A 57,671-nucleotide genomic window follows, 5' to 3' on the forward strand; every position below is an offset into this window, starting at 1 on the left:
CTGAAGAAATATATCAACATCGGTGTTGCGGTAGATACCCCGAATGGTCTGGTTGTTCCGGTCTTCAAAGACGTGAACAAGAAGAGCATTACCGAGCTGTCTCGTGAACTGACCGTGATCTCCAAGAAAGCACGTGATGGCAAGCTGACCGCTGGTGAAATGCAGGGCGGTTGCTTCACCATCTCCAGCATCGGTGGCCTGGGTACTACCCACTTCGCACCGATTGTGAACGCGCCGGAAGTGGCTATCCTCGGTGTCTCCAAGTCCTCTATGGAGCCAGTGTGGAACGGTAAAGAGTTTATGCCGCGTCTGATGATGCCGATTTCGCTCTCCTTCGACCACCGTGTAATCGACGGTGCAGATGGTGCGCGCTTTATCACTATCATCAACAACATGCTGTCTGACATTCGCCGCCTGGTGATGTAAGCGAAAAAGCCGGCCCGACGGCCGGCTTTTTTCTGGTAATCTCATGAAGTCAGTGGGGTTATTGTGCGAAAGACAAATCGGTTGCCGTTTGTTGTTTCAAAATTGTTAACAATTTTGTAAAATACGGGCGGATAGAACGACCCGGTGGACGACGGGTATAAATTAAGAGGTCATGATGAGCACTGAAATCAAAACTCAGGTCGTGGTACTTGGGGCAGGCCCGGCAGGTTACTCTGCTGCCTTCCGTTGCGCAGATTTAGGTCTGGAGACCGTCATCGTAGAACGTTACAGCACCCTTGGTGGTGTTTGTCTGAACGTCGGCTGTATCCCTTCTAAAGCGCTGCTGCACGTAGCAAAAGTTATCGAAGAAGCCAAAGCACTGGCTGAACACGGTATTGTTTTTGGCGAGCCGAAAACTGATATCGACAAGATTCGTACCTGGAAAGAAAAAGTTATCACTCAACTGACCGGCGGTCTGGCGGGTATGGCCAAAGGCCGTAAAGTGAAAGTGGTTAACGGTCTGGGTAAATTTACCGGGGCTAACACTCTGGAAGTTGAAGGTGAAAACGGCAAAACCGTCATCAACTTCGACAACGCAATCATCGCGGCGGGTTCCCGTCCGATCCAGTTGCCGTTCATTCCGCACGAAGATCCGCGCGTATGGGACTCCACTGACGCGCTGGAACTGAAATCCGTACCGAAGCGTATGCTGGTTATGGGTGGCGGTATTATCGGTCTGGAAATGGGTACCGTGTATCACGCGCTGGGTTCAGAGATTGATGTGGTTGAAATGTTCGACCAGGTTATCCCGGCTGCCGATAAAGACGTGGTGAAAGTCTTCACCAAACGCATCAGCAAGAAATTCAACCTGATGCTGGAAACCAAAGTGACTGCCGTTGAAGCGAAAGAAGACGGTATTTACGTTTCCATGGAAGGCAAAAAAGCGCCTGCTGAAGCACAGCGTTACGACGCCGTACTGGTTGCTATCGGTCGTGTACCGAACGGTAAAAACCTCGACGCAGGTAAAGCGGGCGTTGAAGTTGATGACCGTGGCTTCATCCGCGTGGACAAACAACTGCGTACCAACGTACCGCATATCTTTGCTATCGGCGATATCGTCGGCCAGCCGATGCTGGCGCACAAAGGTGTTCATGAAGGTCACGTTGCCGCTGAAGTTATCGCCGGTAAGAAACACTACTTCGACCCGAAAGTTATCCCATCCATCGCGTACACTGAACCAGAAGTTGCATGGGTTGGCCTGACTGAGAAAGAAGCGAAAGAAAAAGGCATCAGCTTTGAGACCGCCACCTTCCCGTGGGCTGCTTCTGGTCGTGCTATCGCTTCCGACTGCGCAGACGGTATGACCAAACTGATTTTCGACAAAGAATCTCACCGTGTTATCGGTGGTGCGATTGTCGGTACCAACGGCGGCGAGCTGCTGGGTGAAATTGGTCTGGCGATCGAAATGGGTTGCGACGCGGAAGACATCGCACTGACCATCCACGCGCACCCGACTCTGCATGAGTCCGTGGGCCTGGCGGCAGAAGTGTTCGAAGGTAGCATCACCGACCTGCCAAACCCGAAAGCGAAGAAAAAGTAATCTTCCCGCTTTTGTGAAAACGCCTCTTCGGAGGCGTTTTTTTTTGCCTAAAACGTCACCGTAATTTCCCCGGCAGACGCTTTATGACGCGACAACCAACGCGTTGATTGTTCAGGGGGCTACGGGATGCCAGATTTTTTCAGGGTTGTACTCAGTCATCGCCTGCGCTTTCTGTTGCGATGCTTCGCCAAGGTTGGCCTGATATACATTGTCATCGCCGCTAATCATAAAGCTCATCACCCCGGTGTGACCGTAGCTAATGGGCCATGCAACCATGGCAAAACCACTGGCTTTGTCCGGCAGTATGCGGAAACGATAACCGTGATAACCCGTGCCGGGTTCTTGTGGGCTGAAGGCGGGTCCCAGAGGGCTTGGCGCTTCGCCTGGTGCGACTGGCCAGTAAAGCCCATCTTTTTTACCTTCGCTACTGACAATTTTTTGCGCATACGACTTGTTTAGCGCGTAATAACTTTGCTGCGCGTCAACGTAGGCATGCAGTGCTTCGATTGCTGAAAGCTCGTTGCGACCGATCGTTCGGGTGAGGATCTCCTCCTGGGCTTCGGTCATATCGAACGCCCAGCCTTTGCTGGTTTTCACCATCGGTATGGGTAACTGCCAGTCATCTTGCCCCACGTTGAGATGCGCCATATTGTCCTGCAGCACAATATGATGGCTCACCTTCCAGTCGCGATTAAAGCGTGCCACCGCTTCCGGATCGGCCCCTTCTGGTGGCAAAAAATGTCGCCAGTTTTCGCCCAGTAGTGCCGTGAGCTGCTTTTCATTTTGCTGCGCCACCGCAGCGGCAAATGCACTGGCCGCTTCTTCGGGGGAGGTGAACGCCTGTTGCGCATAGCTCACCAGCGGCAAGGAGAGCAACAGGGCGCTTAACATCATTTTTTTCATCATCGGCTCCGGTTAACGACGGCGAAATTCGTGGTGCTCAGAAAAATTCTCACGTGCCGCAGCACGCTGCCCGCTGTTGAGGTTGCTCGCACGACGGCTTTCCTGCCCACGTAGTTGCTGGGACTGCCACGACGGTGAGCGACTGTCATTCCCGCTGAAGACGTTTGAATGCGTATTCTGACGTGAGGCCAGACGTTGTTGCGAGTTGGATGATTCAACGCGTTGGCGAGCGGTTTCCCTTTGCTGCTGTGAAACCGGATGCTGCTGAGCTTTTGACTTCAGTTCAGAGCGGTGCTGCTGTTGCGTAGTGGATTTATTCAGCGTCTTCTGTGCTGCTTCACGACGGCTGTTGTTTTGTGTTTCGTCATAGCCACGATAGTTATTGCGCTGGGCAATTTGATTGAGTTGTGAAGAGGCGGCGTTGCGTTGAGCATCCCGCGATGTTTGACCCGACAGGTTTGCCGGGGAGGTCTGGCTACGCTGTTGGAACTGCGTCATTGCAGCCTGACGCTGGCTGTCCCGTGTGGCTGTGGTGGCCGGTGTATGTTGAGTGGCACTTAATCCCCCACTAACGTTGGTCTGATGAAAACGTTGTGCGACCGCGTCATTCTGGTAAGGCACGCCGTTACGGTACGCAGGGTTGTGCTGCCAGGCAATGTTTTGTCCTTTCAGGTTTTGTCCGGAGATATGGTTGAAATTGTTAACATCAATATTGATGTTATCTCCGTTGTGCTGGTAGCCATTACCGCCGTGGGGGCCGTCATGGTCATGGTAGTCATCATCATGGTGATGGTCGTCGTCATCCCAGTCGATGTTACTGAACAGTGCATAGGTCGTCGCAACGCCCAGACTATAGCCGAAACCTTTGACGAAGCTATCGGCAAACTGCTCTCCCGGGGGGGGCGGCAGATAGACGGGCGGGTAGGCAGTATTAGGCCAGCTGCCGTAAACAACGGTTGGATTGTAGTTCGGCACATATACCACCTGTGGGTCGGTCGGCTCAATTTTGATAACCGTCGAGGTGGGGGCGCTGCTGGTCACTTTCGTCGTTGATGATGATGGCGTCTGAACCACCGTTGTTTTCTGGGTGTTCGTGACTGTTTGCTGTGGTGTGGATTTTAGCGAGCCTGTTTGCTGGGCTAGCAAACGCAGGCGCTGTACGGCATCCATCACGTCCTGTGGTTGTGCCAAAAACGCATTCCCCAGGTTTTGTACCCAGTCAGGGTTTTCGCCCATCAGAGCCATCAGTTGCGGAAATGCCACCAGCGACTTCACACTGGGGTCCCATGACTGGCCGGACACTGCCTGAATGGCGGCGTCACCTTGCAGTGTCGGATTATCACGAGACCACTGAACCGCCTGCACCACGTTCGATGGATACGTTGAGGCCATCAACACCTGAGAAAGTAACGGGTCAGGGTAGAGCGCAACAGGGGCGACCCACTGATCGAGTTGAGCTGTGGTATACGTTGTTGCCGCAACCGGGGCTACTGCGGGAGCCGCCGCAACGGGCGGTGGAGGCGCTACTGCCGGGGCAGACTGCGAAGGGGCTTCTGGTGTGCGGCTGTTTACAAACAGTACGCCCGCACCGACAAATAACCCTGCACTGCACGCCAGAGCAATGATATGGGGCTTAAAGGGCAACGTCATTTTATCTCTCCCGATTCATTAAGAATCGTCATCGTCATTATGCCTGCCGCCAGTGGATGCAGTGTTCCGTGAGTATAAAGAGACAATAGTTTAATTTTTGACGAATCTTGGGATCGTTAACGCAAGTTTATTGTCAGGGAGCGAAATAATGTGACTAAACATTACTGGCGAAAATTATCATTCCCCTTCTGCCATTGCGAAGAGCGTTAGACCATCCTTAACGATTCAGCCAATTTTTTATGTTGCTTTTTTGTAAACAGATTAACACCCAACGAAAATCCTGTTATTGTGCCTTTTGCGGTACCGGGCATTTACCCTACTAACTGCTGTCTCACAGGAGCGTGAAGAGAATCGCCCATATACAAAAACGCCGCATTATGACAATGAGAGCGAGGAGATATCGTCGTGCTAGAAGAATACCGTAAGCACGTAGCTGAGCGTGCCGCCCAGGGGATTGTGCCGAAACCCTTAGACGCAACCCAAATGGCTGCACTTGTCGAGCTGCTGAAGACCCCGCCTGTGGGCGAAGAAGAATTCCTGTTAGACCTGTTGATTAACCGCGTTCCCCCTGGTGTAGATGAAGCCGCTTACGTTAAAGCCGGTTTTCTCGCCGCTGTCGCTAAAGGTGACACTACCTCTCCGCTGATCACGCCAGAAAAAGCCATCGAACTGCTGGGTACCATGCAGGGCGGTTATAACATTCATCCGCTGATTGATGCGCTGGACGATGCAAAACTGGCGCCGATTGCCGCCAAAGCGCTCTCTTCAACGCTGCTGATGTTTGATAACTTCTACGATGTAGAAGAAAAAGCCAAAGCTGGCAACGAATATGCTAAGCAGGTGATGCAGTCCTGGGCTGATGCCGAATGGTTCCTGAACCGTCCTGCTCTGGCTGATAAAATCACCGTTACCGTCTTCAAAGTGACGGGTGAAACCAACACTGATGACCTGTCTCCGGCCCCGGACGCGTGGTCTCGCCCTGATATTCCGCTGCACGCCCTGGCAATGCTGAAAAACGCCCGTGAAGGTATCGAACCGGATCAGCCGGGTGTTGTTGGCCCGATCAAACAGATCGAAGCATTACAGAAAAAAGGTTATCCCCTGGCCTATGTGGGGGACGTTGTCGGTACCGGTTCTTCGCGTAAATCTGCGACCAACTCCGTGCTGTGGTTTATGGGTGATGATATCCCTCATGTACCGAACAAGCGTGGCGGTGGTTTGTGTCTGGGTGGCAAAATTGCCCCCATTTTCTTCAACACTATGGAAGATGCGGGCGCGCTGCCAATTGAAGTGGACGTAAGCAACCTGAACATGGGCGACGTGATTGACGTTTACCCGTTCAAGGGCGAAGTGCGTAACCATGAAACCGACGAACTGCTGGCTTCCTTCGAACTGAAAACCGATGTGCTGGTTGACGAAGTGCGCGCCGGTGGCCGTATTCCGCTGATTATTGGTCGTGGTCTGACTACCAAAGCGCGTGAAGCGCTGGGCCTGCCGCACAGTGATGTATTCCGTCAGGCGAAAGATGTGGCGGAAAGCAGCCGTGGTTACTCTCTGGCACAGAAAATGGTGGGTCGCGCATGCGGCGTGAAGGGTATTCGTCCGGGCGCGTACTGCGAACCGAAGATGACGTCCGTGGGCTCTCAGGATACCACTGGCCCAATGACCCGTGATGAACTGAAAGACCTGGCGTGCCTGGGCTTCTCTTCTGACCTGGTGATGCAGTCGTTCTGCCATACCGCTGCGTATCCGAAACCCGTTGACGTGACCACCCACCATACTCTGCCTGACTTCATCATGAACCGTGGCGGCGTGTCGCTGCGTCCGGGCGATGGCGTAATCCACTCCTGGCTGAACCGTATGCTGCTGCCGGATACCGTAGGTACCGGTGGTGACTCCCATACCCGTTTCCCAATCGGTATCTCTTTCCCGGCGGGGTCTGGTCTGGTGGCGTTCGCGGCTGCGACGGGTGTGATGCCGCTGGATATGCCGGAATCTGTTCTGGTGCGTTTCAAAGGCAAAATGCAGCCGGGTATCACCCTGCGTGACCTGGTTCATGCCATCCCGCTGTACGCGATCAAACAAGGTCTGCTGACCGTTGAGAAGAAAGGCAAGAAAAACATCTTCTCTGGCCGCATTCTGGAAATTGAAGGTCTGCCGGATCTGAAAGTTGAGCAGGCATTCGAACTGACCGATGCGTCCGCTGAGCGTTCCGCTGCCGGTTGTACCATCAAGCTGAACAAAGAGCCGATCGTTGAATACCTCAGCTCTAACATCGTTCTGCTGAAATGGATGATCGCAGAAGGTTACGGCGATCGCCGTACGCTGGAGCGTCGCATTCAGGGTATGGAAAAATGGTTGGCGGACCCGCAACTGCTGGAAGCCGATGCTGACGCCGAATACGCGGCAGTGATCGACATCGATCTGGCGGATATCAAAGAGCCGATCCTGTGTGCACCGAACGATCCGGACGACGCGCGTCTGCTGTCTGACGTGCAGGGCGAGAAGATTGACGAAGTGTTCATCGGTTCCTGCATGACAAACATTGGTCACTTCCGTGCTGCCGGTAAACTGCTGGATGCGCATAAAGGTCAGTTGCCGACGCGTCTGTGGGTTGCTCCACCAACGCGTATGGATGCGGCACAGCTTACCGAGGAAGGCTATTACAGCGTCTTTGGTAAGAGCGGGGCGCGTATCGAGATTCCTGGCTGTTCACTGTGCATGGGTAACCAGGCGCGTGTGGCAGACGGTGCGACAGTTGTTTCTACCTCAACCCGTAACTTCCCGAACCGTTTAGGTACGGGGGCGAACGTCTACCTGGCTTCTGCAGAGCTGGCGGCGGTTGCTGCGCTGATCGGTAAACTGCCGACAGCGGAAGAGTATCAGACCTATGTGGCGCAGGTAGATAAAACGGCCGTGGATACTTACCGGTATCTGAACTTCGACCAGCTCTCTCAGTATACCGAGAAAGCAGATAGCGTCATTTTCCAGACTGCGGTTTAATTCGCGACCACATTTAGCGTAAAAACGCATCAATGCCCGAAGAAGCTGACTTCTCCGGGCATTTTTATTTCTATTCCTTATACCCGCTACACTTTTTTTCTGCCGCGCTGCTGCGATAATTACAGCAAGGTGCAATGCGGTATTGGCGCATTGCCGGGAGCAGAGGAAGACATTATGGATTACGAATTTCTGCGCGATGTTACCGGGCGGGTTTTAGTGCGTATGTCCATGGGCCATGAAGTCGTAGGGCACTGGTTTAATGAAGAAGTGAAAGAGAACCTGGCCTTGCTTGATGAAGTGGAACAGGCGGCGCGTGCGGTAAAAGGCAGTGAACGTTCCTGGCAGCGGGCAGGGCATGAATATACGCTCTGGCTGGATGGCGAAGAGGTTATGGTTCGCGCCAATCAACTGGAGTTCACGGGCGATGAAATGGAAGAAGGAATGAATTACTACGACGAAGAGAGTTTATCTTTGTGCGGCGTCGAGGATTTCCTGCTGGTGGTGGCGGCATACCGCGAATTCGTCCAGCAGAGATAATGATACCGCCGGATGCGTCTTTATAAGCCGGATAAGCGTCAGTGCCATCCGGCATAACATTATTTAACGTAAGCCAACAGGCTCAGGGAATCGCGCGCCAGCGCTTTGCATTTTTTTGCGACCGGAATACCAATACCGCTCAAATCGCGATAGCTGTCTTCACCGAGTGCTTTCATATCGAAGGTATCGTAATTACTGAGGTCCCACTGGTTCTGTTGAGCAAAAAAGACCAGTGCGCGACGTATCTGCCCGTTGGGCAAATTCTGGTAGCCACAATCATTTTTCAGAAAAACAAAAACTGCCGTTAAATCGGCCATATCTTCGGCTTCGGATTCACTCAGCGCGTAGCTATTTGCGCATACTGCCATCAGGCTGCCGAACAAAACTGTTCTGAAAAACGTCTTCATTGCTTCTACCACTGCATCACGGAAATTAAACGTTAGCACACTGCGAGCGAAGCGACGACCTTTATTATCAGCCGTTCACTTGACCTTCCCGTAGGGGGAGGGATTATGCTTAAAAGATAGCCTGCTTAAGCTGCTGAATATAAGGAAATGAATATGCAACGTCGTGACTTTTTAAAGTACTCCGTGGCGCTGGGCGTCGCGTCAGCTTTACCTTTGTGGAGCCGCACTGTTTTTGCGGCTGACCGTCCTGCGTTACCCATTCCTGACCTGTTAACTGCGGATGCTTCTAATCGCATACAGCTGATTGTGAACGCTGGGCAGTCGACGTTTGCGGGGAAAACGGCCACCACCTGGGGATATAACGGTAACGTGCTCGGACCCGCGGTAAAACTGAATAAAGGTCAGGCGGTGAGTGTGGATATCCATAATCAACTGGCTGAAGAGACGACGTTGCACTGGCATGGGCTGGAAATCCCCGGAGAAGTCGATGGCGGGCCGCAAGGCGTTATTCCGGCGGGTGGGAAGCGTTCAGTGACCTTCACCCCTGCGCAACGGGCAGCAACCTGTTGGTTCCATCCGCATCAACACGGGAAAACCGGACATCAGGTTGCGATGGGCCTGGCTGGGTTGGTACTGATTGAAGATGACGAGATCCGCAAACTACTGCTACCAAAGCAGTGGGGTATCGACGATGTGCCGGTGATTATTCAGGACAAACAGTTTTCAGCTGACGGGCAAATTAATTACCAGTTGGATATGATGACCGCCGCCGTCGGTTGGTTTGGCGATACGCTGCTAACCAATGGGGCGATTTACCCACAACATGCCGCACCACGTGGCTGGTTGCGCCTGCGTCTGCTGAATGGCTGTAACGCACGCTCGCTTAATATCGCGGCCAGCGATAACCGTCCCCTGTACGTGATTGCCAGTGATGGTGGATTGTTAGCTGAGCCGGTAAAAGTGACCGAACTGCCGATGCTGATGGGTGAGCGTTTTGAAGTATTGGTGGATGTGAGCGACGGAAAAGCCTTTGATTTGGTCACTCTGCCGGTGAGCCAGATGGGGATGGCGATTGCGCCATTTGATAAGCCACATCCGGTGATGCGTATTCAACCGCTGCTTATTACCGCCTCCGGGACACTGCCGGAGACACTGACCACCCTGCCAGCCCTGCCTTCTCTGGATGGACTGATGGTGCGTAAACTGCAACTGTCGATGGACCCGATGCTCGACATGATGGGCATGCAGATGCTGATGCAAAAGTATGGCGATCAGGCGATGGCCGGAATGGATCACGGGCAAATGATGGGCCATATGAACAGCAGTAACATGAGTCACGGCAATATGAATCACGGCAATATGGGCAGCATGAAGCAGGGGGATATGAGCAATATGAAACATGGCGGGTCGTTTGATTTCCACAACGCCAATCGGATTAATGGTCTGCCCTTTGATATGAATAAACCGATGTTTGCTGCGACGAAAGGCCAGCATGAACGCTGGGTCATTTCCGGTCAGGGTGACATGATGCTGCATCCGTTCCATATTCACGGCACGCAGTTCCGCATCCTGTCTGAGAATGGCAAAGCACCGGCCACGCATCGCGCTGGCTGGAAGGACACCGTGCGTGTCGAAGGTGGCGTCAGCGAGGTGCTGGTGAAGTTTGACCACGACGCGCCGAAAGAACATGCCTATATGGCGCACTGCCATCTGCTGGAGCATGAAGATACCGGCATGATGCTCGGTTTTACGGTTTAAACAACGAAGTCTCTTCGCTTACCCGGCCTACGGGGTATTTCTCGTAGGCCGGTAAAGGCGAACCCCTGCATATTCTGCCATTGAACATAAAGTAATCGCCTTTGGGGCCGATAATCATCATGTACCCAATGTGAGTTCAATGGATGAAAAAACGTGATTAAAAATATTCGTGTTATTACCGGTATCCTGCTGGTTCTCGCCATTTTCTGTTTACTGCAGGTCGTTACGGGAAGCCTGTTTTATTCTGCGGTAAACAATGACAGGCATAATTTCCAGAACTCAGGCACCCTCAACGCTCAGCAAGAAAATCTGAGTGACAGCGTCAATACGTTGATTAAAACCCGTGTTACGGTGACGCGCGTCGCCATCCGCTTTTTAAAAAATCAGCGCGATCCTGCCTCTTTAGCCGCGATCAACACGCTGCTCAATACCGCCAGTGATTCAATGAAGAAGGCTGAAGGCTATTTCGCCAGGTATCAGGGATTACCACAGGTTACAGGGCAAGATCCGCAGATCGCCAGTGAAATGGAAAAGCAGTATCGCCAGATGCATGAAGTGATGAAATTATCGATTGAGTATCTGCGAGCGAATAACTATCAGGCCTATGGCGATCTTGATGCTCAGAAAGCGCAGGATGAAATGGAAGCGAGCTATGACCACTGGCGAAACGAGAATAATACGCTGCTGCAGCACGCTTCTGCGGAAAATCAGCTCAGTTTTTCCCGTATGCAGTGGACGCTGGGAGGTATCGTTCTGGTTGTGCTGATCGTACTGGGTATGATCTGGAGCGGGCTGCAACACATCCTGCTTAAGCCGCTGGCGCAGATTATGGCGCATATTCGCGTCATTACCGGTGGAGACTTAACCCATAAGCTTAATGTTGAAGGTCGCAACGAAATGGGCAGACTGGCGATGGGGTTGGAAGAGATGCAACAGTCGCTGATTTCGACCGTCACTGCCGTACGTAATAGCTCGGAATCAATTCATACCGGGGCCGCTGAAATTTCCTCGGGCAACAACGACCTTTCTTCGCGCACCGAGCAGCAGGCGGCCTCGCTTGAGGAAACAGCCGCCAGCATGGAGCAGTTGACTGCGACAGTGAAGCAGAATACGGACAATGCGAAACAGGCGACCCAATTGGCGAAAAACGCCTCTGATACTGCCGCTCGCGGTGGTCGTGTTGTTGATACCGTTGTTCATACGATGAGTGAAATAGCAGACAGCTCGCAGCAAATCGCGCAGATCACGAACGTTATCGACAGTATTGCATTCCAGACCAACATTCTGGCGCTGAACGCCGCGGTAGAAGCGGCCAGAGCAGGAGAACAGGGGCGCGGCTTTGCGGTTGTCGCCGGTGAAGTCCGGACTCTGGCTAGCCGTAGTGCCCAGGCCGCAAAAGAGATCAAAGCGCTGATTGATAATTCAACCCACTGTGTAGGCATGGGATCGCAGCAGGTTTCGGATGCAGGTAAAACCATGGCTGAAATTGTCGCGGCGGTGACCCGTGTGACCGATATCATGGGTGAAATTGCGTCTGCTTCTGAAGAGCAGAGTCGGGGGATTGAACAGGTTAGCCTCGCGGTTTCGCAAATGGACAGCGTTACCCAGCAAAACGCCGCGCTGGTGGAGGAGTCTGCTGCTGCTGCTGCCTCACTGGAACAACAGGCCGAGCAGTTGCGGCAGGCCGTTGCGGTATTTCGTATTACCCGCGAGAAGGCGGTAAGCGGGGCACGAAAACCACCGCAGGCGTCTCCACGTCAGGAGCGTATTGTCTCTACTACCCAGGATCAACATTGGGAAACGTTCTGACCTGAAAAAATCCGATTTTGTTCATGCTAAAAGCCGGGTTCGTTGCCCGGCTTTCGTGTATTCAGTGCACGTTAGAATGCGTGTGCAGGTTCTCTTACTAACTATCAGAGGAATGCGGTCTCTTTGCTGGTATACTTCACCCACTGAATTGTTTGTATGCTGTCGCAAGTTTTGTGATTAGTGCGAGCCACCGCCTCTCTGTCGGTGTATCAAGGTAAGCGCTTTCTTTCGATTTGCATGATGTGTTAACTGATAAAAATCAGTGAGTTATTTCTTTTATGAAACATACTGTAGAAGTCATGATCCCGGAAGCGGAGATCAAAGCGCGTATTGCCGAATTGGGACGCCAGATTAACGAGCGTTACAAAGACAGCGGCAGTGATATGGTGCTGGTAGGCCTGTTACGCGGTTCATTTATGTTTATGGCTGACCTGTGCCGTGAAGTGCATGTCTCCCACGAAGTCGATTTCATGACCGCCTCCAGCTACGGCAGCGGAATGTCCACCACACGTGATGTTAAAATCCTCAAAGACCTGGATGAAGACATTCGTGGCAAAGACGTGCTGATTGTTGAAGATATCATCGACTCCGGCAACACGCTGTCAAAAGTGCGTGAAATCCTGAGCCTGCGTGAACCTAAATCTCTGGCGATTTGTACGTTGCTGGATAAACCTTCTCGCCGTGAAGTGAATGTACCGGTCGAGTTTATCGGTTTCTCCATTCCAGATGAGTTCGTTGTTGGCTACGGTATTGACTATGCACAACGTTATCGCCATCTGCCGTATGTTGGCAAAGTCGTGCTGCTGGACGAGTAATGGGCTGAAGCGCCTGGTGGCGCTTCGCTTATCAGGCCTACGGCGCTGATTTGTAGGCCGGGTAAGGTGTAACCGCCACCCGGCAATATCATATTACTTATGGTTGCTGTGCTTCTGGCTGAGGTTCGACAATCCCTGTCGGTAGCGTTGTTCCAGTGTTTCGCGGCTGGTTGCCGTGACGTCCAGATCGCGCAGCAGACCATCATGAATACCGTAAGCCCATCCGTGAATCGTCACTTTCTGACCGCGTTTCCAGGCTGAACGCATGATTGTCGAATGGCCCAGGTTATAGACCTGCTCCATGACATTCAGTTCGCACAGGGTGTCCATGCGACGTTCCTGCGGCATTTCGCCCAGTAGAGAACTGTGTTTAAACCAGATATCGCGGATATGCAGCAACCAGTTATCAATCAGCCCCTGTTCTTTATTTTCAATGGCTGCCTGGACGCCGCCGCATCCATAGTGGCCACAAATAATAATGTGTTCCACTTCCAGCACATCCACCGCATACTGAACCACTGAGAGACAGTTCAGGTCGGTGTGAATAACCAGATTGGCCACATTACGGTGAACAAATAATTCACCCGGCTCGAGACCGGTTAAACGTTCAGCGGGAACGCGGCTATCGGAACATCCAATCCATAGAAAACGCGGATTTTGTGCATGTGTCAGCGTTGCAAAAAATCCGGGATCCTCTTCTACCAGCATCTTTGACCATAGTGCATTGTTGCTGATAAGTGTATCTATGTCTTTCATGGAGTTGTACAACCCGAAGCCAGATAAATTCGATGGGCTAATATAGGGTAACTCCAGCATTATTTAAACTATATATAAAATGTCAGAACGTAAGGTAAGTAAAAAACCATGACCATTGCTCTGGAACTTCAACAACTTAAAAAGACCTATCCCGGTGGCGTTCAGGCGTTGCGTGGCATAGATTTGCAAGTCGAAGCGGGTGATTTCTATGCGCTGCTAGGTCCCAATGGCGCGGGGAAGTCCACCACCATCGGTATTATCAGCTCGCTGGTGAATAAAACCTCCGGGCGGGTGAGCGTCTTCGGGTTTGATCTTGATAAAGATACGGTTAACGCCAAGCGTCAGCTTGGGCTGGTGCCGCAGGAGTTCAACTTTAACCCGTTTGAAACCGTGCAGCAGATCGTGGTGAACCAGGCGGGTTATTACGGCGTTGAGCATAAAGAGGCGGTTAAACGTAGTGAAATTTATCTAAAACAGCTCGACCTGTGGGAAAAACGCAACGAGCGTGCTCGTATGCTTTCCGGCGGGATGAAGCGCCGCCTGATGATTGCCCGTGCGCTGATGCATGAGCCAAAGTTGCTTATCCTCGATGAACCCACTGCCGGTGTTGATATTGAGTTGCGCCGCTCAATGTGGGGCTTTTTGAAGGATTTAAACGATAAAGGTACGACGATTATTCTGACAACCCACTATCTCGAAGAAGCGGAAATGCTGTGCCGTAATATCGGTATTATTCAGCATGGTGAGCTGGTAGAAAATACCTCGATGAAGAATCTGCTCTCCAAGCTTAAATCTGAGACGTTTATTCTCGATCTGGCGGCGAAAAGTCCGCTACCTAAGCTGGAAGGCTATCAATACCGTCTGGTTGATACCTCAACGCTGGAAGTTGAAGTGCTGCGCGAGCAGGGGGTGAACAGTGTGTTCTCGCAGCTGAGCGCTCAGGGTATTCAGGTATTGAGTATGCGGAACAAGGCGAACCGGCTGGAAGAGCTGTTTGTTTCTCTGGTGCATGAAAAACAAGGAGAGCGTGCATGATGCAGCTTTACTGGGTCGCGCTGAAAAGCATCTGGGCGAAAGAGATCCACCGCTTTATGCGTATCTGGGTGCAAACTCTGGTACCGCCCGTTATCACCATGACGCTCTATTTTATTATCTTTGGTAATTTGATTGGCTCACGGATCGGTGAAATGCACGGCTTTAGCTACATGCAGTTTATCGTACCGGGGCTTATCATGATGGCGGTGATTACCAACTCATACGCCAACGTGGCGTCGTCATTTTTTAGTGCCAAGTTTCAGCGTAACATCGAAGAACTGCTGGTTGCACCGGTACCGACGCACGTGATCATCGCCGGTTTTGTCGGCGGTGGTGTGGCACGCGGTCTGTGTGTTGGCATTCTGGTCACGGCTATTTCACTGTTCTTTGTTCCGTTCCAGGTGCATTCCTGGGTCTTCGTGGCGCTGACGCTGGTGCTAACGGCGGTACTGTTTTCGCTGGCGGGCTTACTGAACGCGGTTTTCGCCAAAACCTTTGACGATATCAGTTTGATCCCGACCTTCGTGTTGACGCCGCTGACCTATCTGGGGGGCGTTTTTTATTCGTTAACGCTGCTGCCTCCATTCTGGCAGGGACTGTCGCACCTGAACCCGATTGTCTACATGATTAGCGGGTTCCGTTACGGCTTTCTCGGCATTCACGATGTGCCGCTGGTGACGACCTTCGGTGTGCTGGTGGTGTTTATCGCCATGTTTTATTTACTGTGCTGGTATCTGATTCAGCGCGGGCGCGGGCTGCGCAGCTAACCCCTTTTCCTCTCCCCGAATGGGAGAGGAAACTTTTGATGTTTATCACCCTTACATATTGATCACCCTGATAAACTACTTGCCTGCTAAGGAGGTGGGCAATGCTAGGTTGGGTAATTACCTGTCATGACGATAAGGCACAGGATATGCTGCAGCGTCTGGAAAAAAAGTACGGTCCACAGGTGAAGTGCCGGGCGGTGAGCTTCTGGCATGGCCTCAGTTCAAATATGTTAAGCCGTATGATGTGCGATGCATTGCATGCCACAGACTCCGGTGAGGGCGTCATCTTTCTGACGGACATTGCTGGCGCTGCGCCATACCGCGTCGCGTCGCTGATGAGTCATAAGCATCCCCAGTGTGAAGTTATTTCCGGTATCAGCTACGTATTGCTGGAGCAAATGCTGTTGTCGCGGGAATCTTTGAGCAGTTCTGCCTTTCGTGACCGTATCGTGGCGCTTGGTGGGCCTGACGTTTCGAGTCTCTGGCATCAACAACAGAAAAATCCACCTTTCGTATTGCTGCATGATTTGTATGCGTGTTAATCATTGGTATTGATAGTGATTTTGCTACAATAATCGGAGTTTCTCGCCTCGGTTATCGTATATGGTGATGCGCGCTCTGTTGGTTCTGTTACTCCTGTTCTCCGGTAGCGTTGCTGCGGCGCTGCCTGCTCGTTATATGCAAACGACCGAAGCAGCTGCCGTTTGGGCGCAGATCGGTAATAAAATGGTGACGGTGGGGAATATTCGCGCCGGTCAAATCCTCTCAGTAGAACCGATGGCCGCTGACTACTATGAATTCCCCTTTGGCTTTGGTACCGGGTTTATCGATAAGGGACACCTGGAGCCTGTTCAGGGCCGGCAGAAGGTTGGCGATGGTTTAGGTGACCTCAACAAACCGCTCAGCAATCAAAGCCTGATAACCTGGAAAGACACGCCCGTTTATAATGCCCCGGATGTTGGGAGTGCTCCGTTTGGCGTATTGGCGGACAACCTGCGCTATCCCATCATTAGTAAGCTCAAAGACCGACTCAATCAGACCTGGTTTCAGATCCGCATTGGTAGCCGGCTGGCTTATATCAGCGCGCTGGATGCACAGGAAGATCACGGTATTCCCGTGTTGACCTACCATCATATTCTGCGTGATGAAGAGAATACCCGCTTTCGCCACACCTCCACGACCACCTCTTTGCGTGCGTTCAGTAACCAAATGGCCTGGCTACGGGATCGTGGTTACACCACGTTGACGATGTATCAACTGGAAGGCTACGTGCAGAATAAAATGAATCTGCCTGCACGGGCTGTTGTGCTGACGTTCGACGATGGCCTGAAGTCGGTCAGCCGTTATGCTTATCCTGTCCTCAGGCAGTACGGGATGAAAGCGACAGCGTTTATTATTTCGTCACGTATCAAGCGCCACCCCCAGAAGTGGGACCCGAAATCACTGCAGTTTATGAGCGTCTCTGAGCTGAATGGCATCAGAGATGTGTTTGACTTTCAGTCACATACTCATTTTTTACATCGGGTAGATGGTAACCGTCGACCCATCCTGCTGAGTCGTAGCCACCATAACATTCTGTTTGATTTTGCCCGTTCTCGGCGCGCGCTGGCGCAGTTTAATCCGCATGTACTGTATCTCTCTTACCCCTTTGGCGGCTATAACGCCACGGCGGTGCAGGCGGCGGAAGAAGCTGGCTTTCATCTGGCGGTCACGACGGTGAAGGGGAAGGTGAAACCGGGGGATAATCCGATGCTGCTGAAGCGGCTGTATATTTTACGTACGGATTCACTGGAGACGATGTCGCGGCTGATCAGTAACCAGCCGCAGGGTTAGGTCAGTAGTAGGTCATCAATACGGTGGCGGCGGCTCTGAACTCTCCGGCCTTCATCGTATTGCCATCTTTGACCAACTGAGCGGTAAAGTCGATCACGTTGGCCGTGGTACTTGAGCCTGTATCGAAGCTATAGTGTGTCTCGGCGAATGAGTTGGGGATAAACTGAAATGACGTGTTTGACCCGGACATCAGCTTGACGCCCACGCCGGAGGCGGCGTTGGTGGTAAGCGTATTCCCCAATAGATCGTTACTGCTTCCCGTGGTTTTATTCGCGGTGATTTTCACATCAACGCCAAACAGGTTATTGCAGCCCTTAAGCTGTACGGCAACGTACTGAGTACGTGTTGATTGGTTAAAATCGGCAAGCATATAGTCACCGAGATCGATATTGGTTGAGCCATCGCTGAGTGCAGCGGCCTGACAGGTGGTGGTAATAATGGGGATCTGAAAGCTGGTTGGGGTAACGTTGAATGTCCAGGGCTTGTTATTGCTATCGGTTCTGTCGCCAATCGCCATTTGCCCCAGTGAGAAGCTGGCTTTTGGTGTTAACGTGGTGATACCGCTGGTATTCCCGGCAAACTCGGAGTTGTACTGATAAATATGAATGAGCGCTTTCCAGGTTTTGTTTTTCCAGCGTTCGTCATTGTGGTCAGCTTCCAGTGTCTCCCAGCCATCGGCGGCAGCCCCCGTATTTTTAAAAAAGCCACCGCCCGCATCGGAATAAATTTTGGTGGTAAAATAGATGCCTGGAATATTGGTGTAATACAAAATGGCGCTATCGTCATATGAGCTAGTGGCGCGGACATAAGCTGTATCAGCTTTTTCTTTTAAGACCTCGCCATCGTTACCCAGACTACAGGTTGATTGCAGCGATGGGCTTAGCGTTAAATCAACTGTCGCGAGCAATACCTCATCATTCGAATACCCAGGTCCACTGGATTGGCTCCAGCGGATATTATTTGAGGATATGCCATTTACCAGTGTTGTCGTACCACCGCTGCCGCTATCAAACCGACACTCAATAGCGGCTTGCGCTGGACCCGACGCAATTAACAGGGTGGCGAGCAGAAAATAACTATGCCTTACTGGTGTTCGCCGTGTAATAAACATGGGTAACCTTCCTTCATCCTGAATTAGTTATAAATAGTGCTGACCAGTACGTTGCTGGTAATTTTTCCTGCGCTAACCAGGCCGGTATTTTGTGGCCGGGCATAGAACTCATACTCGGCGGCCCAGGCATTGTTTTGTATATCAATGACCACGTCAGAGGTGCCATCGCTGTTGAGCACGTTGGTGTGGTGCGCGGTAGAAAAAATAACGATACCGACGTTATCCGCGCCGTTTGCTGTCACGGGCGTCTCATTGATAAACACCTGTCTGCTGCCCGTTGGCCACTGTCCGCTTTGTGGCTGGAAACTCAGTTTCAGCGAATTCACCGTAATATTATCTCCCGGGCAGTTTTCTACTGTGATTGAAAAGGCGGTACCTGCGGCGGCGTCGGTGGGGGCAAGGCGTGAGCTGCCGTCAGCGTTATAAAACCAACCCTTTCCGACGGTCGGGAGATGTACCTGACCGCCGTCAGACACTGATATCTGGCAGGTGTTTTCAACAATATTGGCGCTGAGGGTCATCTCCAGGTTTGCGTCACCGGCCTGGCAGGCACATGCGACTGCCAGGCACGCCGATAGGCTGAAGATCGAATGTACTTTTTTACTCAGCGTGAATAACACGATTCCCTACCTCATCTACTATTGATACGTCACCAGGAATGTGACCGGGGCGCTGACGTTGCCTGCAGTGACATCGCTGATGGTTCGTGTCTTCGCAATCACGATTCTGGCATTCATCTCGACATCAACGCTGCTATTGCTAATGGTGATGTTCTGCGCGGGTTTGCTATTGCAGCTTAACAGCGTTCCCGCGTCTGCTTCCCCCTTCCAAATCTCAAACCCGGTGGCGTTGCCCGCCGAGAAAGAATCGCCGTCAGAATCCGGGCCGGAACAACCGCCGCCGTTACCGGAAGTGGCCTGAATGCTGGCGGATTTAACGCCTACGCAATCGCTGAAGGCAATTTTGAAGGCTTCGCTGCGGCTTTGTGCCACCAGATCGGATTTAAACACGTCGCCAAAAGCGAGTGTGCTGATAGCTTGTCCGCCCGCGCTCTGGATTTGCGCCGTGCAGGTACCGGCTTCAATAGTTGATGTGAACGTTGCCTGAACACTGGTCGTGCCGGTAATGTCTGCAAGCGTCACTGAGGAGTAACCGGCGGTGAGGAAGGTGGCAACGATCAAATATGCCAGGGTATACATTTTCATTTTTGGGCTCCTTGCCGTTATTCATACTCAAAATTAAACGTTGCGGTGGCGCTGAAAATACCGGTTGTTCCTTTACCGGTTGCCGTTTCCATGAGCCGGGCAACTAATGGCACTTCCTGGGCGCTGATTTCGCTTGATGTCCAAAGCAGGCTTTTGGCATCGTCGGTGGCATTAATTTCAAAAGGCTGATCGGGAGTAATGGCTCGGGCGATGCTGACACCAACGTTGCTCGCTGCGTTATTGGTCGCCGAATTGCTAATGGCCGTCTGGATGCTGGAGGCGGTACCGGTGATGGTGGTTTTCAGTTTGGTTAAGCTTGACGGGCAGTCGACAATTTTGAGTTTAAACGTGGTGGTCGCGGAGGTGTCGGCGTTGATGATTTTATCCAGTTGGGTAATCCCGCCGCTGCCGATGGGGATCACATTGTTTGTGCCGTCGCCGCTACCGCCTTCAAGGGTCATATCGCAGGTGGTCTCGCGGAGCGTTGCGGTGAAAGTCAGGTCGAGATTGAGCGTACCGCTGGCCATGGACGGCGAGCTTACGCACAGCGTCAGCAAGATGATAATACGTAAAAAGAACCGTGATGATTGCATAAAACACTCCTTGTAAAAACTATTCCATCTGGCAAGTTTGGTTATTCAGCATGATACTTAATCCCACTTTCTGCGCAGACTCCGTAATGCGATATGTCACTGTACAGCTGCTGTTGGCGGTATTTCCCCATACGACGCGTAGCGTGCCATTGTCCTCCACGCCGCGGACATAAGCCTGCCCCGCCTGGCCGACTGCGCCGATGGAAAGCCCTTTTTCATTGAGCACATCTGCGCCAAGCGGGATAAAACCGTTGTCTGAACGATGCAGATCGAGCAGCAGTGAGCGGCCCTGATCGGTTTCAAAATCGACCCGAATGACGGCGCCGCTGCGCGGTACGGCAATGGTACTGGTATTTTTAACCTCTACATCCGATTCCAGGCTGGAGATATCAAGACCAATTGTGTTTTCCCGATAAGCAGACAAATACGGCATGATGGCATAGCCAGAGCCGTCGATAACGCCATCTCCGGTCGTTAAGCGTGAGCCCTTTGCGCCAGGAGCGCTGACCAGCGCCAGCGTATCGGTGTCGCCGATGCTGCCGGGAGCAAGCGTCAGCCCGCCGGCGTGCAGCAGCATACCGCCGCTGTAGCTTAAGGATGTCTGGCGGTTGCTTCCGTCTGCGGCGGAGGCGGAGAGGCTTAATGGGCCATAGGCGCTGTTGTAGCTACCGTATCCGCCAATTTGTTTGGTATCGCTGCTATCAGCATGAGTCGTGCTGGCGTTGATGCTATAGCTAAAGCGGTAATCTTCGGTATTGCCGTTAGCGCTGGTATTCAGCGTTGAATTCTTTTTGAAGTCGGAACTCAGGCTGGTGTTGATACTGGAGAACCCGCCCGGGGATTCTCCGTGGTTAAACTGCGTCCCCAGCGGAATACTGAGGTTGAGATACAGTCGGTCGTCTTTTTCGCCATGTTCGTTATAGCTGCGCTGCAATGAGATACTGTAGCTGCCAGGACTGAATGAGTTGTTATAACCTACTGAATACTGAGAGGTTGTGCTGCTGCTGTTCCAGTAGTCTTGCCAGCTTCCTGTCAGATAAAGCGAACCATAATCCTTTTTTTTTGCTGCCAGCGGTTGGCTCACGTTAATTTGTATCTGGTTTTTCATCCGCTGATAGCTGTCATAGGTGCTGTTACTCTCGTTGTCAGTGTTGTTTTGAATTTCGTCGGCGAGTGTGGCCGCATCGCTTAGTGTCAGATAGTTTGCCGTTGAAAAGCGGTAGGCGGCGACGTTGAAAGAGGTGCGTGTCGGCTCAATCAGCTTGCTCCAGGAGAGGCGATAGCTTTGGCCGCTTAGCGGGCCCGGGCCGCTGATCTCAGCATCGGAATAGGTGATATCAAATGAGAATGCTCCCAGCCGTGTATTGATTGCCAATCCCAGCAGGCCGGAGAAATAATGGTTATCTGCATACTGTGCGCCAGCGTACCCCGTGACAAGATCCGTTAAGCCGTAAAAGCCGGAGAGGTAGCCCACTTTGGGTCGTGTCTTCAAATTGCTATCATTCAGCTCACCCAGGCCAATATCCCAGCGGGCATTGCCGGGGCGAATAAGCTGGCTGACGGAAGAGTAGGGTACGGAAAAGGTACGCTGACTGCCGTCCGACTCTTCGACGGTAACCACCAGATCGCTGCCGTAGCCCACGGTACTCAGGTCGCTAATTTCGAATTCGCCCGGCGGGACGGTGCTTTCATAAATTTTATTGCCGCTTTGCGTCACGGTGACTTTAGCATTACTGATGGCGACGCCATGAATCGTGGGTGCATACGTGGAGATCCCGCCCGGCAGCATGCGGTCATCGTTATAAATACGCATACCGCGCAGGTTGAAAGAGTTAAATACATCGCCACGCGTATAGGAGTCGCCAAGCAACAACTGTGAATGTAGCCTTGTGAGGTCACGCTGTAGATAAATGTCCTGACTGGCGTAGTCGGCGCCGCTATTCTGATCCCAGTTGAGGGAGCCTCGAGAACGCAGGCGCCACGGCCCCAAATTCAGACCATATTTTAGTCCAGCATAGGCGGTTTCTGTCGTGCTGTTTGCGCTATGGTTACGCCAGGCGTTGAGATCGTACGAAACCATGGCTGCGGCTATCCCATCATCCCAGAGCGAAGGATCAATATAGCCATTCGGGTGCCTGTCGACATAAATCTGCGGCGAATTGAGGTTGAGATCCTGGGTACTGGCGTCGAAATCCCAACTCATACCGGGGAAGGTGCTGGTGATATCAATGCAGGTATCTTCGTCGTTTGTTTTTAGTTTTTCTTTAATTGCATCCGCTTTAATCCCTATCTGCATCAATATTTTGGCGGTGAAGCAGGGAGTGGCTCGCGGGGTGTTATTATCTTTAAAGGTAAAATTGGTCAGCAGCTTTTTTCTTTTGTTTAGCGATAGTTGGGTTTTGAATGTTCCAGGAACGATGGGGTTGCCTTTTGAGAAGCGGCTAATATCAATGTTATTACCGGTGTTAAATAAGAATTGATCGTTGAATTCGACTTCTTCAGCAGAAGGTTGAGGCATAGAGGTATCGGCCGCAAAGGATGGAGCCTGAGCAGCAAAATAGATAAAAATGCAGTAAATCGAACGATGCAGTAACAATCTCTTCACTAATCCATTAGTTACTAACAGCAGCGACACTGCTAGCAGGTTGTTATGTTATTTTATGACTGCCAGGTGTTGTTCTACTCCGCCGAAATCATTAATTGATGCATAGGTAATTTTGGTGACTTTCGCCGAACCGGTACGCGTTAATGTCATTGCCTGGCTACTGAACGGCGCGACAACGTGCGGCTCAACTTCTTCGGGTGTGCCGCCAGACTGAGCGGTGACTTTTGCCAGCGAGATGTAATAAGGCGAATCGTTGCGTGCAACCAAAACGGGCTTGTTGTTTTGCTGTTGCTGAGACCATGTTAACTGTGACGCTGCGGTTGAAGGAGTGCCTTTCAATCCATTTGGGCGGAAGAACATTTTGATACGGGTACGGAACGCCAACTGCAGCATATTCTGGGTTTCAGTATTTTTGGCTTTTGGCGGCACTTCAAGTACGTTAAACCAGTACATGGTTTCTCTGTCCTGAGCGAGCGGCTGCCCAAGCCAGGTGATGCGCACCGTCTGGCCTTTTCCGGCATCAACACGCGATACTGGCGGTGTGATGACGAAGGGAAGCTTCAGTTCCTGCGGGTTCGTGGTATCGCGGCCATCGTCCAGCCAGGTTTGCACTAATAACGGTTTTCCACCTCGGTTTTCCATATTTACCGTCACGTCTTTGGCTGATTCCGGATAAATAACACGGGTGCCGGAAATCACTATATCGGCGAGAGCGGCATGAGATGCCAGAAAGGCTGCACCAAACAATAGCGCAGATTGGGCGGTTTTAGTGAGACTCATCATATTCATCCATAAATATCGAAGGCGCCTTTCCTGATAGATAAGCGCCTGTTTATCAAGGTTATTATTGATATGTCATTGTGAAGGTCACGTTGCTGTTTACGCTACCGGCAGTGATATCGTTTGTGTCTTTGACCCAGTCAGCGCTGGGCACATAGGCCACGCGATAGGAGAGAGTGCCTTCACCAGTACTGGTATCGGCGGCTTGGGTATTGTTGCCAGCGAGCCCGATGTTAATACGGGTTTTATCCGCGCTAGTGTTGTTGTAGAGCGCCAGGTTGACGTTGTCAGCGTGGCCTGCCACGGTGGGGTCGCTTTTTAGCGTACCGTTAGTGAGATCGGCAAACTGCTGTGAGGTAAAGGTGGCGGAGGCGGTCGCTTGTCCGTCCGGGCAATTCGTGAGCTTCAATTCGAATTCTTTTTCACCCACACCTTTATCGATGGTTGTGCCTTCAACATCGCTTTTCTTTACAACAGGGAGTGATATGGTGACATTGTTTGCATCAACGCCGTTATTGGTTGTGATGGTACAGGTCGTATCCGTGACTGCGCCATCAAAAGTAATAAGACCCATATCGGCAGCCTGGGCTGAAAGAGAACCCATTGTGGCTACCGCGAAGGCGGTGGCAAGAGTTGTTTTATAAATCATATATAACATCCATTTATGAGTGGTGATAAGAATTAATTCATTTAATTTCCTATGTGCCCTTAAGATTATATTTATGAAATATAATCCTGTTTCATTATATTTTCTAAAAAGGTTATTAAGTTTTATTTGAGGTTTGGTGGATATACCTTAATAGATTACGTGGGGAGCCCCCTCCAGGCCATGCTATGCAGGTTGTGGTTTGTTTGAGAAAAGGATTAACTCGACGGAATAGCGGCAGTGCGCAATAGATAAAGGAATAAGATATTATGCAACTGTATTAAATATATTATGATGCCCTATTACATAGGGGATAAATGTGCGGAGACAACCAGACTCATGCGGTCTCCGCAATTCGCATCAGGCAACCTGTACTGGAATCGCTTTTGCAGTACGTTTCATTTCGTTGTCACCTTCGAAGTAGGCAACATTTGGCCGCCAGGTGCGTGCTTCTTCATCGCTCATGGTGACGAAGCTGGCGATAATGACAATGTCGCCCACGCTGGCACAGTGTGCCGCCGCGCCGTTGACAGAGATGATTTTAGAACCACGCTCTGCAGCAATCGCATAAGTAGAGAAACGTTTGCCGTTGCTCACGTTCCAGATATCAATGGCTTCATTTTCCAGAATCCCCGCCGCATCAAGAAAATCCTGGTCAATGGCGCAGGAGCCTTCGTAATGCAGGTCAGCCTGGGTGACCTTCACGCGGTGGAGCTTGCCTTGCAGCATGGTGCGAATCATAACGTTACCTTAAACTCTGATCGTATACTAAGCAGGCCGTGTTAAACCTGCTTTGAGAAATTTCTCAGGCAGTATTGCCCGATTTATCTGACCTGTCCATATGAGAAAGTGCTTTATAAGGTGACATGCTCGCGCGGTTTTTTTTGCCCCATATCATCCATATCTTGCCAGGATATCGTACATTTCCCTGCGGCCGGACACCAGGGTTGTTGCCGACGAGAAAATGGCGGAACAACCCCACCGACCTGCGTTTTGCCGTTGATTTGCATCCCTGACAACGTAATATACCAGGCGCTATCGTTGCGAACTATCACGTCACTTTGGTGACGTTCCCAGCGCAATTTCCCTTGTTTTTCTATGAGTGAGGCGGGTCGCCAGATCAGTTTGACCTGTTGGCGAAAGGCGATTAATACGCTGGATCCACTCGCGTCTTTTACCGATGGAATCGCCGAAACGCTCAGCCAGAATAAGCTTTCCCGGTCTTGCGGGAGGTTTCCCGTAGCGATAATACGGAGCTGATGTTCGTTTTTCCCCGGTATCAGGAACAGTGGCGGCGTTACGATAAAGGGCACTTTTACCTGTTTGGCGACGGAAGAGAGCAACCCGGCGCTGTCCTGCGCGTTGTCCGGCAGAATTTTGCTTTGTACCAGATACGGTTCGTTGGCGGTATTGCGCAATGATACGCTCAGGCTTTTTGCCTCTTGTGGGTAGATAAAGCGTAACCCGCCCACCACCACTCCTGCCGTAGTCGTGACAGGTAATATCAGTGCGGCGAGCAAACACAGATGTCGCAAGAGCATATTGTGTCTCATGGCCATGTCAGAATGAGATTTGCCGTGGCGTTGGCGGGGCCAGCGGGAACCGGTGTGGTGAGCACAACGTACTGTGCATAAAACTGTAGCGAATAGGCCGTTTGCCCCGGTTGAAGCGAATAAGATACGCCGCCGTCCTGGGTGTTATTGAGCACTATCGTATTTTTGTCTTTATCGAGAAGACGGATGCCCAACTGCGTCACCGAGCTGTTATCCAGCGCCAGCAGTTCCGGTTTGGCGGTAGGTGCGTTGCCGGTAAAAGCAATTTTGACGTTGTCGGTATCTGGGCCGCAGTTTTCGAGGCTGATAGTAAAACCTATGGCGCGCGTTGACATCCCTTCCTGGAGTAAGTCCTGAAGGCGGTAATCGCCCAGCAGTACCTCTTTATCGCGATCGGCCTGGACGATATCGCAGGTGCTGTCTTTGATTTTTCCGCTAATTTGTATGTCGATATCATGCGCATACAGGTTGAACGGCAGAATAACACTGAGGTATAGCCATAATCTTTTGGGCATGGTCTTACTCATAACGTAAGTCGATATACAGTACTGCGTTGGCGTCTCCGGCGGTGACCGGTACGCTGATGGCGGAATAGCGCAAGCCGAAGGTGTATAGATTGTCTCCGGCGTTGATGGGGTAGGTTTGTTCGCTATTGAGTGGAATGCGTTGCTTACCGCTATTGAGGATCTCCACGGCAATGCCTTTCGCCACGCCGTTGTTTCCGGCGTGGCTCAGCGCCAAGAGATCTGCATCGCTGGCGCTCTGCCCGGAAAAGGTCATATAAACGCTGTTGGTTTCATTTGGTTTCACCACGCAGTTTTCAAGCTGGATAGTGAAAGATTCCGTGGGTGAGGTATCGCCGACCTGGCTGAATGCCCGACGATCGTGCTCATGGAGATCGACATTTTTAGCCACATCCGCCGTCGCAATATCGCAGGTGCGAGCCAAAATATTACCGCTGATTTCTATGTCTACGCTGCCTTCCAGCTCTTCTGCATGGCTAAAAAATGACACCAGAATCAGGCAGAAATAGGTGAATAGATTACGCATCATCTCTCTCTTCATGGGTAATACACATCAAGCGTGGCGCGGGCGGTGAAAAGCCCTGGCGCAGGTGTAACATCTTTGGTTTTTACCGGCCAGGCCTGCAACATGACGTGCGCGAAACCGTTATCGTTGTCGAGATAAAACGGGATACGTGAGGTGCTATCGTTCGGCCTGATGACTTGCTCTGGTGCGCTGGGCGTCTGAACACTGATCATCACGCCAATGTTTTCGTTACTGGACTGAATGGCATTCGGTACGCTGGTTGAGGGCGTTGCGCGTAGGCCCAACCGTAACTCTTGTGCCATCGCGACGTTAGAGCAGTGGATTTCGACATCTTTTGTCACCGGGGTGTAGTTCTGCGGTATTTGCCCGACAGTTTTGAAGTCATTAGCCCAGGCATCGGGAAGGGTAATGGTGATGGTGTCGCCCACGTTCAGTTCGCAGCCTTGTGGTACGGTAATGGTGCCGCCAATGGTGATAAAAGACATAGGGTCTGGCCCATAAGACTGAAGGGTATGCGAGGCGTACAACGTGGCAATAACTGTTCCAGCCGGAATGATGATCTGCGGTGCGGTGATGCGCTTTTCGACGCGGAGTTTGATATTACCTTTTGAGCCCGATCCCCAGTTCAGGCAGCTTGGACAATCATTAATGTTACCGCTTACCGGGTTATGAACGGCATTCATGTGATTGCTTTTATCAGCAAACGGAACGTTATACGTACTTTCACCAGAACCGCTGCTTGCATCAACAATGGTGATATTCGTTGAGACAGACAGGTAATCATCCGTACCAGCCAGCAAGTAATAATGTTCATTGCCAATTACGCCGATATCCGTATTTGCACTGCCAGGTGTTGCTTTGTAATAGGTCCAGGAGCCCAGCCCTGGGGTGGTATCACACATTGCTGAATAGGTGTTACCACTGTTCCAGGAGCGCAGAAATGTGTCCCCCACATGCGTGCTCTCAATGCTATGCAGCGTAGCGTCGACGTAAAAGTCGTAATCACTTGGGCCATTTTGGGGTTTACACCAGCCGGTTCCTGCCAGTGCTGCGCAGGACATCATCAGTATGGTGAAAAATAACACGGTGGTCGGTATCAGGCGTGACATTACAGGCACTCCGCTTGCGTTTGTATAACAGGAATGGCGTTATCTATGGGTAAGGTGAATGTGGCTTTGCACTGTTGGTTGGTGTCGTTTCCCCATCGGGCCAGCAGGTGTCCTGTCGCGGGCAAGCCGCCGAGAAAAACTTGCCCTTCGTCCCCCACAATGCTGGTTCCGGTGCCATTATCCAGAGTAACCGTCGCACCAAACGGTACGGAACGGCCAGCGTGGATCAAGGTAATTAAACCGCGCCAGCCGACGCGCGCGTTAAATTCTGCTCGCACAATGGCCCCTTTTGTGGGGACAACATAGGCGATGTTGTTGTCGACCTCGATGTTATCGCCCAGATCGGTCGCACGCAGTGCAACCCGGTTTTCACGGTAGGCTGTGGCCCACGGAATCACCGCATAGCCACGGCTATCGGTACGAATACCCGTCGCATTTTCCAGCGCCACGCCGTCTGCGCCCGGGGCTTTTACCAGCACGTTAGTGTCGCCTAGCGATTGGCTTAGGGTGATACCGTTGGCGTGTGCCAGCAAACTTCCCTGTAGGCCGTAGTTAACGCGTTGGCTATTTCGGTCATAGCTGTAGGCGACGTTAGCCTGTGCTTTGGCGGCGCGATAGCTGAGGCTGGCGTTACCACTGTAGCCTACACCCTGGTTGACGATACCCTGCTGCAGACTGTAGTTCAGGTTATGATCGTCCAGCAGATCGCCGGAAAGCGTCATGGTATTGGTGACGCGACCTGTGTTGTCTGAGCTATTGTTGAAGCCGAGCCAGGCGCTGTTTTTGCGTCTGTCATAGCGTGTATCGCCAGCCAGGAACAGGCTCAACGGTACGGAGATATTGAGCGACAAAATGCGATCATCTTCTGCGCCGCTGGTATGGGAATAGCTGTAGTTCAGGCTGTAGTTGATGGATTTTAGCGAACTGCTGTAGCCCAATTGGATGCCGGTATTTTTCTCATCGCTGTTCCAGTAATCCTGGCGGTTGGCATTGAGATAGAGAGAGCCGTATTCATCAAACGATTGTGAAATGTTCAGCTGTATTTGCGCACGTTGGTTTTGATACAGATCGTAGGTATTCAGCGGCGTGCGAATATCATCGTCATCTTCATTAAACGAACTTCTGTCGCCTTTCATATGACGCCAGGTGGTATCTTCGAGCGTGTAATAATTTTGCGTAGAGTAGCGGTAGCCAGCCAGTTGGAAATGGGTGTTGGTTGCCTCCAGCGTTTTGGAATACAGAAAACGGTACGACTCGCCGCTGTGTTTTGAATCATCGGGCAATATGCTGTCGGCATGAATCGCATCCAGCGAAATTGCGCCGAGCGTCCCCAGGTTAAAACCAAAACCAAGGGCCTCTGCGCGATAATGTTCACTCCACTGCACACCACCGTACAGCGTGGTACTGAGCGGCATCCCCCAGAAGAATTGCCCTTGTGCGATGGTCGGCGTTGCCTGCTGGCTATCGTCGCTGTTGTATTTCCCGACGGCCATGTTGTATTGCAGATGTCCTTCGCGCTGTAAATAAGGCACCGCAGCGTAAGGGACGATGTACTGATTCTCGCTGCCGTCGGCCTCTTTTACCGTCACCTCCAGGTCACCACTGGATGAGGTAGGATAAAGGTCGTCAATCACGAACGCCCCTGGAGGGACATACGTTTGATAAATCACATAGCTATTCTGGCGAACGGTCACCTGCGCATTGCTTTTAGCGACGCCGTGAACTGTTGGCGCAAAGCCGCGCTGGCTGTCTGGGTACATACTGTCATCAGAGCTAAGTTGCGCGCCGCGCAGATTCACGCTCTCAAAAATCTGGCCGTCGGTATAGGTATCGCCAAGGGTTAATGAACTGCGCAGCGCAATAATGGGGCGGGTGATTGCGGTGCTGATATGCTGCCAGTTGGTTTGTGATTCGTTGTCATTGCCGTGTTGGTAGGTATAAGTGCTGTAATCGCGCAAACGCCAGGGGCCAAGATTTAGCCCGCTTTGTACATTAAGGAACCCATCATCACCTGCCCAGTCACCGTAACCTGAACTTCCGTGGTATTGATAATTAAGCAAAAAAGCGGAAATACCGTTGTCCCATTTTTCCGGGGCGATATAACCACGGGCGTTAGCTTTAATCAGCGCCTGTGGAACAGTGATTTTTAATGTCTGCTGATTGGCGTTGTAATCGGTGACGGAATCCGCCACCGCATCCGCGAGTGCAAGGCATTCGCCGTTTTTTTCACCCTCGATGCCATGAAATACGCTGAGTTGTCTGATATTCACGCCCATTTCGCTTAACTGCTGTTTGGTAAAGCAGGGGGCTAACTCATCCTGGCGCAATATGAAAACGACGTCACGGGTATCTACACGCTGATTATTGAGCCATAAGTCGACCCGATAGCGCCCCGGAGGTTGACTAATCCCTTTTTCGAACTGATCCAGCACGGCGACGGCAGAGGGATCATCAGATAAAAATGCGGGATCGAAGTGCAGCGATGCTGCCTGACTTGCCGCTGGAACAGCACAGCAAGTCAGCAAAAAAAAGGAAAGTGACTGGCGTGTTGCCTCACAGAAAGAATCACATCCGGTCGCTTTCGTGGACGTCATAGTACGCCCCGGATGACAGGTGTCTGCGATCCGTAATCATCCACGGTTTGCAGTGACAAGTCTCCTCGAGCATTGGCGGGAAGTGGGATAGTGGTGTCTTGTTTCGGTGCAATGGTCAGATTATCCAACTGAGTGGCGCCCACCTGGATATTGACCAGACTAATATAATAAGGGCTAGGATTGCTGATAATCAGCGAGTTACCTGTGCGTTTAAAACGCAACATTGTGGTGGCTGCACCGGGCGTAACGGGGAGGTCTGCTGGTCGTACTAACAGCCGAATACGGTTTTGGATCGCAATCTTTAACGTATTGCTGCTTTTGTCTTCTTCAGATGAGGGGATCGCTTTTATGTTGATCCAGTACAATGTTTCCCGATCGGTCGGGAGTGAATGAATTGTCGGCACGATGCGTAGCGTATTTTCGCTTTTCGGTTTGATCACAAACAGCGGTGGTGTAACGATAAAATCGTTGACTTTTTTCTGTTGAAAATTTTCTACCCATGACTGAATAAGAAAATGGCTTTTCTGATGACTATTATGTACTCCCAGCGTGGCTTGTTTTTCATTGATAGAGAAAATGATTCGGGAGTGACTTAATCCTACGCCGCCGTTTGCTGCGTAGATCTGAGGACAATAAAAACAGATTGCAAGAATAAGTAATACAACGTTCATAAAGGCTTTTGGTATAAAGTATAAAAAATTCCGCGTCATAGGACATCCATTCCTTAGGCAGAGGGTAAACGAGATATACTCTTCGTCTTTCAAACCGTATTTTTGTTGGCTGACTTCACTCACCCCAGTCACTTACTTATGTAAGCTCCTGGGGATCCTCTTAGTTGCCGCCTCAATGTGGCCCGAAATCCATTGGGTATATAACGCCGTTATGCAATTGTTCCAAAGTATAAAAAAGTTCCTTGTCTGGCTATGTTGATAAATAAACATCACATGACGGGAATGTCGGTTTAAATACGTCTGTCTCGTCTGTCTCGTCTGTCTCGTCTGGTTGTATTAGCTGAACGTGACGTCGAATGTGGCCACAGCGTCGACCGCGCCTTTAGTTACGCCAGTACCCGTGGTGTAATAATCGGCTTGAAAATCTTTATGGCCTTCGGTTTCTCCCGATGGAATCGTCAGGACGGAGCTGGCTTGGTTGAGGTTAAGTTTGGTGCTGCCATCATAAATGGCAATCCCTACGTCAACCGCCGCAGGTGTAGCCGTACTGGTATTTTTCAGCACGGTTGTATCGTTGGTATCTGGCGTACCCTTAAAGGTGAACGTTATTGATTGAATATCAGTGGGGTTGCACTGCTCCATATTAATGGTAAACGTTTCTTTATGGTTTCCTGCGATACCCGCAGTGACGGAAGAACCCGCACCATAAAATTGGGTCAGCGGTACATCAGTCAGCGTAACGGTTAAGTCTGCACCTTGATTCCCGGCAGAGACAACACAAGGAGAGTCAACTACGTTGCCTTTAAATTGCACTTTCCCCGCGTCAGTGACGACGATATCAGCTGCAAATACCTGTGTCGATAATATTAATCCAACTGCAGAGATAAGAACTCTTGATTTTATTTTTTGCGTATCCATCTTAATATATCCTTGATAGTGTTTATTATAAAAAGAGTTTTTGATGATGATGGCTGTATTTTTTAGATATAGCTGTGGTAAATATTGAATTATTTTATTGGCTGGTGAATATATATACCATCTTGATATTTTGAGAGCAAATGGCGTGCTGGTGTTAAAATTTAATTTACAGTGTAGAAATAATGAAAATATTGATTTGGTGAATGGTTTGAAGCGAAGGCAAGGCATAAAAGTGAATACCGGCATTTGCCGGTATTTGTGAATATATCAGGCAAGCTCAACGCTTTTATTGTCGATCAAACGTGCCTGACCCAGCCATGCGGCGACCAGAATCACTGCGCGTTGGCTGCTTTCAGTCAGTTCCAGCAGTGTGTCGGCATCGCGGATCTGAATATCGTCGGCACGGAAACCTTTTTCATTCAGCTCCTGCGCGGCAATAGCAATAATCTCTTCCAGATCGCGCTCGCCGGCCTGTAATTTTTCGCCAATGCGGCTCATCACTTTGTACAAGCCTGGGGCGATTTTACGCTGCTCTGCCGTTAGATATCCGTTACGTGAGCTAAGGGCTAAGCCGTCTTTGGCGCGAATAATAGGCACACCGACGATCTCAATGTCATAACCCATATCCGCAACCATTTTGCGGATCAATGCTAACTGCTGGAAATCTTTTTCGCCAAAGCAAGCAACATCCGGCTGGATCAGATTGAACAGTTTGCTGACGATGGTCGCGACACCACGGAAGTGCCCTGGACGGCTAGCGCCTTCCAGCATAGTAGACAGCCCCGGAACCTCGACATAGGTTTGTGAATCGGTCCCTTGCGGATAGATCTCAAGTGCTGCCGGCGCAAAGACATAATCCACTTTGCGTTTGTTCAGCTTCTCACAATCTTCCTGCAGTGTTCGCGGGTAGCGCACCAGATCGTCCGGTCGGTCAAACTGCATCGGGTTGACGAAAATACTGACGATCACCACATCAGCCTGAGCTTTTGCTTCATCGACCAGCTTCATGTGACCGTCGTGTAGATTGCCCATGGTGGGAACCAGCGCCACACGTTTACCTTCCTGGCGCAGACGGCGAATATGCTGGCGCAGCAGCGGCAGGGTTTCAATAATTAGCACACCTTGACTCCTTTAGTTGCCTGAGGGTCTGTAGGCCAGAGAAGCCGTTTGCGCCGCCATCCGGCAACGTGCGCCGAACCGCCTGATGGCGCTACGCTTATCAGGCCTGCATCTCGTCAGAAAATTTAGTGGAAGCTATGTTCTTCGCCCGGGTATACGCCGGATTCCACCTCAGCAATATACTGCCGCACAGCAGCACGCATGTCGCCTGCTTCGGCAAGGAAATTCTTCGCAAATTTCGGGATATGTCCGCCGGTAATGCCAAACGCATCGTGCATCACTAAAATCTGACCATCAGTCACATTACCTGCGCCAATACCGATCACCGGAATAGATAGCGCTTCGGTGATGCGTTTTGCCAGTTCAACGGGAACGCATTCCAGTACCAGCAATTGAGCGCCAGCCGCTTCCAGTGCCAGTGCGTCATCGAGTAGCGTTTGTCCGGCATCACCACGGCCTTGTACCTTATAGCCGCCAAAAATGTTGACGGACTGCGGGGTCAGCCCCAGATGACCGCAAACCGGGACCGCGCGTTCGGTCAGCATTTTCACTGTATCGACCAGCCATGCGCCGCCTTCAATCTTGACCATATTGGCACCCGCGCGCATCACAACCGCTGCGTTTGCAAAGGTTTGTTCTGGCGTAGCGTAGGCCATAAACGGGAGATCGGAAAGCAGCAGACAGTTGGGTGCCCCGCGACGCACAGTGCGAGTATGGTAGGCAATATCGTCAACAGTGACTGGCAGGGTAGAGTCATGACCCTGAATCGTCATCCCCAGTGAATCCCCCACCAGCATCACATTGATACCTTCGTCGGCAAATAGTTTCGCGAAGCTGTAGTCGTAGGCCGTAATCGTCGCGAAGTGTTTCTTCTCTTGCTTGTATTTTTGCAGCAATGAGATTGTTGTCGGTTTCATAACATTTCCTGATGGTGAAAGTCATATTTAACGGCATTCTAGCAGTCACATTCAGGGGGGCAATTGATTTAAGCAATCGTTTGGCGAGAAAGCAGTAAACGCTAAAGGGGAAGGATTACTTTACCAGTGTGCAGGTTTTGCTGCACCGAGTTGGGAGCGGTGTTGATGCAGGCTGGTTCCGTCCGGGAAGGTCAGTTCAGGTGCGATTTCAAACAGTGGCCACAGCATAAAGCCGCGGTTTTTCATATCGTAGTGCGGTACGGTCAGACGTTCGGTGTTAATCACTTCATCACCAAACAGCATGATGTCGAGGTCCAGCGTACGCGGGCCCCAGCGTTCGGCTTTACGCACACGGCCCTGCTGCAACTCAATGCGTTGGGTATGATTGAGTAACTCTTCCGCTGCAAGGGTGGTTTCCAGCGCGACGGCGGCGTTGAGGTAATCGGGTTGATCCTGTGGGCCCAATGGCGGAGTGCGGTAGAAGGAGGAGACGGCAACGACCCGGCTGTCAGGGATTTCTCCCAGCGCCTGCACGGCAGCATTAACCTGCTCCAGCGGAGAGGCTAAATTACTGCCGAGCGCAATATATACCCTTCGTCTTTCAAGCTGCATCTGTGTTGGCTTTCCTCGCTCATCCCAGTCACGTACTGATGTACGCTCCTGGGCATTTGCTGTGTCGCCGCCTTGATGCAACCCGAAATCCATTGGGGATACGCGATGGGTCACGCACTTCCCTCACGGCGTGGCGCGCGTTTACGCGGACGACGGTGACGACGACGTTCCGGCTCTTCATCCAGTTCGTTCAGCATGCCTTTTTGTTCAGGCGGAGCTGAAACCTGGAACTCACCCCACCACTGCGCCAGACGCTGCAGTTCGGCATTGTTTTCCACTTCTGCACGCAGCGCCAGCAAATCGTAGGCCGCGCGGAATTTTGGATGCTCCATCAGCTTCCAGGCGCGTTTGCCCTGGCGGCGGGACATGCGTAGCTGAAGCTGCCAGATATCACGGGTGAGTGACGTCAGGCGTTTTGGAATGGCCAGCGAGCGGCACGCTTCGTCCAGTACGTCGTTCATTGCCAGCGCGAAGGCGTCGTAGTAGGCCAGACCGCTTTCCTGGGCAATTTTCTGCGCGGTTTCCAGCAACGGATACCAGAACATCGCTGCAAACAAGAATGCCGGGTTCACGCGCATATCATTGTGGATACGGGTGTCGGTATTCTTTAGTACCTGGGCAATGATGCGTTCCATCGCGCTGTCACCGTCTTCGGTGAAATAGCGGGTGATGGTTGGGAACAGCGGCTGGAACAGGCTGTATTCACGCAATTTTTTATAGGTTTCATAACCGTAGCCCGCCTGTAACAGCTTGAGCGCTTCTTCAAACAGGCGTGCAGGAGGAATATCGTTTAGCAGTGTTGCCAGACGAGGGATCGGCTCTGCGGTTTCCGGGCTGATACGCATATCAAGTTTGGCTGCAAAGCGTACCGCGCGCAGCATACGCACGGGATCTTCACGATAGCGCGTTTCAGGATTACCAATCAGGCGGATAATACCGTCTTCCAGATCCTGCATTCCACCCACGTAATCACGAACGGTGAAATCAGCCACGCTATAGTAGAGGCTGTTGATGGTGAAATCGCGGCGTTGGGCATCTTCTTCGATGGAACCGAAGATGTTGTCGCGCAACAGCATTCCGTTTTGCCCACGCTGTGACGTTGCACGATCGGCTTCGCTGCCTTCATGATGACCACGAAAAGTAGCGACTTCGATAATTTCCGGGCCAAACATGACGTGAGCCAGACGGAAACGACGTCCAACCAGACGGCAGTTGCGAAACAACTTCCGCACCTGATCCGGCGTAGCGTTAGTAGTGACATCAAAGTCTTTCGGTTTTTTGCCCAGCAAAAGGTCGCGCACGCCACCGCCAACCAGCCATGCCTCGTATCCAGCCTTATTAAGCCTGTACATTACCTTCAGGGCATTTTCACTGATATCTTTGCGGGAGATAGAGTGCTGCTCACGCGGGATGACCGTCATATGCGGACGGGCGACGGCAAGCTCGGCCTCGCGCTCCTCGCGGCTTAGCACCTTGCGGCAAAAATTAGCGACTCGGGTAAAAATAGTGCACCTCGGTAGTGTCAAACTTCAGTCAGAACAAGTGTTGCTGTGTAAAAATCGCGGCTAATCATAGCTCAGCATGAGTCATTTGAGAATGCCGGATTTACATTCACTGAACCCGGTACAGTCGTAAGCGTCCAATTTTGCACCGCAGTTTGCAGTAATTCTTCCACACTCAGCGCTTGCCACGGTATTGCAGTGTTCTGACCGAGGAAGCGCAACGCCTTGATGAGAATCGGGCGTGGATCGCCTTGCGGCAGGGCAGGCGCATGATTCTGCTTAGAAAGTTTAGCGCCTTGCTCGTTGAGCGCCAACGGCAGATGAATATAATCCGGTACTTGCCAGCCGAACTGCTGATACAACGAAATTTGGCGTACAGTCGGTTCGATGAGATCTGCACCGCGTACAATCTCAGTTACCCCCTGGAAGTGGTCATCAACCACCACCGCAAGGTTATAAGCAAACAATCCGTCGCGTCGGTGGATAATAAAGTCTTCCCGAGCAAGCTCTGGGTCGGCGTGAATATTGCCGCGCAGCAGGTCGTTAAAGTGTAAAACGGGATGCTGTTGCTTGATGCGTACCGCTGCATTTTCCGGCCCGTGGCGTAACGCGCGGCAATGACCGTCGTAAATCCCGCCAACACGCTGAATACGGGCGCGTGTACAGGTACAGTAGTAGCTTAAATCTTGTTGTTGTAACCAGGCCAGTGCCTCACGGTAGGCGTCATGGCGTTGCGACTGCCACATGATTTCGCCATCCCAGTGCAGCCCGTAATGTTCCAGCTGACGCAGAATCGTCTCTGCAGCACCGGGAACTTCACGAGGAGGATCGATATCTTCAATACGTACCCGCCAGATTCCGCGCTGTGCACGGGCCTGCAGATAACTGCCGAGGGCGGCTACCAGGGAACCAAAATGCAGTTCACCGGAAGGTGAAGGGGCAAAACGGCCAATATAGCGTTTGTCTGTCATGTCTGTGGATAACATAAAAGAAGAAGGCGGGAGAATCTCCCGCCTGTAGTAAACGTGGTACAAATGACGAGATTAACCCGCCATCTGTTTTTCGCGAATCTCAGCCAGCGTTTTGCAGTCGATGCACAGATCGGCTGTCGGACGGGCTTCCAGACGACGAATACCAATTTCTACGCCGCATGATTCGCAGTAGCCGAAATCTTCGTCTTCTACTTTCTTCAGCGTCTTCTCGATCTTTTTGATCAGTTTGCGCTCACGGTCACGGTTACGCAGCTCAAGGCTGAATTCTTCTTCCTGTGCGGCACGGTCAACCGGATCAGGGAAGTTAGCCGCTTCGTCCTGCATATGAGTCACAGTGCGATCGACTTCATCCCTGAGTTGATTACGCCATGCTTCAAGAATACGCCTGAAGTGCGACAGCTGGGCTTCGTTCATATACTCTTCGCCCGGTTTCTCCTGGTACGGCTCCACCCCAGCGATGGCGAGAATACTCAGGGACGATGTTTTACGGTTTTGCCCTTCTTGCATGTTGCTTCTCCTTAACACGCACTATCGATCCCCATGTTCGGGGGAAAAATCAGGTCGCTATAAATAGCAGATGCTTTTCCGGATAGCAATTATCTAAACGTAACACTTGACAACCCTGTGAGGAAAAGCGTATTTGCGCACGCGGCCAGAATACTAATTAACCCGTTGTTTACACCATTACAAGGCAATGGGCAACGGCTCTTTAAGAGTCATACCATGGGCAGAAAGTTCCGCTTTATAAACCAGAATTTCTACCCCCTTTAGCTGTGCTTCAACTAATAACTGCGCATATTTTGCATCGATATGGCGCGCGGGTGAAAACCGTGTAATGGCTGAATGCAGTACCGCGAAAAATATGACGGCACGTTTACCTTCAGCCGCTACGCTCATCAATTCCCGAAGATGTTTCTGACCTCGTTCAGTGATGGCATCGGGAAAATAACCATACTCTTTTTCCGCCAACGTGACTGATTTTACTTCAATATAGCAGTCAGTCCGGGAATCTGCCTGTAACAAAAAATCAATACGGCTGCCTTCAGCGCCGTATTTTACTTCACTTTTCAACACGCTGTAGCCAGAAAGCTCCGCAATGAGTTCATTCTGAATAGCCTCTTTCGTTAAGCGATTGGCCCACAGGGTGTTAACACAAATAAATGCACCAGATTGGGTTTGTGTTAACTCCCAGGTATGTGGATATTTCCGCTTAGTATTTTCTGATGTTGAATACCAGACGGTATCACCAGGGGTTGCGCATCCGGTCATTGCTCCGGTATTTGGGCAGTGTAGCGTCAAGGTTGTACCATCAGGTGTGATCACATCCGCTAAAAAACGTTTATAGCGCTGAATTAGCGTAGCGCGTTGTAAAGGGGGAGAAAATTGCATGAAGAATACCCTTGATTATTTGCTCAGCACCCAGCGTTGCAAGGTTGAATAGCGCGTGCGTCCTCGCTCAAATGTCGAGGCATAAAGCGCAAACTCCGTAACCGGAAATGACCAGCAAAAACCGGGGGGCGGGATGGCGACTGCATGGCTGGCATCGCGCAAGAGCGTGATATGCGGGTGAAAGGGCTGTGGGCTTTGGTAGCACCCGCTGCGTGCAGCCTGCGCTCGCAGCATATTGGCCAGTTGCAATAGCCCGCGTGGCGGCTGGCGCATTCCCAGCCATACGACCCGCGAACGCAGCCATTGCCCTGCATCGTCCAGCCTGAGCGTAAACGCCGGCTGGCGAATGCGTCCGGCCAGCTGTGATAGCGCTTGCTGTTTCTCCGCACTAACATCCCCTAAAAAAGCCAGCGTCAGGTGCAGATTGTCCGCGGCGACCGGGCGGCCCGCTTCCGGTGGAAATTGTGCGGCTCGCCAGTGGATGAGCTGCTCCCGAACCTCAGCAGGCAATTCAATGGCAAAGAACAGCCGTTTTGGCTCAGACATGATGGATACTCGGTTATGAATTAACGCGATGCTACAATGCAGCGCGAAGAATGTTAACCCTCTGGAGTCATTTGTGACGTCATTGCCCGTTGCCGCCATAGTGCCTGAACTGCTTACTGCCCTTGATGCCTCACCGCAGGTCCTGCTGACCGCGCCGACGGGGGCCGGGAAATCGACCTGGCTGCCGCTACAGCTTCTGACGCATCAGGGGATTACGGGGCGCATTATCCTGCTGGAACCGCGTCGTCTGGCGGCTCGCAATGTGGCACAACGACTGGCGGAGTCGCTAAACGAAAAGCCCGGCGAAACCGTGGGTTATCGCATGCGCGCGCAAAATTGCGTTGGGCCGCAAACCCGGCTTGAAGTGGTCACAGAAGGTGTGCTCACGCGCATGATCCAACGCGATCCAGAATTGCAGGGTGTTGGTCTGGTGATCCTTGATGAGTTTCACGAGCGCAGCCTGCAGGCGGATCTGGCACTGGCGCTCCTGTTGGACGTGCAGCAAGGCCTGCGGGACGATTTAAAACTGCTGATTATGTCCGCAACTCTGGACAACGGGCGTTTGCAGCAGCTGTTGCCTGAAGCGCCTACCCTTGTTTCCGAAGGCCGTGCGTTTCCTGTTGAACGGCGCTACCAACCGCTGGCGACGCATTTGCGTTTTGACGAGGCGGTTGCCATTGCCACTGCGGAGTTGCTGCGTAACGAGAGTGGCTCGTTGCTGCTATTTTTACCCGGCGTGGGGGAGATCCTGCGCGTTCAGGAGCAATTGGCAGGCCGCGTGGGCAGCGATATCCTGCTGTGCCCGCTGTACGGCGCATTATCGCTGACCGAGCAGCGACAGGCCATTTTGCCCGCGCCGCCGGGGCGACGTAAAGTCGTACTGGCAACCAATATTGCTGAAACCAGCTTAACCATTGAAGGTATCCGTCTGGTGGTGGACTGCGCTCAGGAGCGTGTGGCGCGTTTTGATGCACGCACGGGATTGACGCGACTGATTACCCAACGCATTAGTCAGGCCTCAATGACCCAACGTGCAGGGCGAGCAGGCCGCCTGGAACCTGGTATTTGTCTGCACCTGCTGGCGAAAGAGCAGGCTGAAAGAGCGACGGCGCAGAGTGAGCCCGAGATTTTACAGAGTGATTTATCCGGTTTGCTGATGGAACTGCTGCAATGGGGATGCACTGACCCGGCACAGTTAAGCTGGCTGGATAGGCCGCCGACGGTCAATTTACAGGCAGCAAAGCGGCTATTACACATGCTGGGCGCGCTGGAGGGCGACAGACTCAGTGCCACCGGACAGAAAATGGCGGCCCTGGGCAACGATCCCCGCTTAGCGGCAATGCTCGTCAGTGCTAACAATGACGACGAAGCGGCAACGGCAGCAAAGCTGGCGGCAATTCTGGAAGAACCTCCGCGCGGTGGGAGTACCGATCTGACAACAGCGTTTTCACGCCACCAGCCCGCCTGGCAACTGCGTAGCCAGCAGCTATTAAAGCGCCTGAATGTGCGGGGAGGCCAGCCTGATAGCGAACTGTTAGCACCTTTACTGGCGCAGGCGTTTGCCGATCGTATTGCCCGGCGCCGTGGTCAGGAAGGGCGCTATCAACTGGCGAACGGGATGGGGGCGATGCTGGATGCTGATGATGCTTCAGCGCGCCATGAGTGGCTTATCGCGCCGCTGTTGCTACAGGGTAGTGCCTCGCCGGATGCTCGCATTTTGCTGTCTTTGCCGCTGGATATCGACAGCGTCATACAGACGTGTCCTGAGCTGCTGCGACAGTCAGATACCATTGAATGGGATGAAAACCAGGGGACGTTGAAAGCGCTGCGCCGAATGCGCATTGGTCAACTGACAGTTAAAGTGCAGCCGCTGGCTAAACCTTCGGAAGAAGAGTTGCATCAGGCCATGTTGAACGGAATTCGCGATAAAGGCCTAAGTGTGCTCAACTGGACGCCGGAGGCTGAACAGTTTCGGTTGCGTCTGCACTGTGCGGCAAACTGGTTGCCGGAGTACGGTTGGCCTGCTGTCGATGATGCTTCGCTGCTGTCGACGCTGGAGAGCTGGCTATTGCCGCATATGAGCGGTGTGCACTCTTTACGCGCGCTCAAAGCATTAAATGTGGCTCAGGCATTGCGCGGTTTACTGGACTGGTCAATGCTGCAACGTCTGGAGAGTTCGCTGCCTGCGCATTACACTGTGCCGACGGGAAGCCGGATAGCCATTCGCTACCACGAGGATAACCCCCCGACACTGGCGGTCAGGATGCAGGAAATGTTCGGCGAAGCGGATACGCCAACCATCGCCGAGGGGCGTGTGCCGTTGGTGCTGGAACTGCTTTCTCCGGCCCAGCGACCGCTGCAGGTCACAAGCGATCTGAGCGCGTTCTGGAAAGGATCGTACCGTGAGGTACAAAAAGAGATGAAAGGGCGTTACCCCAAACACGTCTGGCCGGACGATCCGGCGAATACCGCGCCAACGCGGCGGACTAAAAAGTATTCATAAATTGAGAGATTTCTTCTTCTGTCGTCTGACGGAAGAACAGAGAATCGGGCCTTTGCGCCTGAATGTTGCGGAGAAAAAGCATGGCGGGGAATGACCGCGAGCCAATTGGACGTAAAGGGAAACCGACACGTCCGGTGAAACAAAAGGTGAGCCGTCGTCAACTCAGAGATGACGAGTATGACGACGATTATGATGATGATGACTATGAGGATGAAGAACCGATGCCGCGTAAGGGTAAGGGCAAAGGGCGTAAGCCTCGTGGTAAGCGTGGCTGGTTCTGGCTGCTGGTAAAACTGTCGATCGTCTTTTTGGTGCTGATCGCGATATATGGCGTGTACCTGGACCAAAAAATTCGCAGCCGTATTGATGGTAAAGTCTGGCAACTGCCTGCGGCTGTTTATGGCCGAATGGTGAACCTTGAACCAGAAATGCCCATCGGCAAGAACGAGATGGTGAAGCTGCTGGAGGCGACACAGTATCGTCAGGTCTCGAAGATGACGCGTCCCGGCGAGTTTACCGTGCAGGCGAACAGTATTGAGATGATCCGCCGTCCGTTTGACTTCCCGGACAGTAAAGAAGGGCAGGTGCGTGCGCGTCTGACCTTTGATGGCGATCATCTGGATACCATTGAGAATATGGATAACAACCGCCAGTTCGGTTTCTTCCGTCTCGATCCGCGTTTGATCACCATGCTGTCTTCCCCTAACGGTGAGCAGCGTTTGTTCGTTCCGCGCAGCGGTTTCCCGGATCTGCTGGTGGATACGTTGCTGGCGACCGAAGATCGTCATTTTTACGAGCATGATGGGGTCAGTCTTTATTCCATCGGGCGTGCGGTACTGGCGAACCTGACGGCAGGGCGTACGGTACAGGGGGCCAGTACGCTGACTCAGCAGTTGGTGAAAAACCTGTTCCTCTCCAGCGAGCGTTCCTACTGGCGTAAGGCCAACGAAGCCTATATGGCGCTGTTGATGGATGCGCGCTACAGCAAAGACCGCATTCTTGAACTGTATATGAATGAGGTGTACCTCGGTCAGAGCGGCGACAACGAGATCCGTGGCTTCCCGCTGGCGAGCCTGTACTATTTTGGTCGTCCGGTAGAAGAGCTGAGCCTCGATCAGCAAGCGCTTCTGGTGGGAATGGTGAAAGGGGCGTCGATCTACAATCCGTGGCGTAACCCGAAACTGGCGCTGGAGCGTCGTAACCTGGTGCTGCGTTTGCTACAGCAGCAGCAGATTATCGACCAGGATCTGTATGACATGTTAAGCGCACGTCCGTTAGGCGTGCAGCCACGCGGTGGGGTGATTTCACCGCAGCCGGCATTTATGCAGATGGTACGCCAGGAGCTACAGGCGAAGCTGGGCGATAAAGTCAAAGATCTCTCCGGTGTGAAAATTTTCACCACCTTTGATTCCGTGGCGCAGGATGCGGCAGAAAAAGCGGCAGTGGAAGGCATTCCGGTGCTGAAGAAGCAGCGTAAGTTGAGCGATCTGGAAACGGCGATTGTGGTCGTGGACCGCTTCAGTGGTGAAGTTCGTGCCATGGTTGGCGGGGCAGAGCCGCAGTTTGCGGGCTATAACCGCGCGATGCAGGCCCGTCGTTCCATCGGTTCTCTGGCAAAACCAGCAACCTATCTGACGGCGCTGAGCCAGCCGAAGCTGTATCGCCTGAATACCTGGATCGCCGATGCGCCGATTGCTCTGCGCCAGCCGAACGGCCAGGTGTGGTCCCCACAAAACGATGACCGTCGCTACAGCGAAAGCGGTAAAGTGATGCTGGTGGATGCGTTAACACGTTCCATGAACGTGCCGACCGTCAATCTGGGGATGGCGCTGGGCTTACCTGCCGTCACCGATACCTGGGTGAAACTGGGTGCGCCGAAAGATCAGCTCAATCCGGTTCCGGCCATGCTGCTGGGGGCGTTGAACCTGACGCCAATTGAAGTGGCGCAGGCGTTCCAGACCATCGCCAGCGGGGGTAACCGTGCGCCATTATCAGCACTGCGTTCGGTCATTGCTGAAGATGGGACTGTGTTGTATCAAAGCTTCCCGCAGGCAGAACGCGCAGTTCCGGCGCAGGCGGCATATATGACGCTGTGGACGATGCAACAGGTGGTTCAACGCGGTACGGGTCGTCAACTGGGCGCGAAGTACCCAGGCCTCCATCTGGCAGGGAAAACCGGGACCACCAACAACAACGTGGATACCTGGTTTGCCGGTATCGACGGCAGCCAGGTGACGATTACCTGGGTAGGCCGCGATAACAACCAGCCAACCAAGTTGTACGGTGCAAGCGGGGCGATGTCGATTTACCAGCGTTATCTGGCAAACCAGACACCCACACCGCTTACGCTGACGCCGCCGGAAGATATTGTGGATATGGGCGTCGATTACGACGGTAACTTCGTATGTAGCGGCGGGATGCGTACGCTCCCGGTGTGGACAAGCGATCCGGATTCGCTCTGTCAGCAAGGTGAGGCACAGCAGCAGTCGGGCAATCCGTTTGATCAGTCAACGCCGCAGCAACAGCCTCAACAACAGCAGCAACAGCAACAAGCGCCGCAGCCAGAGAAGAAAGACGGCGACGGTGTGGCTGGCTGGATCAAAGATATGTTTGGCAGTAACTAACCTCTCCCAAAACCCGCTCCGGCGGGTTTTTCTTTTCTCACATCCGGTTCCGGGCAAACAACATTCCAGCCTAATTTATTAACCCTTTCTTTTCATCTGGTTATTTCTTAACCCCTCAGTTTTAGTAGGGGCGCGTATCGCTTGCTATCTCGCCAGCGTTTCGAATATTATGCTCTCGTTATAATAATAATTCTCGTTTACGTTATCATTCACTTTCATCAGAGAAATACCAATGGCGCGTCTTAAAACTGCTCAGCCGAGTTCATCGCTGCGTAAAATCGCAGTTGTGGTAGCCACAGCGGTTAGCGGCATGTCTGTGTATGCACAGGCGGCGGTTCAACCGAAAGAAGAAACCATCACCGTAACCGCAGCTCCTGCCGCACAAGAAAGCGCATGGGGGCCAGCTGCAACCATCGCCGCACGCCAGTCTGCTACGGCGACCAAAACCGATACCCCTATTCAGAAAGTTCCGCAGTCTATTTCAGTGGTCACTGCCGAAGAGATGGCATTGCATCAGCCAAAATCGGTTAAAGAGGCGCTCAGCTACACCCCTGGCGTTGCCGTGGGCACGCGTGGCGCGTCCAATACCTATGACTACCTGATTATTCGTGGATTTGCCGCAGATGGTCAAAGTCAGAATAACTATCTGAATGGCCTGAAGATGCAGGGCAACTTCTACAACGATGCTGTAATTGACCCTTATATGCTGGAGCGTGCTGAAGTGATGCGCGGTCCGGTTTCCGTTCTGTACGGAAAGAGCAACCCGGGTGGGTTGTTGAACATGGTCAGCAAGCGTCCGACAACGGAACCGCTGAAAGAAATTCAGTTCAAAATGGGCACTGACAGCCTGTTCCAGACCGGTTTTGACTTCAGCGATGCGCTGGATGACGATGGTGTGTACTCATACCGTCTGACCGGCCTGGCACGTTCCGCAAATGCTCAGCAGCAGGGCGCAGAAGAACAACGTTATGCTATCGCGCCATCTTTCTCATGGCGTCCGGATGATAAGACGAACTTCACCTTCCTTTCCTACTTCCAGAACGAGCCGGAAACGGGTTATTACGGCTGGTTGCCGAAAGAGGGGACTGTGTCTAAGTTGCCAAACGGTTCGCGTCTGCCAACCGATTTCAACGAAGGTGCGAACAACAATACCTACTCTCGTAATGAGAAGATGGTAGGTTACAGCTTCGACCACGAATTTAACGACACCTTCACCGTGCGTCAGAATCTACGTTATGCGCAAAACAAAGTGTCGCAGAAAAGCGTGTATGGCTATGGTATGTGCTCCGATCCACTTTATACAAAGGATCCGGCAAACAGTCCTTGCGCCAGTGTCCCTCAATCAGATTGGGATCATACGCTGACTCGTCAGTATGTTGACGATAATGAGAAATTGCAGAACTTCGCTGTTGATACCCAGTTGCAGAGTAAATTCACCACCGGTTCTCTGGATCATACCCTGCTGACCGGCGTTGATTTTATGCGTATGCGTAACGATATCGACTCCTGGTTTGGTTGGGCCGGGTCAGTACCTCCGTCCGATATCTATAATCTTGATCGCAGCGACTTCGATTTTGGTTCGCATCCTGGTCCTGGCGCTGCCTACCGTGTCCTGAATAAACAGAAACAGACTGGCCTGTATGCGCAGGATCAGATGCAGTGGGATAAGGTGCTGGTGACTTTGGGCGGTCGTTACGACTGGGCTAAACAGGACTCTCTGAACCGTGTTTCTGGCGTTACGGATTCCCGTGATGATAAGCAGTTCACCTGGCGTGGCGGTGTGAACTATCTGTTCGATAATGGCGTAACACCTTACTTCAGTTACAGTGAATCCTTTGAACCGGCTTCCCAGACGGGGGCAAGCGGCAACATCTTTGCTCCATCTAAAGGTAAGCAGTACGAAGCGGGTGTGAAGTATGTGCCGAGCGATCGTCCGATTGTGTTGACCGGTGCCGTTTACCAGTTGACTAAAACCAACAATCTGATGGCTGATCCGTCTGGTTCGATCTTCTCGGTTGAAGGTGGTGAAATTCGTTCACGCGGTGTTGAAATTGAAGCCAAAGCAGCGCTGTCAGCAAGCGTTAACGTGGTTGGTTCTTATACCTATACCGATGCGGAATACACCACTGACACCAACTACAAAGGCAACACGCCTGCTCAGGTGCCAAAACATATGGCATCACTGTGGGGTGATTACACCATCTATGACGGCGCATTATCTGGCCTGACGCTGGGAACTGGCGCACGTTTAACCGGCTCAAGCTACGGCGATCCGGCAAACTCCTTCAAAGTGGGAAGCTACACGGTAGTGGATGCGTTAGTACGATACGATCTGGCGCGTGTCGGTATGGCGGGTTCCAACGTAGCGTTGCATGTGAACAATTTGCTTGATCGTGAGTACGTTGCCAGCTGTTTCAACACTTATGGCTGTTTCTGGGGCGCAGAACGTCAGGTCGTTGCAACAGCAACCTTCCGTTTCTAATTTCTCTTTGGGCACGCTTTGCGTGCCCGTTTTACAAGTTGGCCGCTATGCAGGAAAACAGATCCCATCCCGACACCACTTTTGCGTTGAGTAACGTCTCCTTTCGTGTGCCTGGCCGCACGCTTTTGCATCCCCTCTCGTTAACGTTTCCCGTGGGAAAAGTGACTGGCCTTATCGGTCATAACGGCTCTGGTAAATCGACCTTATTGAAGATGCTGGGACGTCATCAGCCTCCTTCAGAAGGCGATATTCTGCTCGACGAGCAGCCGCTTGAGAACTGGAGCAGCAAAGCATTTGCCCGTAAGGTCGCTTATTTACCGCAGCAATTGCCGCAGGCGGAAGGGATGACGGTGCGTGAACTGGTGGCGATTGGTCGTTATCCCTGGCATGGGGCGCTGGGACGTTTTGGCGTGACTGACAGAGAGAAAGTGGAAGAGGCAATTACGCTTGTTGGGCTCAAACCGCTGGCGCATCGCCTGGTGGATAGCTTGTCGGGTGGCGAGCGTCAGCGTGCGTGGATCGCCATGCTGGTGGCACAAGACAGCCGTTGTCTGCTGCTTGACGAACCGACCTCGGCGCTGGATATCGCACATCAGGTTGATGTTCTGGCGCTGGTGCATCGCTTGAGCCAACAACGTGGATTGACGGTGGTTGCCGTACTGCATGATATCAACATGGCGGCCCGCTACTGTGATTATCTGGTGGCGCTGCGTGGTGGCGAAATGATTGCTCAGGGGACGCCAGCAGAATTAATGCGCAGCGAAACCCTGGAACTGATTTACGGCATCCCGATGGGCATTTTGCCGCATCCGGCCGGTGCCGCACCCGTGAGTTTTGTCTATTAATGATTGGATTACCTCATCTTTCCCGTCGACGACTGCTAACGGCAATGGCGCTATCGCCGCTACTGTGGCAAATGAATACAGCCCGCGCGGCGGCGGTTGATCCACAGCGTATTGTCGCGCTGGAATGGCTTCCGGTTGAGCTGCTGCTGGCGCTGGGTATTGCACCTTACGGTGTCGCGGATATTCTAAACTACAAATTGTGGGTCAACGAACCTGTGCTACCGGACTCCGTCATCGATGTCGGATTACGTACTGAACCGAACCTCGAACTGCTGACCGAAATGAAACCCTCATTTATGGTCTGGTCGGCTGGTTACGGTCCGGCACCTGAGAAGCTTGCACGTATTGCGCCGGGTCGTGGCTTTAACTTCAGCGATGGCAAAAAGCCGCTGGCGGTTGCACGTCAGTCATTGCAAGAACTGGCGCAGTTGTTGAATCTGCAGACCACTGCCGAACGTCATCTGTCGCAGTACGAACACCTGATTGCCAGCCTGAAACCGCGCTTTATTCAGCGAGGTTCCCGGCCATTACTGCTGATGACCCTGCTCGATCCTCGCCATATGCTGGTATTTGGTCCTAACTGCTTGTTCCAGGAAGTGCTGGATGAGTACGGGATCTGCAACGCCTGGCAGGGTGAAACCAACTTTTGGGGCAGCACCGCGGTAGGGATCGATCGGCTTGCCGCCTACAAAGATGTTGATGTGCTGTGTTTTGATCACGGTAACAGCAAGGATATGCAAGCACTGATGTCCACACCGTTGTGGCAGGCGATGCCGTTTGTCCGTAGCGGGCGTTTTCAGCGCGTCCCTGCCGTCTGGTTCTATGGTGCCACGCTATCGGCTATGCACTTCGCGCGCATCCTTGATAATGCGCTGGGAGGCAAAGCGTGAGTAAACGTATTGCGTTGTTCCCGGCGCTTCTGCTCACGATTCTGTTTATCGCGGCCTGTTGGCTCACCGGGGTTAACTTCTCCGCTGCTCTGCCGCGTAGCCAGTGGCAACAGGCAATCTGGTCACCGGATATCGATGTCATTGAGCAGATGGTGTTCCATTTCAGTCTGCTGCCGAGGTTGGTCATCGCGTTACTGGTGGGAGCCGGGCTGGGACTGGTTGGTGTGCTGTTTCAGCAGGTACTGCGTAACCCGCTGGCGGAACCGACTACGCTGGGTGTTGCAACCGGGGCGCAACTGGGCATCACGGTGACTACGCTATGGGCTATTCCTGGCGCACTGACGACACAATTTGCGGCGCTGGCAGGGGCTTGTATCGTTGGGGCGCTGGTGTTTGGCGTCGCCTGGGGCAAACGACTTTCTCCTGTGACGTTGATCCTCGCGGGCCTGGTGGTCAGCCTGTACTGTGGCGCGATTAATCAATTGATGGTGATTTTCCATCACGATCAGCTACAAAGCATGTTTTTGTGGAGCAGCGGAACGCTGACCCAAACCGACTGGAGCGGGGTGCAAAGACTGTGGCCGCAACTGGTGGGGGGCGTGATGTTGACGCTGCTGTTACTACGTCCAATGACGCTCATGGGACTGGATGACGGTGTGGCGCGTAATCTCGGTCTGGCGCTCTCATTGGCGCGACTGGCGGCATTAACGCTGGCGATTGTGCTGAGTGCCTTGCTGGTTAACGCGGTGGGGATTATCGGTTTTATCGGCCTGTTTGCACCGCTGCTGGCGAAAATGCTCGGCGCGCGGCGTTTGCTGGCGCGTCTGATGCTGGCCCCGCTGATTGGTGCACTCATCCTCTGGCTCTCCGATCAAATTATTTTGTGGCTCACTCGCGTGTGGATGGAAGTTTCCACCGGTTCGGTAACAGCGTTGATTGGCGCGCCGCTACTGCTGTGGTTGCTGCCGCGTCTGAAGAGCATAAGTGCGCCGGATATGAATGCCAGCAACCGTGTCGCCGCTGAGCGCCAGCACGTGCTGATGTTCGCACTGGCTGGGGGCGCAATATTGTTGCTGACGGTTGTGGTTGCGTTGTCATTGGGTCGTGATGCTCACGGCTGGAACTGGGCCAGTGGCGCAATGCTGGATGAACTGATGCCCTGGCGCTGGCCGCGCATCCTGGCTGCACTGGTGGCTGGTGTAATGCTGGCTGTGGCGGGCTGTATTATTCAGCGTTTGACCGGTAATCCGATGGCCAGCCCGGAAGTGTTGGGGATTAGCTCTGGTGCGGCTTTCGGCGTCGTACTGATGCTGTTTCTGGTGCCCGGAAACGCGTTTGGCTGGTTGCTGCCGGCGGGGAGTCTCGGTGCGGCGGTGACGCTGTTAATCATTATGGTTGCCGCCGGACGTGGAGGTTTCTCTCCGCACAGGATGCTGTTGGCGGGGATGGCGCTCAGCACCGCTTTCACTATGTTGCTGATGATGCTGCAGGCAAGCGGCGATCCACGCATGGCGGGCATTCTGACCTGGATGTCCGGTTCGACCTATAACGCTTCCAGTGAACAGGTTTTGCGTACCGGCATTGTGATGATCATTCTGCTGGCGATAACGCCGTTGTGCCGCCGCTGGTTGACGATTCTCCCGTTAGGGGGGGACACTGCACGGGCTGTCGGTATGGCATTAACGCCGTCGCGTGTTGGCTTACTTATGTTGGCTGCGGGTCTGACCGCGACGGCGACCATGACCATTGGGTCGTTGAGCTTTGTGGGGCTGATGGCGCCGCATATCGCGCGGATGTTAGGTTTTCGACGTACGATGCCGCATATGGTGATATCCGCGCTGGCGGGGGGCGTGCTGCTGGTGTTTGCCGACTGGTGCGGCAGAATGGTGCTGTTTCCGTATCAGATCCCGGCGGGATTACTGTCGACGTTTATTGGTGCGCCGTACTTTATCTATTTGTTGAGAAAGCAGAGTCGGTAATGTAAACGCCTCGCCTTAACAGGCGAGGCGAATGGATCACAGCTTCGCAAACACCCGACGCGCGGCGTCGATGGTGTTATTGATATCTTCTTCGCTGTGCGCGACAGACATAAAGCCTGCTTCAAAGGCGGACGGTGCCAGGTAAACGCCTTCATCCAGCATCATATGGAAAAAGCGCTTAAAGCGTTCAACGTCGCAGGACATCACGTCCTGATAGCAGGTTACGGTTTCTGCATCAGTGAAGAAAATCCCGAACATCCCGCCGACATGGTTAACCACCAGTGGAATATTGGCTTCCTGGGCGGCTTCCAGCAGGCCTTCCGCCAGGCGCGTCGTCAGTTCGTTCAGCGTCTCATGAATCCCCGGCTGGGCGACTTCATTCAGACAGGCGAATCCTGCCGCCATCGCAATCGGGTTACCTGAAAGTGTTCCCGCCTGGTAAACCGGACCGGTTGGGGCCAGTGCGTCCATCACATCACGACGACCGCCGAATGCGCCAACAGGCATCCCGCCACCGATGATTTTACCCAGGCAGGTCAGATCCGGCACGACACCGTAGTAATCCTGCGCGCCCGCCAGTGCGACGCGGAAACCGGTCATCACTTCATCGATGATCAACAGCGCACCAAACTCGTCACACAGCGCACGCAGGCCTGGCAGGAATTCTGGCAGCGGCGGGATGCAGTTCATGTTACCCGCAACCGGTTCAACGATAATACAGGCGATCTCCTGCGGATACTGCTCGAATGCCGCACGAACCGAGGACAGATCGTTATAGGTACAAGTCAGGGTATGCTTCGCAAAATCCGCCGGAACGCCCGGAGAGTTTGGCTGGCCAAGCGTCAGTGCGCCGGAACCGGCTTTTACCAGCAGGCAGTCAGCATGACCGTGGTAGCAGCCTTCAAATTTGATGATTTTATCGCGGCCAGTGAAACCACGCGCCAGACGGATCGCGCTCATTGTGGCTTCGGTACCGGAGTTCACCATACGTACCATATCCATGGTTGGCACTAACTCAGTGACCAGCGCCGCCATTTTGACTTCCATCTCGGTCGGTGCGCCGAAGCTTAAACCGCGCTCTGCAGCTTCAATCACGGCATTGCGAATTGCCGGGTGGTTATGACCCAGCACCATCGGCCCCCAGGAGCCGACATAATCGATATAGGCTTTACCATCGACATCATACAGATATGCGCCGTCCGCTTTTTCAATAAACAGCGGAGTACCACCCACGCCAGTAAAGGCGCGAACTGGGGAGTTAACGCCGCCGGGGATAAGTTCGCGTGCTGCGCTGTAGAGGTTTTCAGACTTACTCATGGATGGGGTCCTGGTTCGTAGAAAAAGTAAATGCCCGCTATTCTAGTTATTCAGAGAAGGTTATGAAAGTTTTGCGTATTTGAAACAATACGATTTGCAGGGGATTTTCACGAAACGTGCGAGTAGAATGCCGTTTCCGTATTTGTATTACCAATTAATGATTATCTGATGAAAACAGACACCCCTTCTTTTGAAGCACAACAAATTGTGCGTTTACGGCGCAGGGATCAGATCCGTCGACTCCTTGATCGTGACAAAACGCCGTTGGCGATCCTCTTTATGGCCGCCGTGGTGGGTACAGTGACGGGGTTGGTGGGCGTGGCGTTTGAGAAAGCCGTGACCTGGGTGCAGAATCTGCGTATTGGCGCGCTGGCACAGGTTGCTGACTACGCCGTCCTTGTGTGGCCATTGGCATTTCTTCTTTCTGCACTGCTGGCGATGGTAGGTTATTTTCTGGTGCGTAAATTTGCCCCGGAAGCAGGTGGTTCGGGGATCCCTGAGATTGAAGGCGCATTGGAAGAGCTCCGCCCGGTGCGCTGGTGGCGTGTGCTGCCGGTAAAATTTATCGGCGGTATGGGAACGCTGGGTGCCGGGATGGTGCTTGGCCGGGAAGGGCCAACGGTGCAAATTGGTGGCAATATTGGGCGCATGGTGCTGGATATTTTCCGCATGCGTAGCGCCGAAGCGCGACACACCTTACTGGCAACCGGTGCGGCTGCGGGTCTGTCGGCCGCGTTTAATGCGCCTTTGGCCGGCATTCTGTTTATTATTGAAGAGATGCGACCACAATTTCGTTATAACCTCGTGTCGATCAAAGCCGTATTTACCGGCGTGATTATGTCGAGCATTGTGTTTCGTATTTTCAACGGCGAGGCCCCGATTATTGAGGTCGGGAAACTCTCCAATGCGCCGGTTAATACGCTGTGGTTGTACCTCATCCTTGGGATTATTTTTGGTTGCGTCGGGCCGTTGTTCAATACCATGGTGTTGCGTACCCAGGATATGTTTCAACGCTTCCACGGTGGTGAAATTAAAAAATGGGTGCTGATGGGCGGCGTGATCGGCGGCCTGTGTGGGATCCTCGGTTTGATTCAACCTGAAGCGGCAGGCGGTGGATTTAATCTGATCCCGATTGCTGCGGCGGGCAATTTTAGCGTGGGTCTGCTGCTGTTTATCTTTATCGCCAGAGTTATCACTACGCTGCTGTGCTTCTCATCCGGTGCGCCTGGTGGGATATTTGCCCCGATGCTGGCATTAGGCACATTGCTGGGAACGGCATTTGGCATGGCTGCAGCGGCCTCTTTTCCGCAGTATCATCTGGAGGCGGGGACGTTTGCTATTGCCGGGATGGGAGCATTGCTGGCCGCTTCGGTGCGTGCGCCGTTAACGGGTATTGTGCTGGTGCTGGAAATGACGGATAACTATCAGCTCATTTTGCCAATGATTATTACCTGTCTTGGCGCAACACTATTAGCCCAGTTTATGGGCGGAAAACCGCTATACTCGACTATCCTTGCCCGCACACTGGCTAAACAGGAAGCGGAGCAGGCGGCAAAAAGCCAGAGTACCGCCACGGGCGAGAATACTTGAACGAAATACCAGGGTATTAGATAATGGCCTCAACCATTGGGTTATAATTTGCCCAATTGCCAATGTCGTTTGGAGCAAAATATGAGTGATGACGTAGCGCTGCCACTGCAATTTACTGAAGCAGCAGCCAATAAAGTAAAAAGCCTGATCGCAGATGAAGATAACCCAAATCTGAAATTACGCGTGTATATCACCGGCGGTGGTTGCAGCGGTTTCCAGTACGGTTTTACCTTTGATGATCAGGTAAATGATGGTGATATGACCATTGAGAAGCAAGGTGTTGGTCTGGTGGTTGATCCGATGAGCCTGCAGTATCTGGTAGGTGGTGCGGTTGATTACACCGAAGGTCTGGAAGGTTCTCGCTTTGTTGTGACTAACCCGAACGCCAAAAGCACCTGCGGGTGTGGTTCCTCTTTCAGCATCTGATTGCTGTTCGTTATGCCGGATGGCGACGCAAGCGTCTTATCCGGCCTACAGGAAAGATGTTGTAGGCCCGATAAGCGTAGCGCCATCGGGCAAAACAATATCAACGTCCATTATCATCCAGCGCAAACGTCGGCAATTTCAAATGCCAACGAATGGCGGCAAGCCGAATCAGCAGGGTAACGACCATCCCCATCATACTGGCGTTTTCCAGCGACACATTAAAGGTATAAAACGCGGTGGCGTGGACGATGCCGCCAATGATGCATGCGGTAGCGTAGATTTCGGTACGTAATATCATCGGCACTTCACGTGCTAACACATCGCGAATAATTCCGCCGCCTACACCGGTAATGACCCCCATACAAATTGCCACCAGTGGTCCGGTTCCTGCGAGAAACGCTTTATTCACGCCAATACCCACGAACACCGCCAGACCTACGGCATCCAGCACCGGAAGGATCCATTTCGCTAAGCGTCTTGGCTGACGCACCAGCACGATCGTCAACATACTGGTGATCATTGCCACCACCAGATCGGTAGGATCTTTAACCCAGAATACGGGGCCGTTATCCAACGCCATATCGCGGATCGTACCGCCACCGACGGCGGTTACCACGCCTAAGACCAGAACGCCGAAGGGGTCCATACGCAGTTTTCCGGCAAGCAATACGCCAGAGATAGCAAATACCGCGGTACCGACAATATCCAGCCAATAGACGAGCATCTTTAAATCCTCACAACAAACCTGGTGGGGGCAGGCGCTAATTTACTTGTGAAAGCGCATTACAGAGTTGTTTTGCGGCGAGGATAATACGCGGGCTCGCGCGTTCAAACCAGTCACTATCAAGAGTAATAACCGGGATTTTTAGCTGATTTCCCCAGTATTGCTCAATTTTAAGAATTTCGCCTGAACCACCGGTAGCAACAATTGCCTGAGGGGCTCTTGCCAGGACCTGTTCGCGGCTGACCTGTGGCCATGGAACCCGGCTGCCGGAAAAGATGTTTTCTCCACCACATACCTCAAGAACCTGGTTTTGAATGGAACCTTTTCCACTGGTAAACAGAGGATTTGCGCCAAACTGGAGAAACACACGTTTTTTCGGTTTGTTGGCATACTGAGATTTTAGTAAAGCATACTCATCAAGCAAGGTTTGCGCTGCTTGCTTTGCCTGTTCAGGCCTGGGGCTCCATGGCGCAAGTTGACGCAATGCATCAGCGACTTGCTCGATGGTGACGGCATCCACCCAGATGACCTTAATTCCCAGAGCGATCAGTTGATTGACCTGCCGCTCAGCATTCCCTCCGCGCCAGGCAATAACCAAATCGGGTTTGAGCGCCACAATGCGTTCCAGATTCATGCCTTGCCAGGTCGAGACCTCTTCAATATTTTTGGCCTCAGGCGGGTAGTTTGAATAACTGCTGACGCCAACGGGGGTAATACCGGCGGCGAAGGCCAGTTCAGTGTTGGCTGGGGAAAGTGAAATCACGCGCGGCGCGGCGTAAAGCCACGCCGGAAGAGTGAAAAGCAGGGCGACCAGCGCCCTGGAAATGAAGTTAGCCATGCGCCAGTTTCTGCACCAGCGTTTCAACCATCAGGCTTGACTGTTTCGCGGCAACGACCAGGAACTCGTCAAAGCTGAGATGGGACTGCTGATCGGCGACGTCAGAGATAGCGCGAACGACAACAAACGGCACGTTAAAGTTGTGACACACGTGCGCAATTGCGGTTGCTTCCATCTCAACGGCAATCGCCTGTGGGAAGTTATGCTGAATTTTTGCCAGACCAACGGAACCGTTAATGAAGGCATCGCCGCTGACGATCAGTCCACGGACGGCGTTCAGATTGAGTTCGGCAATGCAGGATTCCGCTGCAGCAATCAGTGCCGGGTCGGCTTTAAAACCGGCCGGGCAGCCCGGTAGCTGGCCAAATTCATAGCCGAATGCGGTGACGTCAGCATCGTGATAGCGCGCTTCGTCAGATACCACGATATCACCCACTTTTAGCGTAGAAGCCAGGCCACCCGCTGAACCGGTATTGATGATGGCATCTGGCTTGCAGTGTTCAAGCAGCAGCGTAGCGCCCAGCGCCGCAGCCACTTTACCGATGCCCGATTTCAGTAGCGCAACCTCAGTGCCGTTCAGTTGGCCGGTGTAAATTTCACAACCGCCAAGAGCGATTGTCTGACGGTTTTCGATTTTGTCACGCAGCAGCGTAACTTCTTCTTCCATTGCACCAATGATGCCGATTTTCATAGATTTACTCGCGATAAGCCAGATTTGAGGGCATAGTCTATCATGCGCTTAAGGGGTAGCGCATTTCTCAGGCGGGAGAGGACATGGCACAGATCGATTTCCGAAAAAAAATAAACTGGCATCGTCGTTACCGTTCGCCGCAGGGCGTGAAATCTGAGCATGAGATCCTGCGTGTTTTCGAAAGCGACCGTGGGCGCATTATCAATTCTCCGGCTATTCGCCGACTGCAGCAAAAAACCCAGGTCTTTCCGTTGGAGCGTAACGCGGCGGTGCGTACGCGCCTGACGCACTCGATGGAAGTTCAGCAGGTAGGACGTTATATCGCCAAAGAGATCCTTAGTCGACTGAAAGAGCAAAAACTGTTGGAGCCGTTCGGCCTGGATGAGTTGACCGGTCCCTTTGAAAGCATCGTCGAAATGTCCTGCCTGATGCATGACATCGGCAATCCGCCGTTTGGTCACTTTGGCGAGGCAGCAATTAATGACTGGTTTCGCCAGCGACTCTATCCGGCTGATGCTGAAAGTCAGCCCTTAAGTGACGATCGCTGCCTGGTGCCAGCGTTACGTTTACGTGAAGGTGAAGAGTCGCTCAATGATATTCGCCGCAAGGTACGTCAGGACCTGTGCCATTTTGAAGGCAATGCGCAGGGCATTCGGTTGGTGCATACCCTGATGCGCATGAACCTGACCTGGTCGCAGGTGGGGGGGATTTTAAAATATACGCGCCCGGCATGGTGGCGTGGAGATACGCCGGCAACGCATAACTATTTAATGAAGAAACCGGGATATTACCTTTCCGAGGAACCGTATATTGAGCGGTTACGTAAAGAATTATCTTTAGCACCTTACAGTCGCTTTCCACTAACCTGGATTATGGAAGCAGCGGACGATATCTCTTATTGTGTGGCTGACCTGGAGGATGCTGTTGAGAAAAGAATCTTCAGTGTCGAGCAGCTTTACCATCATCTGTATGAGGCGTGGGGGCATCATGAAAAAGGTTCCCTGTTTAGTCAGGTTGTTGAGAATGCCTGGGAAAAATCTCGCTCAAATACATTAAGTCGCAGTACGGAAGATCAGTTCTTTATGTATTTACGCGTTAACACGCTGAATAAACTGGTACCGTATGCCGCTCAGCGTTTTATTGATAATTTACCGCAAATTTTTGAGGGGAGTTTTAATCACGCTTTATTAGAAGATGCCAGTAGCTTCAGTCAGTTGCTTGGGGTTTATAAAAATGTAGCGGTAAAACATGTGTTTAGCCATCCAGATGTGGAGCAACTGGAATTGCAAGGCTATCGGGTTATCAGTGGGCTTCTGGAAATCTACCAACCACTGTTAAAAATGTCATTATCCGACTTTAGCGGGCTGGTTGAGCACGAAAGATTAAAACAGTTCCCTATCGAATCACGATTATTTCAAAAATTATCTACCCGTCATCGCCTTGCTTATGTTGAGGCGGTCAGTAAAATATTGCCGGGTAGTGCCGAGTTCCCGGTTATGGAATATTATTACCGCTGCCGTTTAATTCAAGATTATATCAGCGGGATGACTG

Annotated in this window: 51 protein-coding genes and 1 pseudogene (2 of these 52 only partly in view); 21 read left to right on the forward strand and 31 right to left on the reverse strand. The window is 52.4% G+C overall.

Features of this window, described 5'->3' with window-relative positions; translation table 11 throughout:
* Both aceF and lpdA read left to right on the forward strand, forming a co-directional pair.
* A protein-coding gene (gene aceF, locus ACLJXE_RS13715; protein WP_410751160.1) for a pyruvate dehydrogenase complex dihydrolipoyllysine-residue acetyltransferase crosses the window boundary here: on the forward strand, positions 1-426 show its final stretch. It extends 1,455 nt beyond the left edge of the window; 426 of the gene's 1,881 nt are visible here — the last part of the coding sequence; its start codon lies beyond the left edge, outside the window; it ends in the stop codon at positions 424-426.
* A 175-nt stretch (positions 427-601) separates the two neighbouring features.
* Positions 602-2,026 carry a dihydrolipoyl dehydrogenase gene (gene lpdA / locus ACLJXE_RS13720; RefSeq protein ID WP_286630835.1) on the forward strand — a complete coding sequence of 475 codons (1,425 nt, stop codon included), beginning with the start codon at positions 602-604 and terminating at the stop codon, positions 2,024-2,026.
* A gap of 111 nt (positions 2,027-2,137) precedes the next feature.
* Here lpdA and ACLJXE_RS13725 read toward each other — a convergent pair whose 3' ends face one another.
* Positions 2,138-2,932, reverse strand: coding sequence for a DUF2950 family protein (locus ACLJXE_RS13725; RefSeq protein WP_410751161.1), 795 nt, complete (start codon positions 2,930-2,932; stop codon positions 2,138-2,140).
* A 9-nt stretch (positions 2,933-2,941) separates the two neighbouring features.
* Positions 2,942-4,579: a DUF3300 domain-containing protein gene (locus tag ACLJXE_RS13730; protein WP_410751162.1), complete on the reverse strand. Its 1,638-nt coding sequence runs from the start codon at positions 4,577-4,579 to the stop codon at positions 2,942-2,944.
* Between the two features lie 405 nt (positions 4,580-4,984).
* On the opposite strand from ACLJXE_RS13730, the gene acnB reads away from it, so the two are divergent.
* The gene (gene acnB, locus ACLJXE_RS13735) at positions 4,985-7,582 is read left to right on the forward strand and encodes a bifunctional aconitate hydratase 2/2-methylisocitrate dehydratase (RefSeq protein WP_410751163.1); all 2,598 of its coding nucleotides are present in this window, start codon (positions 4,985-4,987) and stop codon (positions 7,580-7,582) included.
* Between the two features lie 174 nt (positions 7,583-7,756).
* Positions 7,757-8,119 (forward strand): protein YacL, encoded by a 363-nt coding sequence (gene yacL, locus ACLJXE_RS13740; protein ID WP_410751164.1) that lies wholly within the window; start codon positions 7,757-7,759, stop codon positions 8,117-8,119.
* A 59-nt stretch (positions 8,120-8,178) separates the two neighbouring features.
* On the opposite strand, the gene ACLJXE_RS13745 is transcribed toward yacL, so the two are convergent.
* Complete coding sequence (locus ACLJXE_RS13745) at positions 8,179-8,526, reverse strand: YacC family pilotin-like protein (RefSeq protein WP_001295568.1); 348 nt, start codon at positions 8,524-8,526, stop codon at positions 8,179-8,181.
* A gap of 153 nt (positions 8,527-8,679) precedes the next feature.
* Here ACLJXE_RS13745 and cueO point away from each other — a divergent pair, with 153 nt between their 5' ends.
* The 3 genes from cueO (at position 8,680) to hpt (ending at position 12,908) form a co-directional block, all read left to right on the forward strand.
* Positions 8,680-10,284 (forward strand): multicopper oxidase CueO, encoded by a 1,605-nt coding sequence (gene cueO / locus ACLJXE_RS13750; protein ID WP_410751165.1) that lies wholly within the window; start codon positions 8,680-8,682, stop codon positions 10,282-10,284.
* A gap of 153 nt (positions 10,285-10,437) precedes the next feature.
* The gene (gene tcp, locus ACLJXE_RS13755) at positions 10,438-12,093 is read left to right on the forward strand and encodes a methyl-accepting chemotaxis citrate transducer (protein ID WP_410751166.1); all 1,656 of its coding nucleotides are present in this window, start codon (positions 10,438-10,440) and stop codon (positions 12,091-12,093) included.
* 278 nt (positions 12,094-12,371) lie between these two features.
* Positions 12,372-12,908, forward strand: a complete 537-nt coding sequence (gene hpt / locus ACLJXE_RS13760; RefSeq protein ID WP_003018658.1) for a hypoxanthine phosphoribosyltransferase — start codon at positions 12,372-12,374, stop codon at positions 12,906-12,908.
* Positions 12,909-13,001: 93 nt separating this feature from the next.
* Here hpt and can read toward each other — a convergent pair whose 3' ends face one another.
* Positions 13,002-13,664 carry a carbonate dehydratase gene (gene can, locus ACLJXE_RS13765; RefSeq protein ID WP_410751167.1) on the reverse strand — a complete coding sequence of 221 codons (663 nt, stop codon included), beginning with the start codon at positions 13,662-13,664 and terminating at the stop codon, positions 13,002-13,004.
* Positions 13,665-13,772: 108 nt separating this feature from the next.
* Here can and ACLJXE_RS13770 point away from each other — a divergent pair, with 108 nt between their 5' ends.
* The 4 genes from ACLJXE_RS13770 to ACLJXE_RS13785 all read left to right on the forward strand — a co-directional run bounded on the left by ACLJXE_RS13770 (position 13,773) and on the right by ACLJXE_RS13785 (position 17,299).
* Entirely contained in the window at positions 13,773-14,699 is a 927-nt protein-coding gene (locus tag ACLJXE_RS13770; RefSeq protein WP_286630774.1) for an ABC transporter ATP-binding protein, read from the forward strand.
* Positions 14,696-15,466 carry an ABC transporter permease gene (locus ACLJXE_RS13775; protein ID WP_410751168.1) on the forward strand — a complete coding sequence of 257 codons (771 nt, stop codon included), beginning with the start codon at positions 14,696-14,698 and terminating at the stop codon, positions 15,464-15,466. The genes ACLJXE_RS13770 and ACLJXE_RS13775 overlap by 4 nt, the downstream gene beginning before the upstream one ends.
* A gap of 101 nt (positions 15,467-15,567) precedes the next feature.
* A complete protein-coding gene (locus tag ACLJXE_RS13780; protein ID WP_410751169.1) occupies positions 15,568-16,008 on the forward strand; it encodes a PTS sugar transporter subunit IIA in 441 nt (146 codons plus the stop codon).
* A gap of 61 nt (positions 16,009-16,069) precedes the next feature.
* Complete coding sequence (locus tag ACLJXE_RS13785; RefSeq protein ID WP_410751170.1) at positions 16,070-17,299, forward strand: polysaccharide deacetylase family protein; 1,230 nt, start codon at positions 16,070-16,072, stop codon at positions 17,297-17,299.
* Position 17,300: 1 nt separating this feature from the next.
* Here ACLJXE_RS13785 and ACLJXE_RS13790 read toward each other — a convergent pair whose 3' ends face one another.
* The 23 genes from ACLJXE_RS13790 to thpR form a co-directional block, all read right to left on the reverse strand.
* Positions 17,301-18,410, reverse strand: coding sequence for a fimbrial protein (locus ACLJXE_RS13790; RefSeq protein ID WP_410751171.1), 1,110 nt, complete (start codon positions 18,408-18,410; stop codon positions 17,301-17,303).
* A 23-nt stretch (positions 18,411-18,433) separates the two neighbouring features.
* Positions 18,434-19,030 carry a fimbrial-like protein gene (locus tag ACLJXE_RS13795; protein ID WP_410751172.1) on the reverse strand — a complete coding sequence of 199 codons (597 nt, stop codon included), beginning with the start codon at positions 19,028-19,030 and terminating at the stop codon, positions 18,434-18,436.
* A gap of 18 nt (positions 19,031-19,048) precedes the next feature.
* Positions 19,049-19,615, reverse strand: coding sequence for a fimbrial protein (locus tag ACLJXE_RS13800; RefSeq protein ID WP_410751173.1), 567 nt, complete (start codon positions 19,613-19,615; stop codon positions 19,049-19,051).
* A 17-nt stretch (positions 19,616-19,632) separates the two neighbouring features.
* Positions 19,633-20,208: a fimbrial protein gene (locus ACLJXE_RS13805; protein WP_410751174.1), complete on the reverse strand. Its 576-nt coding sequence runs from the start codon at positions 20,206-20,208 to the stop codon at positions 19,633-19,635.
* Positions 20,209-20,227: 19 nt separating this feature from the next.
* Entirely contained in the window at positions 20,228-22,804 is a 2,577-nt protein-coding gene (locus ACLJXE_RS13810) for an outer membrane usher protein (RefSeq protein ID WP_410751215.1), read from the reverse strand.
* A gap of 57 nt (positions 22,805-22,861) precedes the next feature.
* A complete protein-coding gene (locus ACLJXE_RS13815) occupies positions 22,862-23,596 on the reverse strand; it encodes a fimbrial chaperone (RefSeq protein ID WP_410751175.1) in 735 nt (244 codons plus the stop codon).
* Positions 23,597-23,657: 61 nt separating this feature from the next.
* A complete protein-coding gene (locus ACLJXE_RS13820) occupies positions 23,658-24,239 on the reverse strand; it encodes a fimbrial protein (RefSeq protein ID WP_410751216.1) in 582 nt (193 codons plus the stop codon).
* A 360-nt stretch (positions 24,240-24,599) separates the two neighbouring features.
* The gene (gene panD, locus ACLJXE_RS13825; protein ID WP_410751176.1) at positions 24,600-24,980 is read right to left on the reverse strand and encodes an aspartate 1-decarboxylase; all 381 of its coding nucleotides are present in this window, start codon (positions 24,978-24,980) and stop codon (positions 24,600-24,602) included.
* A gap of 113 nt (positions 24,981-25,093) precedes the next feature.
* Complete coding sequence (locus ACLJXE_RS13830; protein WP_410751177.1) at positions 25,094-25,780, reverse strand: molecular chaperone; 687 nt, start codon at positions 25,778-25,780, stop codon at positions 25,094-25,096.
* An 8-nt stretch (positions 25,781-25,788) separates the two neighbouring features.
* Positions 25,789-26,307 (reverse strand): fimbrial protein, encoded by a 519-nt coding sequence (locus ACLJXE_RS13835; RefSeq protein WP_410751178.1) that lies wholly within the window; start codon positions 26,305-26,307, stop codon positions 25,789-25,791.
* Positions 26,308-26,311: 4 nt separating this feature from the next.
* The gene (locus ACLJXE_RS13840) at positions 26,312-26,845 is read right to left on the reverse strand and encodes a fimbrial protein (RefSeq protein WP_410751179.1); all 534 of its coding nucleotides are present in this window, start codon (positions 26,843-26,845) and stop codon (positions 26,312-26,314) included.
* An 8-nt stretch (positions 26,846-26,853) separates the two neighbouring features.
* Complete coding sequence (locus ACLJXE_RS13845; RefSeq protein WP_410751180.1) at positions 26,854-27,951, reverse strand: fimbrial protein; 1,098 nt, start codon at positions 27,949-27,951, stop codon at positions 26,854-26,856.
* Positions 27,951-30,545 (reverse strand): fimbrial biogenesis usher protein, encoded by a 2,595-nt coding sequence (locus tag ACLJXE_RS13850; RefSeq protein WP_410751181.1) that lies wholly within the window; start codon positions 30,543-30,545, stop codon positions 27,951-27,953. The genes ACLJXE_RS13845 and ACLJXE_RS13850 overlap by 1 nt, the downstream gene beginning before the upstream one ends.
* Entirely contained in the window at positions 30,542-31,255 is a 714-nt protein-coding gene (locus ACLJXE_RS13855; protein ID WP_410751182.1) for a fimbria/pilus periplasmic chaperone, read from the reverse strand. Before ACLJXE_RS13855 ends, ACLJXE_RS13850 begins: the two co-directional genes overlap by 4 nt.
* A gap of 297 nt (positions 31,256-31,552) precedes the next feature.
* Positions 31,553-32,134, reverse strand: a complete 582-nt coding sequence (locus ACLJXE_RS13860) for a fimbrial protein (protein ID WP_410751183.1) — start codon at positions 32,132-32,134, stop codon at positions 31,553-31,555.
* 267 nt (positions 32,135-32,401) lie between these two features.
* Positions 32,402-33,253, reverse strand: coding sequence for a pantoate--beta-alanine ligase (gene panC / locus ACLJXE_RS13865; protein ID WP_410751184.1), 852 nt, complete (start codon positions 33,251-33,253; stop codon positions 32,402-32,404).
* 125 nt (positions 33,254-33,378) lie between these two features.
* Positions 33,379-34,170: a 3-methyl-2-oxobutanoate hydroxymethyltransferase gene (gene panB, locus ACLJXE_RS13870; RefSeq protein WP_286630785.1), complete on the reverse strand. Its 792-nt coding sequence runs from the start codon at positions 34,168-34,170 to the stop codon at positions 33,379-33,381.
* 120 nt (positions 34,171-34,290) lie between these two features.
* Positions 34,291-34,782, reverse strand: a complete 492-nt coding sequence (gene folK / locus ACLJXE_RS13875; protein ID WP_410751217.1) for a 2-amino-4-hydroxy-6-hydroxymethyldihydropteridine diphosphokinase — start codon at positions 34,780-34,782, stop codon at positions 34,291-34,293.
* Positions 34,783-34,892: 110 nt separating this feature from the next.
* Positions 34,893-36,287 carry a polynucleotide adenylyltransferase PcnB gene (pcnB, locus tag ACLJXE_RS13880; protein ID WP_212734722.1) on the reverse strand — a complete coding sequence of 465 codons (1,395 nt, stop codon included), beginning with the start codon at positions 36,285-36,287 and terminating at the stop codon, positions 34,893-34,895.
* Between the two features lie 71 nt (positions 36,288-36,358).
* Positions 36,359-37,255 carry a tRNA glutamyl-Q(34) synthetase GluQRS gene (gene gluQRS / locus ACLJXE_RS13885; RefSeq protein ID WP_410751185.1) on the reverse strand — a complete coding sequence of 299 codons (897 nt, stop codon included), beginning with the start codon at positions 37,253-37,255 and terminating at the stop codon, positions 36,359-36,361.
* Between the two features lie 72 nt (positions 37,256-37,327).
* Positions 37,328-37,783 carry an RNA polymerase-binding protein DksA gene (dksA, locus tag ACLJXE_RS13890; RefSeq protein ID WP_003829221.1) on the reverse strand — a complete coding sequence of 152 codons (456 nt, stop codon included), beginning with the start codon at positions 37,781-37,783 and terminating at the stop codon, positions 37,328-37,330.
* A 177-nt stretch (positions 37,784-37,960) separates the two neighbouring features.
* On the reverse strand, positions 37,961-38,665 hold the full coding sequence (gene sfsA / locus ACLJXE_RS13895; RefSeq protein WP_410751186.1) for a DNA/RNA nuclease SfsA: 705 nt from the start codon (positions 38,663-38,665) through the stop codon (positions 37,961-37,963).
* Between the two features lie 15 nt (positions 38,666-38,680).
* Complete coding sequence (gene thpR / locus ACLJXE_RS13900) at positions 38,681-39,211, reverse strand: RNA 2',3'-cyclic phosphodiesterase (protein WP_410751187.1); 531 nt, start codon at positions 39,209-39,211, stop codon at positions 38,681-38,683.
* Between the two features lie 73 nt (positions 39,212-39,284).
* On the opposite strand from thpR, the gene hrpB reads away from it, so the two are divergent.
* From hrpB to fhuB, 6 genes are all read left to right on the forward strand, one after another.
* Positions 39,285-41,714 (forward strand): ATP-dependent helicase HrpB, encoded by a 2,430-nt coding sequence (gene hrpB, locus ACLJXE_RS13905; RefSeq protein WP_410751188.1) that lies wholly within the window; start codon positions 39,285-39,287, stop codon positions 41,712-41,714.
* Between the two features lie 80 nt (positions 41,715-41,794).
* Positions 41,795-44,338 carry a bifunctional glycosyl transferase/transpeptidase gene (gene mrcB, locus ACLJXE_RS13910; protein WP_410751189.1) on the forward strand — a complete coding sequence of 848 codons (2,544 nt, stop codon included), beginning with the start codon at positions 41,795-41,797 and terminating at the stop codon, positions 44,336-44,338.
* A 232-nt stretch (positions 44,339-44,570) separates the two neighbouring features.
* A complete protein-coding gene (gene fhuA / locus ACLJXE_RS13915; protein ID WP_286630791.1) occupies positions 44,571-46,820 on the forward strand; it encodes a ferrichrome porin FhuA in 2,250 nt (749 codons plus the stop codon).
* Positions 46,821-46,867: 47 nt separating this feature from the next.
* On the forward strand, positions 46,868-47,665 hold the full coding sequence (fhuC, locus tag ACLJXE_RS13920) for a Fe3+-hydroxamate ABC transporter ATP-binding protein FhuC (protein WP_410751190.1): 798 nt from the start codon (positions 46,868-46,870) through the stop codon (positions 47,663-47,665).
* Positions 47,665-48,555 carry a Fe(3+)-hydroxamate ABC transporter substrate-binding protein FhuD gene (gene fhuD, locus ACLJXE_RS13925; RefSeq protein ID WP_410751191.1) on the forward strand — a complete coding sequence of 297 codons (891 nt, stop codon included), beginning with the start codon at positions 47,665-47,667 and terminating at the stop codon, positions 48,553-48,555. The genes fhuC and fhuD overlap by 1 nt, the downstream gene beginning before the upstream one ends.
* Positions 48,552-50,534, forward strand: coding sequence for a Fe(3+)-hydroxamate ABC transporter permease FhuB (fhuB, locus tag ACLJXE_RS13930; RefSeq protein WP_410751192.1), 1,983 nt, complete (start codon positions 48,552-48,554; stop codon positions 50,532-50,534). The genes fhuD and fhuB overlap by 4 nt, the downstream gene beginning before the upstream one ends.
* Before the next feature lie 36 nt (positions 50,535-50,570).
* On the opposite strand, the gene hemL is transcribed toward fhuB, so the two are convergent.
* Positions 50,571-51,851, reverse strand: coding sequence for a glutamate-1-semialdehyde 2,1-aminomutase (hemL, locus tag ACLJXE_RS13935; RefSeq protein WP_410751193.1), 1,281 nt, complete (start codon positions 51,849-51,851; stop codon positions 50,571-50,573).
* A gap of 168 nt (positions 51,852-52,019) precedes the next feature.
* On the opposite strand from hemL, the gene clcA reads away from it, so the two are divergent.
* The 3 genes and pseudogenes from clcA (at position 52,020) to erpA (ending at position 53,867) form a co-directional block, all read left to right on the forward strand.
* Entirely contained in the window at positions 52,020-53,441 is a 1,422-nt protein-coding gene (gene clcA, locus ACLJXE_RS13940) for a H(+)/Cl(-) exchange transporter ClcA (RefSeq protein ID WP_410751194.1), read from the forward strand.
* Between the two features lie 23 nt (positions 53,442-53,464).
* A pseudogene (gene yadW / locus ACLJXE_RS13945) lies at positions 53,465-53,530 on the forward strand (small protein YadW).
* On the forward strand, positions 53,523-53,867 hold the full coding sequence (gene erpA, locus ACLJXE_RS13950; protein WP_003018581.1) for an iron-sulfur cluster insertion protein ErpA: 345 nt from the start codon (positions 53,523-53,525) through the stop codon (positions 53,865-53,867). The pseudogene yadW and the gene erpA overlap by 8 nt, the downstream one beginning before the upstream one ends.
* Before the next feature lie 100 nt (positions 53,868-53,967).
* Here erpA and ACLJXE_RS13955 read toward each other — a convergent pair whose 3' ends face one another.
* Genes ACLJXE_RS13955 through mtnN form a run of 3 tightly spaced genes read right to left on the reverse strand, consistent with a single transcriptional unit; the run spans position 53,968 to position 56,120 of the window.
* The gene (locus ACLJXE_RS13955; protein ID WP_410751195.1) at positions 53,968-54,591 is read right to left on the reverse strand and encodes a TRIC cation channel family protein; all 624 of its coding nucleotides are present in this window, start codon (positions 54,589-54,591) and stop codon (positions 53,968-53,970) included.
* A gap of 37 nt (positions 54,592-54,628) precedes the next feature.
* A complete protein-coding gene (gene btuF, locus ACLJXE_RS13960) occupies positions 54,629-55,429 on the reverse strand; it encodes a vitamin B12 ABC transporter substrate-binding protein BtuF (protein ID WP_410751196.1) in 801 nt (266 codons plus the stop codon).
* Positions 55,422-56,120, reverse strand: a complete 699-nt coding sequence (mtnN, locus tag ACLJXE_RS13965; RefSeq protein WP_005132132.1) for a 5'-methylthioadenosine/S-adenosylhomocysteine nucleosidase — start codon at positions 56,118-56,120, stop codon at positions 55,422-55,424. The genes btuF and mtnN overlap by 8 nt, the downstream gene beginning before the upstream one ends.
* A gap of 83 nt (positions 56,121-56,203) precedes the next feature.
* Here mtnN and dgt point away from each other — a divergent pair, with 83 nt between their 5' ends.
* On the forward strand, positions 56,204-57,671 hold the 5' portion of the coding sequence (gene dgt, locus ACLJXE_RS13970; protein WP_410751197.1) for a dGTPase. It continues 50 nt past the right edge of the window; only the first 1,468 of its 1,518 coding nucleotides appear in the window; its start codon is at positions 56,204-56,206; its stop codon lies beyond the right edge, outside the window.

This window comes from Citrobacter sp. U14242, from assembly GCF_046555775.1.
In the GTDB taxonomy this organism is placed as follows: Bacteria; Pseudomonadota; Gammaproteobacteria; order Enterobacterales; family Enterobacteriaceae; genus Citrobacter.

Bases quoted from the DNA above. Each gene is read 5' to 3' on its own strand.
- lpdA (WP_286630835.1), top strand. From the start codon at position 602: ATGAGCACTGAAATCAAAACTCAGGTCGTGGTACTTGGGGCAGGCCCG.
- ACLJXE_RS13725 (WP_410751161.1), bottom strand. From the start codon at position 2,932: ATGATGAAAAAAATGATGTTAAGCGCCCTGTTGCTCTCCTTGCCGCTG.
- ACLJXE_RS13730 (WP_410751162.1), bottom strand. From the start codon at position 4,579: ATGACGTTGCCCTTTAAGCCCCATATCATTGCTCTGGCGTGCAGTGCA.
- yacL (WP_410751164.1), top strand. From the start codon at position 7,757: ATGGATTACGAATTTCTGCGCGATGTTACCGGGCGGGTTTTAGTGCGT.
- ACLJXE_RS13745 (WP_001295568.1), bottom strand. From the start codon at position 8,526: ATGAAGACGTTTTTCAGAACAGTTTTGTTCGGCAGCCTGATGGCAGTA.
- cueO (WP_410751165.1), top strand. From the start codon at position 8,680: ATGCAACGTCGTGACTTTTTAAAGTACTCCGTGGCGCTGGGCGTCGCG.
- hpt (WP_003018658.1), top strand. From the start codon at position 12,372: ATGAAACATACTGTAGAAGTCATGATCCCGGAAGCGGAGATCAAAGCG.
- can (WP_410751167.1), bottom strand. From the start codon at position 13,664: ATGAAAGACATAGATACACTTATCAGCAACAATGCACTATGGTCAAAG.
- ACLJXE_RS13770 (WP_286630774.1), top strand. From the start codon at position 13,773: ATGACCATTGCTCTGGAACTTCAACAACTTAAAAAGACCTATCCCGGT.
- ACLJXE_RS13775 (WP_410751168.1), top strand. From the start codon at position 14,696: ATGATGCAGCTTTACTGGGTCGCGCTGAAAAGCATCTGGGCGAAAGAG.
- ACLJXE_RS13780 (WP_410751169.1), top strand. From the start codon at position 15,568: ATGCTAGGTTGGGTAATTACCTGTCATGACGATAAGGCACAGGATATG.
- ACLJXE_RS13785 (WP_410751170.1), top strand. From the start codon at position 16,070: ATGGTGATGCGCGCTCTGTTGGTTCTGTTACTCCTGTTCTCCGGTAGC.
- ACLJXE_RS13790 (WP_410751171.1), bottom strand. From the start codon at position 18,410: ATGTTTATTACACGGCGAACACCAGTAAGGCATAGTTATTTTCTGCTC.
- ACLJXE_RS13800 (WP_410751173.1), bottom strand. From the start codon at position 19,615: ATGAAAATGTATACCCTGGCATATTTGATCGTTGCCACCTTCCTCACC.
- ACLJXE_RS13805 (WP_410751174.1), bottom strand. From the start codon at position 20,208: ATGCAATCATCACGGTTCTTTTTACGTATTATCATCTTGCTGACGCTG.
- ACLJXE_RS13815 (WP_410751175.1), bottom strand. From the start codon at position 23,596: ATGATGAGTCTCACTAAAACCGCCCAATCTGCGCTATTGTTTGGTGCA.
- panD (WP_410751176.1), bottom strand. From the start codon at position 24,980: ATGATTCGCACCATGCTGCAAGGCAAGCTCCACCGCGTGAAGGTCACC.
- ACLJXE_RS13830 (WP_410751177.1), bottom strand. From the start codon at position 25,780: ATGCTCTTGCGACATCTGTGTTTGCTCGCCGCACTGATATTACCTGTC.
- ACLJXE_RS13835 (WP_410751178.1), bottom strand. From the start codon at position 26,307: ATGCCCAAAAGATTATGGCTATACCTCAGTGTTATTCTGCCGTTCAAC.
- ACLJXE_RS13840 (WP_410751179.1), bottom strand. From the start codon at position 26,845: ATGATGCGTAATCTATTCACCTATTTCTGCCTGATTCTGGTGTCATTT.
- ACLJXE_RS13845 (WP_410751180.1), bottom strand. From the start codon at position 27,951: ATGTCACGCCTGATACCGACCACCGTGTTATTTTTCACCATACTGATG.
- ACLJXE_RS13850 (WP_410751181.1), bottom strand. From the start codon at position 30,545: ATGACGTCCACGAAAGCGACCGGATGTGATTCTTTCTGTGAGGCAACA.
- ACLJXE_RS13855 (WP_410751182.1), bottom strand. From the start codon at position 31,255: ATGACGCGGAATTTTTTATACTTTATACCAAAAGCCTTTATGAACGTT.
- ACLJXE_RS13860 (WP_410751183.1), bottom strand. From the start codon at position 32,134: ATGGATACGCAAAAAATAAAATCAAGAGTTCTTATCTCTGCAGTTGGA.
- panB (WP_286630785.1), bottom strand. From the start codon at position 34,170: ATGAAACCGACAACAATCTCATTGCTGCAAAAATACAAGCAAGAGAAG.
- folK (WP_410751217.1), bottom strand. From the start codon at position 34,782: ATGCAGCTTGAAAGACGAAGGGTATATATTGCGCTCGGCAGTAATTTA.
- gluQRS (WP_410751185.1), bottom strand. From the start codon at position 37,255: ATGACAGACAAACGCTATATTGGCCGTTTTGCCCCTTCACCTTCCGGT.
- dksA (WP_003829221.1), bottom strand. From the start codon at position 37,783: ATGCAAGAAGGGCAAAACCGTAAAACATCGTCCCTGAGTATTCTCGCC.
- sfsA (WP_410751186.1), bottom strand. From the start codon at position 38,665: ATGCAATTTTCTCCCCCTTTACAACGCGCTACGCTAATTCAGCGCTAT.
- thpR (WP_410751187.1), bottom strand. From the start codon at position 39,211: ATGTCTGAGCCAAAACGGCTGTTCTTTGCCATTGAATTGCCTGCTGAG.
- mrcB (WP_410751189.1), top strand. From the start codon at position 41,795: ATGGCGGGGAATGACCGCGAGCCAATTGGACGTAAAGGGAAACCGACA.
- fhuA (WP_286630791.1), top strand. From the start codon at position 44,571: ATGGCGCGTCTTAAAACTGCTCAGCCGAGTTCATCGCTGCGTAAAATC.
- fhuC (WP_410751190.1), top strand. From the start codon at position 46,868: ATGCAGGAAAACAGATCCCATCCCGACACCACTTTTGCGTTGAGTAAC.
- fhuD (WP_410751191.1), top strand. From the start codon at position 47,665: ATGATTGGATTACCTCATCTTTCCCGTCGACGACTGCTAACGGCAATG.
- hemL (WP_410751193.1), bottom strand. From the start codon at position 51,851: ATGAGTAAGTCTGAAAACCTCTACAGCGCAGCACGCGAACTTATCCCC.
- clcA (WP_410751194.1), top strand. From the start codon at position 52,020: ATGAAAACAGACACCCCTTCTTTTGAAGCACAACAAATTGTGCGTTTA.
- erpA (WP_003018581.1), top strand. From the start codon at position 53,523: ATGAGTGATGACGTAGCGCTGCCACTGCAATTTACTGAAGCAGCAGCC.
- ACLJXE_RS13955 (WP_410751195.1), bottom strand. From the start codon at position 54,591: ATGCTCGTCTATTGGCTGGATATTGTCGGTACCGCGGTATTTGCTATC.
- btuF (WP_410751196.1), bottom strand. From the start codon at position 55,429: ATGGCTAACTTCATTTCCAGGGCGCTGGTCGCCCTGCTTTTCACTCTT.
- mtnN (WP_005132132.1), bottom strand. From the start codon at position 56,120: ATGAAAATCGGCATCATTGGTGCAATGGAAGAAGAAGTTACGCTGCTG.